At 62.6% G+C, this 55677-nt stretch carries 52 protein-coding genes (2 of these 52 cut by a window edge); 32 read left to right on the top strand and 20 right to left on the bottom strand.

All coding sequences use genetic code 11. The annotated features are described in order from the left end of the window. From ACLI1C_RS10850 to ACLI1C_RS10830, 5 genes are all read right to left on the bottom strand, one after another. Positions 1 to 711, bottom strand: the 5' portion of a protein-coding gene (locus ACLI1C_RS10850; protein WP_411396867.1) for an ABC transporter permease. The gene continues 177 nt to the left of window position 1, outside the view; 711 of the gene's 888 nt are visible here — the first part of the coding sequence; the start codon lies at positions 709 to 711; its stop codon lies off the left edge, out of view. An 8-nt stretch (positions 712 to 719) separates the two neighbouring features. Continuing rightward, positions 720 to 1673 carry an ABC transporter permease gene (locus tag ACLI1C_RS10845; RefSeq protein WP_411396866.1) on the bottom strand — a complete coding sequence of 318 codons (954 nt, stop codon included), beginning with the start codon at positions 1671 to 1673 and terminating at the stop codon, positions 720 to 722. Next, the gene (locus ACLI1C_RS10840; protein ID WP_411396865.1) at positions 1673 to 3223 is read right to left on the bottom strand and encodes an ABC transporter substrate-binding protein; all 1551 of its coding nucleotides are present in this window, start codon (positions 3221 to 3223) and stop codon (positions 1673 to 1675) included. The genes ACLI1C_RS10845 and ACLI1C_RS10840 overlap by 1 nt, the downstream gene beginning before the upstream one ends. A 103-nt stretch (positions 3224 to 3326) precedes the next feature. Then, positions 3327 to 4283, bottom strand: coding sequence for an oxaloacetate decarboxylase (locus ACLI1C_RS10835; protein WP_411396864.1), 957 nt, complete (start codon positions 4281 to 4283; stop codon positions 3327 to 3329). Between the two features lie 518 nt (positions 4284 to 4801). After that, complete coding sequence (locus ACLI1C_RS10830; RefSeq protein WP_411396863.1) at positions 4802 to 5767, bottom strand: D-2-hydroxyacid dehydrogenase; 966 nt, start codon at positions 5765 to 5767, stop codon at positions 4802 to 4804. A gap of 271 nt (positions 5768 to 6038) precedes the next feature. Here ACLI1C_RS10830 and ACLI1C_RS10825 point away from each other — a divergent pair, with 271 nt between their 5' ends. From ACLI1C_RS10825 to ACLI1C_RS10765, 13 genes are all read left to right on the top strand, one after another. Further along, complete coding sequence (locus ACLI1C_RS10825; RefSeq protein ID WP_411398301.1) at positions 6039 to 7379, top strand: UbiD family decarboxylase; 1341 nt, start codon at positions 6039 to 6041, stop codon at positions 7377 to 7379. A gap of 4 nt (positions 7380 to 7383) precedes the next feature. Beyond that, positions 7384 to 7965 (top strand): UbiX family flavin prenyltransferase, encoded by a 582-nt coding sequence (locus ACLI1C_RS10820; protein WP_411396862.1) that lies wholly within the window; start codon positions 7384 to 7386, stop codon positions 7963 to 7965. A 75-nt stretch (positions 7966 to 8040) separates the two neighbouring features. After that, on the top strand, positions 8041 to 9660 hold the full coding sequence (locus ACLI1C_RS10815) for an ABC transporter substrate-binding protein (protein WP_411396861.1): 1620 nt from the start codon (positions 8041 to 8043) through the stop codon (positions 9658 to 9660). 123 nt (positions 9661 to 9783) lie between these two features. Next, positions 9784 to 10716 (top strand): oxaloacetate decarboxylase, encoded by a 933-nt coding sequence (locus ACLI1C_RS10810; RefSeq protein ID WP_411396860.1) that lies wholly within the window; start codon positions 9784 to 9786, stop codon positions 10714 to 10716. 84 nt (positions 10717 to 10800) lie between these two features. Then, positions 10801 to 11748: an ABC transporter permease gene (locus tag ACLI1C_RS10805; RefSeq protein ID WP_411398299.1), complete on the top strand. Its 948-nt coding sequence runs from the start codon at positions 10801 to 10803 to the stop codon at positions 11746 to 11748. Next, entirely contained in the window at positions 11745 to 12665 is a 921-nt protein-coding gene (locus ACLI1C_RS10800) for an ABC transporter permease (protein ID WP_411396859.1), read from the top strand. The genes ACLI1C_RS10805 and ACLI1C_RS10800 overlap by 4 nt, the downstream gene beginning before the upstream one ends. A gap of 1 nt (position 12666) precedes the next feature. Then, positions 12667 to 13695: an ABC transporter ATP-binding protein gene (locus ACLI1C_RS10795; RefSeq protein ID WP_411396858.1), complete on the top strand. Its 1029-nt coding sequence runs from the start codon at positions 12667 to 12669 to the stop codon at positions 13693 to 13695. Continuing rightward, positions 13685 to 14692, top strand: coding sequence for an ABC transporter ATP-binding protein (locus ACLI1C_RS10790; RefSeq protein WP_411396857.1), 1008 nt, complete (start codon positions 13685 to 13687; stop codon positions 14690 to 14692). Before ACLI1C_RS10795 ends, ACLI1C_RS10790 begins: the two co-directional genes overlap by 11 nt. A gap of 10 nt (positions 14693 to 14702) precedes the next feature. Then, a complete protein-coding gene (locus tag ACLI1C_RS10785) occupies positions 14703 to 15197 on the top strand; it encodes a TIGR02444 family protein (RefSeq protein ID WP_411396856.1) in 495 nt (164 codons plus the stop codon). After that, complete coding sequence (locus tag ACLI1C_RS10780; protein WP_411396855.1) at positions 15190 to 16560, top strand: dihydroorotase; 1371 nt, start codon at positions 15190 to 15192, stop codon at positions 16558 to 16560. The genes ACLI1C_RS10785 and ACLI1C_RS10780 overlap by 8 nt, the downstream gene beginning before the upstream one ends. After that, positions 16557 to 17840, top strand: a complete 1284-nt coding sequence (locus tag ACLI1C_RS10775) for a Zn-dependent hydrolase (RefSeq protein ID WP_411396854.1) — start codon at positions 16557 to 16559, stop codon at positions 17838 to 17840. The genes ACLI1C_RS10780 and ACLI1C_RS10775 overlap by 4 nt, the downstream gene beginning before the upstream one ends. A gap of 37 nt (positions 17841 to 17877) precedes the next feature. Continuing rightward, positions 17878 to 19491, top strand: coding sequence for a histidine ammonia-lyase (gene hutH, locus ACLI1C_RS10770; protein WP_411396853.1), 1614 nt, complete (start codon positions 17878 to 17880; stop codon positions 19489 to 19491). 70 nt (positions 19492 to 19561) lie between these two features. Continuing rightward, positions 19562 to 21451 carry a LysR substrate-binding domain-containing protein gene (locus ACLI1C_RS10765; RefSeq protein ID WP_411396852.1) on the top strand — a complete coding sequence of 630 codons (1890 nt, stop codon included), beginning with the start codon at positions 19562 to 19564 and terminating at the stop codon, positions 21449 to 21451. Here ACLI1C_RS10765 and ACLI1C_RS10760 read toward each other — a convergent pair whose 3' ends face one another. Together ACLI1C_RS10760 and ACLI1C_RS10755 are read right to left on the bottom strand one after the other, a co-directional pair. Beyond that, the gene (locus tag ACLI1C_RS10760) at positions 21452 to 22489 is read right to left on the bottom strand and encodes an L-idonate 5-dehydrogenase (protein ID WP_411396851.1); all 1038 of its coding nucleotides are present in this window, start codon (positions 22487 to 22489) and stop codon (positions 21452 to 21454) included. Next, the gene (locus ACLI1C_RS10755; protein WP_411396850.1) at positions 22489 to 23439 is read right to left on the bottom strand and encodes a 2-hydroxyacid dehydrogenase; all 951 of its coding nucleotides are present in this window, start codon (positions 23437 to 23439) and stop codon (positions 22489 to 22491) included. Before ACLI1C_RS10755 ends, ACLI1C_RS10760 begins: the two co-directional genes overlap by 1 nt. Positions 23440 to 23528: 89 nt before the next feature. Between ACLI1C_RS10755 and ACLI1C_RS10750 the strand changes: the two genes are divergently transcribed. From ACLI1C_RS10750 to ACLI1C_RS10730, 5 genes are all read left to right on the top strand, one after another. Further along, positions 23529 to 24278 carry an SDR family oxidoreductase gene (locus ACLI1C_RS10750; protein WP_411396849.1) on the top strand — a complete coding sequence of 250 codons (750 nt, stop codon included), beginning with the start codon at positions 23529 to 23531 and terminating at the stop codon, positions 24276 to 24278. Next, on the top strand, positions 24278 to 24769 hold the full coding sequence (locus ACLI1C_RS10745; RefSeq protein ID WP_411396848.1) for a gluconokinase: 492 nt from the start codon (positions 24278 to 24280) through the stop codon (positions 24767 to 24769). Before ACLI1C_RS10750 ends, ACLI1C_RS10745 begins: the two co-directional genes overlap by 1 nt. Beyond that, positions 24766 to 25653, top strand: a complete 888-nt coding sequence (locus ACLI1C_RS10740) for an NAD(P)-dependent oxidoreductase (RefSeq protein ID WP_411396847.1) — start codon at positions 24766 to 24768, stop codon at positions 25651 to 25653. Before ACLI1C_RS10745 ends, ACLI1C_RS10740 begins: the two co-directional genes overlap by 4 nt. Continuing rightward, on the top strand, positions 25650 to 25985 hold the full coding sequence (locus tag ACLI1C_RS10735) for a hypothetical protein (protein WP_411396846.1): 336 nt from the start codon (positions 25650 to 25652) through the stop codon (positions 25983 to 25985). The genes ACLI1C_RS10740 and ACLI1C_RS10735 overlap by 4 nt, the downstream gene beginning before the upstream one ends. Before the next feature lie 67 nt (positions 25986 to 26052). Next, on the top strand, positions 26053 to 27069 hold the full coding sequence (locus tag ACLI1C_RS10730) for a LacI family DNA-binding transcriptional regulator (protein WP_411396845.1): 1017 nt from the start codon (positions 26053 to 26055) through the stop codon (positions 27067 to 27069). Positions 27070 to 27116: 47 nt separating this feature from the next. Here ACLI1C_RS10730 and ACLI1C_RS10725 read toward each other — a convergent pair whose 3' ends face one another. The 3 genes from ACLI1C_RS10725 to ACLI1C_RS10715 are packed head-to-tail and all read right to left on the bottom strand — an operon-like array spanning position 27117 to position 31182. Continuing rightward, positions 27117 to 28013 carry a response regulator gene (locus ACLI1C_RS10725; protein ID WP_411396844.1) on the bottom strand — a complete coding sequence of 299 codons (897 nt, stop codon included), beginning with the start codon at positions 28011 to 28013 and terminating at the stop codon, positions 27117 to 27119. Next, a complete protein-coding gene (locus tag ACLI1C_RS10720; protein WP_411396843.1) occupies positions 28010 to 30496 on the bottom strand; it encodes an ATP-binding protein in 2487 nt (828 codons plus the stop codon). Before ACLI1C_RS10720 ends, ACLI1C_RS10725 begins: the two co-directional genes overlap by 4 nt. Beyond that, positions 30496 to 31182, bottom strand: a complete 687-nt coding sequence (locus tag ACLI1C_RS10715; protein ID WP_411396842.1) for a purine-cytosine permease family protein — start codon at positions 31180 to 31182, stop codon at positions 30496 to 30498. The genes ACLI1C_RS10720 and ACLI1C_RS10715 overlap by 1 nt, the downstream gene beginning before the upstream one ends. 182 nt (positions 31183 to 31364) lie before the next feature. Here ACLI1C_RS10715 and urtA point away from each other — a divergent pair, with 182 nt between their 5' ends. The 7 genes from urtA to ACLI1C_RS10680 all read left to right on the top strand — a co-directional run bounded on the left by urtA (position 31365) and on the right by ACLI1C_RS10680 (position 37863). Continuing rightward, the gene (gene urtA / locus ACLI1C_RS10710; RefSeq protein ID WP_411396841.1) at positions 31365 to 32633 is read left to right on the top strand and encodes an urea ABC transporter substrate-binding protein; all 1269 of its coding nucleotides are present in this window, start codon (positions 31365 to 31367) and stop codon (positions 32631 to 32633) included. Between the two features lie 79 nt (positions 32634 to 32712). Further along, positions 32713 to 33639, top strand: coding sequence for an urea ABC transporter permease subunit UrtB (gene urtB / locus ACLI1C_RS10705; protein WP_411396840.1), 927 nt, complete (start codon positions 32713 to 32715; stop codon positions 33637 to 33639). A 13-nt stretch (positions 33640 to 33652) separates the two neighbouring features. After that, positions 33653 to 34786: an urea ABC transporter permease subunit UrtC gene (gene urtC, locus ACLI1C_RS10700; protein WP_411396839.1), complete on the top strand. Its 1134-nt coding sequence runs from the start codon at positions 33653 to 33655 to the stop codon at positions 34784 to 34786. Positions 34787 to 34795: 9 nt separating this feature from the next. Beyond that, positions 34796 to 35557, top strand: coding sequence for an urea ABC transporter ATP-binding protein UrtD (gene urtD, locus ACLI1C_RS10695; RefSeq protein ID WP_411396838.1), 762 nt, complete (start codon positions 34796 to 34798; stop codon positions 35555 to 35557). Between the two features lie 9 nt (positions 35558 to 35566). Then, complete coding sequence (urtE, locus tag ACLI1C_RS10690; protein ID WP_411396837.1) at positions 35567 to 36256, top strand: urea ABC transporter ATP-binding subunit UrtE; 690 nt, start codon at positions 35567 to 35569, stop codon at positions 36254 to 36256. A gap of 32 nt (positions 36257 to 36288) precedes the next feature. Then, positions 36289 to 37518: a formamidase gene (gene fmdA / locus ACLI1C_RS10685; protein WP_411396836.1), complete on the top strand. Its 1230-nt coding sequence runs from the start codon at positions 36289 to 36291 to the stop codon at positions 37516 to 37518. A 9-nt stretch (positions 37519 to 37527) separates the two neighbouring features. Further along, complete coding sequence (locus ACLI1C_RS10680) at positions 37528 to 37863, top strand: FmdB family zinc ribbon protein (protein ID WP_411396835.1); 336 nt, start codon at positions 37528 to 37530, stop codon at positions 37861 to 37863. Positions 37864 to 38073: 210 nt separating this feature from the next. Here ACLI1C_RS10680 and ACLI1C_RS10675 read toward each other — a convergent pair whose 3' ends face one another. The 6 genes from ACLI1C_RS10675 to ACLI1C_RS10650 all read right to left on the bottom strand — a co-directional run bounded on the left by ACLI1C_RS10675 (position 38074) and on the right by ACLI1C_RS10650 (position 44766). Next, the gene (locus ACLI1C_RS10675) at positions 38074 to 38772 is read right to left on the bottom strand and encodes a FadR/GntR family transcriptional regulator (RefSeq protein WP_411396834.1); all 699 of its coding nucleotides are present in this window, start codon (positions 38770 to 38772) and stop codon (positions 38074 to 38076) included. After that, the gene (locus tag ACLI1C_RS10670) at positions 38762 to 39805 is read right to left on the bottom strand and encodes a four-carbon acid sugar kinase family protein (RefSeq protein WP_411396833.1); all 1044 of its coding nucleotides are present in this window, start codon (positions 39803 to 39805) and stop codon (positions 38762 to 38764) included. The genes ACLI1C_RS10675 and ACLI1C_RS10670 overlap by 11 nt, the downstream gene beginning before the upstream one ends. Further along, the gene (locus ACLI1C_RS10665; protein WP_411396832.1) at positions 39798 to 41411 is read right to left on the bottom strand and encodes an ABC transporter ATP-binding protein; all 1614 of its coding nucleotides are present in this window, start codon (positions 41409 to 41411) and stop codon (positions 39798 to 39800) included. Before ACLI1C_RS10665 ends, ACLI1C_RS10670 begins: the two co-directional genes overlap by 8 nt. Further along, on the bottom strand, positions 41404 to 42327 hold the full coding sequence (locus ACLI1C_RS10660) for an ABC transporter permease (protein ID WP_411396831.1): 924 nt from the start codon (positions 42325 to 42327) through the stop codon (positions 41404 to 41406). The genes ACLI1C_RS10665 and ACLI1C_RS10660 overlap by 8 nt, the downstream gene beginning before the upstream one ends. Before the next feature lie 9 nt (positions 42328 to 42336). Then, on the bottom strand, positions 42337 to 43251 hold the full coding sequence (locus ACLI1C_RS10655) for an ABC transporter permease (RefSeq protein WP_411396830.1): 915 nt from the start codon (positions 43249 to 43251) through the stop codon (positions 42337 to 42339). A gap of 69 nt (positions 43252 to 43320) precedes the next feature. Further along, positions 43321 to 44766 (bottom strand): ABC transporter substrate-binding protein, encoded by a 1446-nt coding sequence (locus ACLI1C_RS10650; RefSeq protein ID WP_411398297.1) that lies wholly within the window; start codon positions 44764 to 44766, stop codon positions 43321 to 43323. 354 nt (positions 44767 to 45120) lie between these two features. Between ACLI1C_RS10650 and ACLI1C_RS10645 the strand changes: the two genes are divergently transcribed. From ACLI1C_RS10645 to ACLI1C_RS10630, 4 genes are read left to right on the top strand one after another with little or no spacing between them, the layout of a single operon-like run. Next, positions 45121 to 46290 carry a sialidase family protein gene (locus tag ACLI1C_RS10645; RefSeq protein ID WP_411396829.1) on the top strand — a complete coding sequence of 390 codons (1170 nt, stop codon included), beginning with the start codon at positions 45121 to 45123 and terminating at the stop codon, positions 46288 to 46290. Next, a complete protein-coding gene (pdxA, locus tag ACLI1C_RS10640) occupies positions 46287 to 47234 on the top strand; it encodes a 4-hydroxythreonine-4-phosphate dehydrogenase PdxA (RefSeq protein ID WP_411396828.1) in 948 nt (315 codons plus the stop codon). Before ACLI1C_RS10645 ends, pdxA begins: the two co-directional genes overlap by 4 nt. Then, positions 47234 to 48163, top strand: coding sequence for a dihydrodipicolinate synthase family protein (locus ACLI1C_RS10635; protein ID WP_411396827.1), 930 nt, complete (start codon positions 47234 to 47236; stop codon positions 48161 to 48163). The genes pdxA and ACLI1C_RS10635 overlap by 1 nt, the downstream gene beginning before the upstream one ends. Then, positions 48156 to 49292, top strand: a complete 1137-nt coding sequence (locus ACLI1C_RS10630) for an iron-containing alcohol dehydrogenase (RefSeq protein WP_411396826.1) — start codon at positions 48156 to 48158, stop codon at positions 49290 to 49292. The genes ACLI1C_RS10635 and ACLI1C_RS10630 overlap by 8 nt, the downstream gene beginning before the upstream one ends. A 134-nt stretch (positions 49293 to 49426) precedes the next feature. Here the strand turns inward: ACLI1C_RS10630 and ACLI1C_RS10625 are convergent, their stop codons facing one another. Then, entirely contained in the window at positions 49427 to 49600 is a 174-nt protein-coding gene (locus ACLI1C_RS10625) for a hypothetical protein (RefSeq protein WP_411396825.1), read from the bottom strand. 304 nt (positions 49601 to 49904) lie between these two features. Between ACLI1C_RS10625 and ACLI1C_RS10620 the strand changes: the two genes are divergently transcribed. From ACLI1C_RS10620 to ACLI1C_RS10610, 3 genes are all read left to right on the top strand, one after another. Beyond that, positions 49905 to 50396, top strand: a complete 492-nt coding sequence (locus tag ACLI1C_RS10620) for a hypothetical protein (protein ID WP_411396824.1) — start codon at positions 49905 to 49907, stop codon at positions 50394 to 50396. 47 nt (positions 50397 to 50443) lie between these two features. Then, the gene (locus ACLI1C_RS10615; RefSeq protein WP_411396823.1) at positions 50444 to 51025 is read left to right on the top strand and encodes an SOS response-associated peptidase; all 582 of its coding nucleotides are present in this window, start codon (positions 50444 to 50446) and stop codon (positions 51023 to 51025) included. Between the two features lie 74 nt (positions 51026 to 51099). Further along, a complete protein-coding gene (locus ACLI1C_RS10610) occupies positions 51100 to 51387 on the top strand; it encodes a GIY-YIG nuclease family protein (protein ID WP_411396822.1) in 288 nt (95 codons plus the stop codon). A gap of 236 nt (positions 51388 to 51623) precedes the next feature. Here ACLI1C_RS10610 and ACLI1C_RS10605 read toward each other — a convergent pair whose 3' ends face one another. From ACLI1C_RS10605 to ACLI1C_RS10595, 3 genes are all read right to left on the bottom strand, one after another. Next, on the bottom strand, positions 51624 to 52100 hold the full coding sequence (locus ACLI1C_RS10605; protein WP_411396821.1) for a YccF domain-containing protein: 477 nt from the start codon (positions 52098 to 52100) through the stop codon (positions 51624 to 51626). Positions 52101 to 52279: 179 nt separating this feature from the next. Continuing rightward, positions 52280 to 53107, bottom strand: coding sequence for a hypothetical protein (locus ACLI1C_RS10600; RefSeq protein WP_411396820.1), 828 nt, complete (start codon positions 53105 to 53107; stop codon positions 52280 to 52282). Between the two features lie 141 nt (positions 53108 to 53248). Then, positions 53249 to 55677 carry the 3' portion of a vitamin B12-dependent ribonucleotide reductase gene (locus tag ACLI1C_RS10595; RefSeq protein WP_411396819.1) on the bottom strand. The gene runs 1288 nt beyond the window's last position, so the window shows 2429 of its 3717 coding nt (coding positions 1289–3717); its start codon lies beyond the right edge, outside the window — the gene reads right to left on this strand; its stop codon occupies positions 53249 to 53251.

Genomic DNA, 55677 nt, shown 5'->3' with positions numbered 1-55677 from the left:
AATGCCGACACCCAGATAGGACAAAGTGGATTCGGTGAGGACGCCATTGCCCAGGTTGATCGTGAACAGCACGACGAGGGTCGGGAAGCTGTTGGGCAGCAGGTGGCGCAGCAGGATCGACCATTCGTTCTGCCCGATCAGACGGGCGGCCATCACATAGTCATTCTCGCGCAGCGACAGGACCAGGCCATTCATCATGCGGATATAGGTCGGCACCATGCCCAGGCCGATGGCCAGCACCACGCTGACCAGGCCTCCGCCCATGATGGCGACCAGTACGAGCGAGAGCACCAGGTTCGGAATGCTGAGCAGGACATCGGTGAAGCTGATGATGGCCTGGCCGAGGCGGCCACCGTAAAAGCCCGACAGCATGCCCAGGCTGATGCCGATGACGGCGGCGATGAGCCCGGCCAGGACGCTTACGGACAGTGACACGCGACCGCCATAGATGATGCGACTGAGAATATCGCGCCCCAGATTGTCCTGGCCCAGCAGATGCTCGGCATTGGGCAGGCGAAGCGCGCCGACAATGTCCTGCGCGTCAGGATTGAACGGCGCGATGACATCGGCCAGCGCGGCTGCGAGAAAGAAGGTTGCCAGGATGACGCAGCAGATCTGAACCACGATGCCGCGGCTGAAGAAGATGCGGGCGGCGCGGCGCCAGGCCTGGCGACGGGCAAGAGTATCAGCCGATTGGGACTGCATGGTCATGATCGGTCCTACTTCAGCGACTTGCGGATGCGGGGATCGACCACGGCATAGGCCACATCGACCACAAGGTTCGACGTGATGGTCACGGCGGCAATGGCGAGAACGGCAGCCTGCACCACCAGATAGTCTCGATCGAGAATGCCGGACAGAACCAGCTGACCGATGCCCGGAATGTTGAAGATCGACTCCACAATGACCGAGCCGCCCACGATTTGGGGCATCTGCAGGCCGATGATGGTGATAACCGGGATCAGAGCATTCTTGATGGCGTGACCATAGATGACACGCCGTTCCGACAGGCCATTGGCGCGTGCAGTGCGGATGAAATCCTGGTTCATCACCTCGAGCAGATTGGTGCGCAGATAGCGGGCCACGACCGAAAACACGTAGAGGCTGTTGACCATGATCGGCCAGAACGCCTTGTGCAGGAACTTGCCGAAATCGTCCCAGGGCGCCGTATAGCCCTGCAGCGGGATCCAGCCCAGTTGCATGCCCAGGATGAGCACGCCAAAAATTGCGATCAGGAAGCGGGGTGTTCCCAGGAAGGAGTTGACGACCAGCATGCATAGCTGGTCGAGCCAACCGCCCCGTCGCGTGGCCATGACGACACCAACCAGGATGCCGAAAAACACACCGACCATGATCGACGGGATGCCGATCAACAGTGTGCGGGGCAGTCTTTCGCTGATGATGGCTGAGACATTACGGGCATTGAGTACCGAGAGCCCGAAATCCCAGCGCGTGACAATGCCGACGATCCAGTTCCAGTACTGTACTGGCAGTGGAAGGTTGAGGCCCATCCTGACGCGATAGGCCTCGATTTCCACGGCCGAGGCCGCCTCACCCAGCGCGATGCGCGCTGGGTCGCCGGGTAGTCCCCGCATCATCATGAAGACGAGGAGGGAAACGATCAGCATGAGGACGATGGCGATCCATGCCCGCCTGATGAGGTAGGCCGACATTATGCGAGATGCGCCTTTTCGAGGCTCGCCACCGAATAGAACGTCGCCCCGATACCGGTATCGGCGATCCGGTCGCTGACGATGTAGGAGTAGGCATATTCGGCGATGGGCAGGTAGATGGCGTATTCGTCGATCAGCAGCTTGTTGGCCTCCTGGACCGCGGCGACCGCTTCGGCATCCGACTGGGCCGCGACTGCCGTGGACAGCAGCTCATGCACCTCATCGGGGCGCTCCATGGTGGCCAGGCCGAGGATGTTGCCGGTCAGGTTCTGGCGGAACATGCTGGCCATCTGCATGGCAACGTTCACGTAGACGCTCGAGGTCTGGTACCACATGCCATAACCCCAGCCGCTGGCAGCCTGGTTGCCGGCCGCGCCGGTGGGGATCTCGATGTCAGCGGTGATGCCGACATTGGCCAGATGGGCCTGGATGATCTGGAGCACGGTGGCGTTGGCAGCGCCGGCCTCGGTCATCAGCTTGGTGGTGAAGCCGTCGGGAAAACCAGCCTCGGCCAGGAGGGTCTTGGCCTTTTCGGGATCGTAGGGGTAACCCACGATGTCCTCATTGCGATAATGGGTGCCGATGCCGAACTGGTCGGAGGGTACGGCGAGGCCGAGATAGGCTACGTTAACAACTTCCTCGCGGTTGATGGCATGGCTGATGGCCTTACGCACGAGCAGATTGCCGGTCGGGTCGTTGCCCCCGACATTGCGCGAGTTGAAAACCAGCAGCGAGCAATGCGACTTCAACGGCGGAATGGCGATTTCGTAGCCGCGGTCTTCGAGCGGCTTGAAGCCGGTATAGGCCATGCCGGCAAAGGCATCGATCTCGCCTGACATCATGGCTGCCTGGCCAACCAGCGGGTCGTTGTAGATGGTGTAGGTCACCCCCTCGAGCGCGACGGGACCACCCCAGTATTTTTCGTTGCGCTTGAAGACCTTGTTGACGTTGCGCTCCCAGCTTTCGAGCACGAAGGGGCCTGTGCCCACGGGATGCTCCTGGCAATATTCGTCGCCATGCGTCTCATATTGCAGCTGGGAGAACATGTAGCCCGGCTCACGCGAGAAGGCGGTCGGGATGATGGAGCTCCAGGTCGAGAGCTGCAGCTTGAGCGTCATGTCGTCGACCAGTTCGACCGACTGCAGCGAGCCGAGCAGGGCGTTGCGGCGCGCACCGACCTGCATGTAGTGGTCGATGTTCCACTTGACGGTCTTGGCATCGAGCGGGGTGCCATCCGAGAATGTCACGCCCGGGCGGACATGAAATGTGTAGGTCATGGCCTCCGGGTCGGCCTCGACCGATTCAAGCAGCCACGGATCGACAGTACCCTGCGCGTTGGGGCGGAACAGGGACTCATAGATCGGCCAGGAATAGACGTAGTCGAGGCTGTCGCCGGTCAGCGAGAAGCTCATCATGTTGTAATTCATTTCGCGATTGGTGCCGATATTGAGCACCCCGCCATCGGCGGCGAAAGCACGCCCACCACCGGCGACCGCCAGGGCGGCCAGCGACAGACCGGCCTGAATGAGGGTTCTGCGATTTAAGTCCATTGGTCTCTCTCCCATTGTCGTTGTGAGCCTCGCCCAGGCGTGTTTCATCGTTTGCGGCACTGCTGTGCCGCATCAGAGCGCTGGGTCAGGTAGTTTTGTTTGGCTAGCGGATGTCGTCGGGTCCGAACCGGTCGGTCGGACCGGTAAAGTGCTTTTCCAGTCGCACGGCCAGCGCCTCCTCTGGCTTGTCCGTGTAGGCGCTTTCACGATTCACCCATTCTCCTCCCCGAAAGAAGGCGCTCATCGGTGAATAGTAGAATTTGTAGCCGGTGTGATCGTAGGCGGTGTCGATGTAGTCGTTTTCCAGACTTTCAAAGACATGGCGTCCGGCATCGAGCATGGCCAGCATCGCGGCCCGGAAGGAATAGTGCACGCCCACGAACTTGTAGCCGTATTGCTGCAGCGCGGCGATGTCGGCGCGCTTTTCGCCCTTGGCAAGATTAGGATACCAGAAGGTGGCCTTCACATGCTCGCCGACCTTTTTGGCGGCTGCCGTCTTGCTGCCGTATATGGTGGACCGGTTGAGCTCGAGCGGGCAGATCATGTCGGCGCCAGCTTCGATGTAGCGGTTGCAGCGCTCCACGAATTCATCGAAGTCGACATCCACGCTGTGGTCGCAGCGTGCCAGTAGCAGGCAGTCGGTCCCTGCCATGCCATCCTTGGCCGCCTTGAAGCGATAGACCGCTTCATCGATCGGCAACAGGCCGAGCTGGCCACTGCCTGCCAGATCGGTGATCAGAATGGCATCGGTACCTGCCTTGGCCATGCGCCGGCAACCGTGGAAGGTCTGCAGTGGCCGACCAAAGCCTTCGTCGGCATCGATGAACAAAGGCATGTCGGTCATGGACGTGATGCGGTCGGCCATCGAGGCATATTCGTCGACCGTCAGCAGCTTGAGATCTGGAATGCCAGTCGATGCACAGGAGAAATCGCTGCTCGAGATCATGACCATTTTGAAGCCGTTCATCTCGGCGGCCTTTGTGGACATGCAGTCGAATATCTCGGGGACATAGTACTGCTTGTCATCCGCCATATAGGTCTTCAGCGGCGTCTTGGTCATGCTCAACTCTCCCACGCGACGCACGACATGGCGCGCCGATCGATCACAGGGAAGGGGCGTCAGGACATGACAGGTCGTTCCGGCAAGAGCCGGTTGAATAACGTGTCGATGTCGTTCTGCATCCTCCCAGGACGTGATTGCCGGGCAACTTGATGCCGCGACAACTATCCTGCCCGGTGACAGCAACCTCCTCAGATGGCCGTCAACTTGACTTGAGCCTAGGAGTGGCTGACGGCGGGTGTCAACATGCCGTCGCGTGCGTCAACGTTGGATCTCAAAGCGCGCAAATGAAATGAGCCTTTCGGCATAATGCATTGTTTTAAATAGGTAAATTGCTTTCCTAACGGGCAGATCGATCCGCTCTGGGAGGCGCTGCAAATATTTGCGATATCGATAACAAATTTTCCAGATGGCCAGGGGGTCGCTGGACGGGTTGCCGGCCGGAGAGACTTGTCCCAATACGCGATTTCTCACCTCCACACAGCGAAGACAGGCGACTTGTCCGCCCGGCAGCGGGGCTAGTAGCCTCGCTGCAGATCGACGAGGTTTCTCGGTTTGCGGCCGCAGGTGATGTCGTCGAGATTGTCCAGCAGGATGCGCAGGGTTTCCGCCGCATATGTCGTGATGTCGGTGGCCGCGACATGGGGCGTGATTACGAGATTCGGAGCATCCCACAGGGCATCGCCTATCGGAAGCGGTTCCGTGGTGGTCACGTCCAAGATGGCCCCTGCAATCTGCCCGTCCTCAAGTGCCTTGATGAGTGCTGGCTCGTCGATCAGTTCGCCGCGCGCGATGTTGATGATGCCAGCGTGGATGGGCAGGAGCTTGAACTGTCGGGCACCGATGATTTTCCGCGTGGACGGGGTCAGGGGCGCTGTGAGGATGAGGATGTCCGTTCTTGGCAGGACAGAATCGAGCTCCGCTACCGGGAGCGTCTCATCGAAGTCTGAGTGGGGTTTGGGGCTGTTCCGGATGCCCGTGAGTTGAACACCGTGCGGCCGGAGGGACTTGGCGGCGGCGCTACCCAGGCCGCCGACGCCCAGTATGGTGATGCGGGTGCCGGCGAGCGTGCTTGTGAAATGCGGCTGCCAAAGGTGCTTGCGTTGCTGGCTCATCAGCTTGTGCATGCCGGCGCGGAGCATCAGCGTGGCCATCTGGGCATATTCGCCGGCTTTCCTGGCATGCGCGCCGCTATTGTTGAGAAGTATGACCGCAGGCGGCAGAGGGTTGTTTGCGACCAGGGAGTCCACGCCGGCATGCTTGAGAAACGCCGCTTTCAAACGCGGGGCCGCGTGCGGAAAGCGTGCGTGCAGCTGGTCGGCCGTCGTTACCAGGACTTCGGCCGTCGGCATGGCTGAGCCAAAGCCTGCGTCGTCATCGCTGATGGTGAAGCGGTGTCCGCTGTCCGCCGTCACCTTTTGCACAAGATCGGCGGTCAACGGTACGAAGTGGTCATTGGGCCGGTTCTGAATATGTATGTGCATGTGGCACCTCCAATGGCCCGCTGTTGCAGCCTTTCCGCCAAGCACGGTCAATGTCGCAACGAGCAATGTAAATTTTTGCGATACCCCATTTAACCCAACGATGGCTACACAGCTCGCGGCTGCCGGATCATGCTCATTAAATGATCAAATCAAGCCAAGGTATCGGCGCGTGACGGTTCACTCCAATTCCACAGCAAAGAGTCCTGAACCAGTCGCCCTGCATGTCGTGGGTGGCGAGGCCGCCAGCGCGCAGGACCAATCCTGCCGGACCATGATGGCGCAGCTCGATGCTCGAGGCGAGTTGCTCGTCGTCGAGGAAGAGATCGATCTGGTGCATGACCTGTCGGCGCTGCTGTCGCTGACCCACGACACATTGGCGGTGCGTGCCAATCGGATCAAGGGCAGCGACATGCCGGTCTTCGGCAACCTGCTGCTCAATCGCGAGCGCATCGGCATGGCGCTGGGTGTCGAGGCGGAGGCCATCCAGAGCACGCTGCTTGAATCGGTCAAGAAGCCAGTACCGCCGGTTCTGGTGTCCGATGCACCGGTGCAGCAGGAAGATTTTACTGACGGCGTCCTGGCCCGACTGCCGGTTCCGACCTTTTTTGCCAAGGAGACCGGGCCCTATATCAGCGCCGGCATGATGATCGCGACCGACCCCGAAACGGGCCTGGGCAACGCATCCTATGCGCGGCTCAAGATACTGAGCCCGACCGAGGCGCTTATCGGCATTGCGCCCAACCACCATCTGGCCATCATGGCCCGCAAGGCGATGGCACTGGGCAAGCCGCTCCCCTTTGCGGTGGTGCTGGGCGCCCATCCCGCCATTCAGCTGGCAGCCTGCCTCTATCTCGGCCTGGGCGATGACGAAATGCATTGCGCCGGTGCCCTGCTCGGTGAGCCGGTGCGTGTCACCAAATGCCTGAGCAGCGACATTCTTGTGCCGGCCGATGCCGAGATCGTGCTTGAGGGCCTTATCCATGCCGACAAGCCGATCGAAGAGGGCTACGTGTCGGAGTATCACGGCATGTACGAAGACTACGGCGTCGGCGTTCTGGCCACATTCCATCGCATGACCAGGCGCTCCGACGCCATGTTCCAGGTCATCGAGCCGGGCTACCACGCCGAACACATCTATCTTGGCGCCATCCCGATCGCCGCCAGCCTCAAGGCGCAGCTTGCCCGGTCTATCCTCAATGTCGGGGAAGTGGCCGTGACGGCTTCGGGCTCGGGCCGCAACAATGTGGTTGTGCAGATTCACAATCCGCGTCCGGGCCAGGCGCGCCGGGCAATGGCGATTTGCTGGGGCGCGGTCAGCATCATCAAGAACATCACTGTGGTCGATGGCGACGTCGATCCCTGGGATACCGAGGCCGTCGAACTGGCCAAGGCGACCCGCATGCGCGCCGAACGTGACGTGCTCATCGTCACGGACCTGCCGGCAGACCGATCCGAGCCGCAGGAAAGCGGCGGCATGGTGGCCAAGATCGGCTACGACGCGACTATCCGCCAGTCTGACCGCAAGGAGGGCTTCGACAAGGCCCTGCCGCCGCAGGCCTCCTACGACCGCATGCGGGCCGTGCTCGGCCGCGCCAAGCCGCAGGAGCGCTGACGCGATGAAGAAGCGCCGCATGATCGTTGCGATTACGGGGGCATCCGGTGCCTGCTACGGCGTGCGGGCGCTCGAGATGCTGCGCGATATCGAGGACATCGAAACTCACCTCATCATATCCAGCGCCGGCCTGCGAACGGCGATGGAGGAGGGGGTAGTGACCTCGGCCGACGAGATCAGGACTCTGGCCGACGTCTATTATCCGCATAAGGATATCGGCGCCGCGGTGGCGTCCGGCTCGTTCAAATCTGCGGGCATGCTGGTCGCGCCCTGTTCAATCAAAACACTGAGCGCCATTGCGCATTGTTATTCGGACGACCTGATTTCACGGGCCGCGGATGTCTGCCTCAAGGAGCGCCGCAAGCTCGTGCTCATGGTGCGCGAAACGCCGCTTCATGCCGGGCACATTGCCCTGATGGATACGGCCACGCGCAGCGGCGCAATCATCATGCCGCCGGTGCCGAGCTTTTATACCCGCCCGCGGACCCTGGACGATCTGGTGAGCCAGACGGTGGGGCGCGCGCTTGACCTGTTTGATTTCGACCACCCGCAGGTGCGTCGCTGGAAAGAAGGTGACGCGACCTGAGAGAGGCGACGGCTTGAGGGGAATAAAGGGAACACGGCGCCTTCCAAAAGGAAGGGCCAAAAAGGAGAAGCGAATATGAAAATCATGCAGTTTGCCCGCAACGCCGCATCGACCCGGACCATCCGGGCTGCCGCTCTTGCGATGACCTTGCTCGGCACTTCGGGCCTCACCGGCGTCAACAGCCTTGCCTTCGCACAGGCCGACGCCGAAGCCGTCAGCGGTGGCGAAATGACCATTATTGCCGGCTCGGACATAAAGAGCTGGGATCCGGCAATCACCTCGGGCACCTTCCCGGGTGGTCCGATGGACCAGCTGGACGCGGTTTACGGCTTCCTGGTCTATGTCGACCTTGAGGGCAAGGTGCAAGGCGGCATGGCCGAGAGCCTCACCAGCGAAGACGCCACCGTCTGGACGCTGAAGCTGCGTCCCGACGTCAAGTTCACCGACGGCAATCCCTATGATGCTGAAGCCGTGCTCTACAACTGGAAGCGCGCTGCCGACCCAGAGACCCTGGCACCGGCGCAGCCGTTCGTTTCCTCATGGATCGATGGCGCGAAGGTGATCGACCCGCTGACCATCGAGATCACGCTGCCCACGCCCAACCGCAACTTTGGTTCGACCCTGGCCCAGTCCGCGCCCTTCGTGGCCTCGCCCGCCGCGCTCGAAGCGGCTGGAGACGACAAGGCCGCGATCAAGCCGGTCGGGGCAGGGGCATTCATATTCGAAGACTGGGATCAGGGCATCTCGCTCAGCTTCAAGAAGAACCCCGATTACTGGGATCAGCCGCGCCCCTATCTCGATACGCTCAAATTCGCGATCATCCCGGAAACCAACAGCCGCATATCGACGGTGGTCCAGGGCGGCGCCCAGATGATGGCTGGCTATCCGTACCAGTTCGGCGCCAATGCCGACGCGCCCGGCATCGCGACGCACGAAATCCCGATCCCCGGTCTCTATCGCGCCTATTTCAACCAGGTGGCCGGCACCTTCACCGATCATCGCGCCCGCGAGGCTTTCTATCGTGCCGTTGATCCGGCACGCCTGATGCAGGCCTATACGCAGCTCGAGGGCTATGTCACGCCGACCAACTACTTCACCCAGGCTTCGCCCTATTACGAGCCGGCCGAAGTGCTGCCGACCTATGATCCGGCCAAGGCGCAGGAGCTGTTCGACGCCCTTGCGGCCGATGGTAAGCCGTTCAAGATCAAGCTGGTCAGCTACACCAACTCCGATCTCAAGCGCCTGACTTCGTATCTGCAGCAGGTGCTGACGGCCTACGAGAATGTCGAGGTTGAGGTGGAGCTGGTCGATCAGGCCATGCTCAAGCCGCAGTGCCAGACCCAGGTCAATTTCGACCTGTGCATCGACGGCGGCGTGCTGGTGGCGAACGGCGCCGAGCCGATCATCTCCAACATGCTCAAGACCGGTGGCGTGGACAACTGGGGCCAGTATTCGAGCGAAGCCATGGACGGCTACCTCGATGCGGCCAATGCCACGATGGACCAGACCGAGGTCAAGGCCGCCTATGCCGATGTGCAGAAGGTGATAGCCGAGGATCTGCCGCTCTACATCTTCGGATCGGAAACCCGCTACCTGCTGCTGCGCGACAATGCCGGCGGTATCGTTCCGTCCAATGGCGGCATCCTGCAGAAGCAGTATCTCTACCTGTGTGAAGACGCCTGCGCCGCAGAGTAAACCGACCTATCCGGCCCGCCGATCCCCCGCGGCGGGCCGGGCGGTGTCGCGACCTCCCGCGGCACCGTCTATTTTCCGTGCACCGCAGTGCGGTGTTCGCCCCACGAGCCTAAAGGGTAAGCAATGTTCGACAAACGCCCCAGAAAAACCTTCCGCCAGCTGTTCGGCGAAAAGCAGGTCTTCACCCCATGCGTGTGGGATTGCTATTCGGCCAAGGCGGCCGAAATGGCGGGTTTCGAGGCCATCCTGCTGAGCGGTGCATCGCTGGGCTTTTCCATGTCGGGCGTGCCGGATATGGGGCTGCATAACCAGGAAGAACTGGTCTGGGCGACGGATCGCATCGCCGACTATTCGCCGCTGCCGCTGATCATCGATGCCGATGATTGCTTCGGCGACGTGGCGCAGGCCTACCGCACCTGTCGCCGGCTCGCCAAGGCCGGTGCCGCCGCCATCCTGCTCGAGGATACGCCCAATGAGCGCGGCTATGCGCGCTTCGGCCGGGCGATGGAGAAGGCAACACTGGAAGGCAAGCTCGACGGCAATATCGACCACCCCGTCGTCTCCCAGGAGCTCTGGCTGGCCAAGATCAAGGCGGCGCTCGATGCCTGCGCCGACACCGATTGCGTGGTCATTGCCCGCACCGAATCCAAGCTCGAAAAGGGTCTCGACGATGCCATCGAGCGTTGCGTCAAGGCCGAGGAGCTGGGTGCCGAAATGACCTATGTTCATGGCCTGCGCACGCTCGAAGAGTGCGAAAAGGTCAACCGGGCGCTGCCGGGCTGGAAGATGTTCGGCGACGTGGCCGTGGTCAACGGAAAGCCCTTCGTCGAGCTCGATGATATTGCCAAGCTCGGCTTCAACCTCGTGACCATGCACTACCTCGAAAAGGGGTCGATGTACGGCATGATGGATTTCGGCAAGCGCGTGTTCGGTGAGATGAGCACCCGCTATTCCGACGAGCACGACATGGGCGGCTATACCAAGGAACAGCAGCGCCAGCTGCTTGAGCGCGATATCGGCTGGATGGACGCCGAAGAAGAGTGGAAGCGCATCTGAGCTGCGGCTCCAGCGGCAACGGCGGCGGTGGACGGTTCGTCCACCGCCAGAACAGGAAAGGGAAGTGACGTGCTGAACAACGCAATGCCCTATTTTCGGGCCATATCAACGCGCTTGATCACCGGCATTCTGGTTTTCCTGCTGGTGACCTTCAGCGCGACTGCGCTTTCAAGCCTGGCCCCCGGCTCGGCGGCGCAGCTCATTCTCGGTGACTATGCGACGCCCGAGCAGATCGCGGCGCTCAACACGGCCTATGGCTACGACCTGCCGGTGTGGCAGCGCTATCTGGGCTGGCTCGGCAATCTGCTGCGCGGCGATCTTGGCGTGACCCTGTTCAGCCAGCAGCCAATTATCGGCGTGGTGCTTGAGCGCGCCGCCGTTACCTTCGAGATCGCTTTTCTCGCCATGGCCGTGTCGCTGATCGGCATTCCGGTCGCCATGTACACGGCCAGTCATCCCAACAAGCTGGCCGACAAGGTGATGCGCTCGGTCTCGACCGTGCTGCTCGCCGTGCCGACCTTTGTGATCGTGGTGCTGTTTTCCTATCTATTCGCCATGGTGCTGCGCTGGTTTCCGGCGACCGGCTGGGTCAAGTTCACCGAAGATCCGCTGGCCAATCTCTGGTATGTGGCGCTGCCGGTGCTGTGCCTGACGCTGCACCAGACGGCCTACCTCTATCGCGTGGCGCGCAACGAATTCGTGTCGACGCTGCAGGAAGACTACATCGCCGTGGCGCGCGCGCGCGGCCTGCCGCTGGCCTATATTCTCTACCACCACGCCCTGCGTCCGGCCATGCCGCAGATCCTGACGGTGATGGGCCTGTCGTTGACCTATATGCTGGCCGGCTCGTTCGTCGTCGAAAGTTACTTCGCGGTGCCCGGCATCGGCTGGACCATCCTCAGCGCCGTCAAGAGCCACGACATCCCGCTTGTCCAGGCGATCCTGTCGCTCACCGTCGTGGTCTTCGTCGTCATCTTCATGCTGGTCGACCTCGGCTACGCGCTCATCGACCCGCGGGTGAAAGTATCATGACCGATATCGGTAACACGCCCGCTTTCAAGCCAGGTCCGGACGCCAAGCTGGGCGACATCGCCCGCGCAGCAATGCCCTGGTCGAGCAAGCTCAAACTGCCCGGCGCCACGCCGTTCGAAATGCTGGCTGCGATCTTCCTGGTCGTGCTGGTGCTGGTGGCGCTATTCGTGGACTTCATTCCCGGGCTGGTCAGTCCGAAACTGCCCTATGGCGATTTCTCGCAGATGCCGGAATGGTCGATCAACGGCCTACTGGGCACCGACGATATCGGCCGCTCGATCCTGTCGCGCGTGCTGCATGGCGCGCGCACCTCAATGATGATCGTGGCGCTTTCGACAACCATCGCCGTGGTTTCGGGCCTGCTGCTGGGGATGGTTGCCGGCTACTATCGCGGTATCTTCGAACGGGGAGTCGACCTGTTCGCCAATGCGCTGGCGGCCATGCCGTCCACGCTGGTGGTGCTTGCCTTCGTGGCAGTGACTGGTCCGTCGGTGGTCACCATCATCGTGGTGCTGGGCATTTTCGATATCGGCACCTATGCCCGTGTCGCCAAGGCGGGTGTGATCTCGCAGAGCAATCGCGACTATGTGCTGGCGGCCCGTGCCATGGGCGCCACCGATGGCCGCATCATGCTGCGCGAAATCCTGCCCAACCTCATTCCGGCGTTGACCGCCGTGATGCCGACGCTGATGGCTGGCCTCATCATCACCGAAGGGTCGCTGAGCTTTCTCGGCTACGGCATTCCGGCGCCGGCACCGAGCTGGGGCGGCATGATCGCAAGTTCGACCGACCTGCTGAGCCGGTTTCCGCTGCTGATCGTCGGACCGATCCTGGCCATCGTGCTCACGGTCTACGCCTTCAATACCATCGGCGACTATCTCGCCCAACGCCTCAACAGCCGCGAGCGGGAGAGCTGAGATGGATACAACTATCGCTTCTCGCCCCATCCTGTCGTGCAAGGCCATGACCTGTGAGCTGGACTCGATCTCGGGGCCGCTACAGATCCTGCAGGACATCGATTTCCGCCTCGACACCCGCCGCTCCCTCGGCATTGTCGGCGAGTCCGGCGCCGGCAAGTCCGTACTGGTCAAGGCCATCATGGGCATTGCGCCGCGTGGCATGCGGATCAAAGGGCAGATCGAGCTGGACGGGCAGGATCTGTCGGCTCTCAAGCCAAAGCAGCGCGCCAAGGTGATCGGTCGCAAGGTGGGGATCGTGTTCCAGAATCCCATGACCTCGCTCAATCCCTTCGTGCCGATCGGTCGGCAGATCGAGGAAGCCGGGCGCATTCACCTCGGCATGGGCAAGGTTGAAGCAAAGACGCGGGCCATCGAGCTCCTGTCCTTTGTCGGCATGCCGGACCCCGAGGATTGTTGCGACTACTATCCGCATCAGTTCTCGGGCGGCATGAAGCAGCGCATCATGATCGCGGCCGCGCTGATCTGTCAGCCCGACCTGCTGATTGCCGACGAGGCGACGACGGCGCTCGACGTAACAGTGCAGAAGGAAGTTCTCGACCTGCTCCAGACCATCCAGGCTGAGCGGCAGATGTCGATGATCCTCGTTTCGCACAACCTGGGCGTCGTGGCCGGACGCACCGACGAAATCCTGGTGCTCTATGGCGGCAATGTCGTGGAATACGGCCTGACTTCGGAAGTGTTCCGCAATCCGCGGCATCGCTACACCGAAGCCCTGCTGTCGGCCATGCCGGCCATGGATCAGCCCGCCCATACCCGCCTGCGCACCATTCCCGGCCAGCCGCCCAATCTGGCAAGCCGGCCACCCGGCTGTCCCTTCGCTCCCCGCTGTCCGGCAGCACAGGCCAAGTGTCATGAGATCATGCCCGAAATGAGCAGGGGCATCGACGCCAATCACCGCTTTGCCTGCCATTTCCCGTTGGACGCCATTCCGCGTTCGCCTGCTGCGGAGGTCGCCCATGTCCAGTGAAACGCGCGTTGCCGAGCAGACCATCCTCGACGTCCGCAATCTCTCCGTGAACTTCACGCGTGGTGGCAGGCAGATGAAGGCCGTGGACGATGTCTCCTTTTCCGTCGCGGCTGGCGAAACGCTTGGCCTCGTCGGGGAAAGCGGAAGCGGCAAGACCACGATCGGCAGGGCGATCCTGCGCCTGCTGCCGAGTGCCAACACCACGACCCAAGGCGAGGTGCGCTACAAGGATATTCATCTGGACGCGCTGTCGAGCAATCGCATGCGGTCCATGCGCGACCGGCTACAGATGATCTTTCAAGACCCGCTGTCCTCGTTCAATCCGCGCCGCAATGTCGAGGATATCGTGGCCGAGGGCCTGGTCATCCAGGGCAAGCCGGCCGCCGAGCGCAAGCAGCGGGTGAAGTCGGCACTGGCCGATGTGGGTTTTGATGTCGAACTGGTATCTGGCCGCAAACCGCACCAGTTCTCCGGCGGCCAGTGCCAGCGTATTGCCATTGCCCGTTCGCTCGCGGTGGAACCCGAGCTCATCGTCTGTGACGAGCCGGTGGCGTCGCTCGATGTGTCGGTACAGGCGCAGGTGATCAACCTGCTGCAGGACATTCGCGAGACCCGCAACCTGGCGCTGATCTTCATCTCGCACGACCTTGCCGTGGTGAAGAATGTCAGCGACCGCGTGGCGGTGCTTTACATGGGGCGCATCGTCGAAATCGGGACGGGGCCGCAAATTTATGGCCGCCCGGCCCATCCCTATACACGCACGCTGCTCGAAGCTGTGCCGGTGGTCGATGCCAGCCGCAAGATCCAGCCCGATGGCAGCCGCACCGTCATGCCATCGCGCAACCGACCGCAGGGCGGCTGTGCGTTCCGCAGCCGTTGCCCGCGCTCGACGGCAGTCTGTGAGAGCACGGTGCCGGAGCTGGCCGAAGCGCCTGGCGGACAGTTGGTTGCCTGCCACCATCCGCATAGCGAGCCGGCTCCCGGGCTGGCCGCCTGAGAAAAGAGCCATGACCGAAAACGCATTTCCCGTTCGGGCCTGGCCCGACATCTGTTCGGCCTATCGCGATGGCGACCTGGCGAAGGCGTGCCTTGCCTTGCAGGAGGCTTTCGCAATCGACGTCCCCCTGCTGCTGGTACTGAGCCTTGCCGACAGAGCCGGCTATGGCATTGCTTCAGTATCGGTCGACGATCTCGTTCGCGGCGCTGCCGCCTGGCGCGAGACTGTCATTGTCCCGCTGCGGCAAGCCAGGCAGGGCATGAAGCTAAAGTTCACCGCGCCGGCAGAGGCCGCGTTGCGGGAGGGCATCAAGCGGCTGGAACTCGAAGCCGAGCACCAGCACGTGCTGCGACTGGTCGACGCCTTGCCGCCGCCGATCGCAGAGGTGGGTGCGGCGAGCCATTACCTGAGCGCCAGCGGCCTCACTGCGGATGCGGCGGACGACTTCATCCAGACGTTCAAAGCCGCTTGTGCGGCGCAGATTGCGAGCTCCGACCATGAGTGACTTCGACAGCGTGATCCAGGGTCGTTTCGTTGGCGAAAATGGCATTGTCGATCGTGGTTTCGCGGCCATCCGTGACGGCAAGATTGCCCTGCTCGGGGCCGGGCAGGCGCCCGCTGCGCGGGACAGCCACGATTTCGGCGATGCCATCGTGCTGCCGGGGATTATCGACGGCCAAGTGCATTCGCGCTCGCAAAAGGATCAGGAAGACTTCATCTGGTCCACACGTTCGGCGGCGGCCGGCGGCGTCACCACCATTGTCGACATGCCTTACGATGCAGGACTGCTCATCTCGACCGGCGACATGATCCGGGAAAAGGCGCGCAGCGCAGGGGAACAGGCGCGTGTTGATTTTGCCCTCTATGGCACCATTCGTCCCTCGGAAGGTCCCGCCCATATCGCCGAGATGGCCGAGGCCGGTGCGGCGTCGTTCAAGTTCTCGACCTTCGATACCGACCCCAACCGCTTTCCCCGCATTCCGACGCCACTTCTGCATGCTGCTTTCGCCGAGGTTGCCAAGACGGGCCTGATCGCCGGCGTGCACAACGAAAACGACGAATGCGTGAAAGTGTGGAGCGAGGCCATCAGGGCCAGCGGGCGGACCGATTATCGCACCCATGGCGAAAGCCGCCCGCCGATCGCCGAGACGCTGGCTATTGCCGAGGTTTATGAGATCGCCCAGGACACCGGCGCTTCTGCCCATATCGTTCACTGCTCGGTGGGTCGCGGCTATGAACTAGCCCAGTCGTATCGGGCGCAGGGCGTGGATGCGACTATCGAGGCCTGCATCCATTACCTGGTCTGCAGCGAGGAGGAGGATGTGTCCCGGCTCCTGGGACGCGCAAAATGCAATCCACCGATCCGCTCAAGCGCCGAGCGCGAAAAGCTCTGGAAGCATCTGGCAGCCGGGCACATCACCATTGTTTCCACAGACCACGTTTCGTGGGGCCTGGAGCGCAAGTCGTCGCCGGTGATGCTCGAGAACGCGTCGGGCATGCCTGGTCTTGAAGTCTTGCCCAGCCTGCTGCTCGACGGGCTGGCTGATCGCGGGCTGCCGCTGACCCATGCCGCAAGACTGCTGGCATCAAATCCGGCGCGCCTGTTCCGCATTGCGGACCAGAAGGGGGGCTTCGGCCTCGGTCTCGATGCAGACTTCGCCGTGTTTGGCGAACGCCCGCGCTACTATGACGCCTCTGCGAGTGGGCACAATGTGGTGGGTTGGAGCCCCTATGAAGGGCGCCTGATCCGACATGCACCCCTGGCGACCTTCCTGCGGGGCGAGATGGTGTTTGATGGCACCGATGTGCTGGCGCAGCCCGGGAACGGACGCTTCGTCAAGCCGAACCGCGTGAGTGTCGCGGCATGAACGCCATTGCTTCCAATATGCCGATAAAGGTGGACCGCGATCAGCTGCAGCGGGATTTCGATGCGCTTGCCGCATTGACCGAACCGGGCAAGCCATGGACGCGCCGGTCCTTCACCGACATGTTTCTCAAAGGCCGGGAGTGTCTGGCCAGACGCTTTGCCGAGGAGGGGCTGGCGACGCATATCGATGCCTCGGGTAACCTGATCGGCACGTGGTTTGGCTCCGATGCCGACCTGCCGGTGCTGATGACCGGCTCGCACAGCGACACGGTTCCGAGCGGCGGGCGCTTTGATGGCATTGCCGGCATTTTGTCCGGTCTTGCCGCCATACGGGCCCTGCGCCTTGCCGGCTACCGGCCTATCCATGCGATCGAGCTTGTCGATTTCCTTGCCGAAGAGCCCAGCGAGTGGGGTCTGTCGTGTATCGGCAGCCGCGGCATGGCTGGTGCGCTGACCCCGGAGCATTTCGCCATGCCAGGGCCTGATGGCGAACGTCTCGACGACGCCATTGCCCGCATGGGTGGCGTGCCGGCCCAGGTGGCCGGCACGGTTCGCAAGGATGTGGGCGCCTTTGTGGAAATCCATATCGAGCAGGGGCCTGTGCTCGAGGCCGAGAATATTCCGTTGGCCATTGTGAGCGGCATAGCGGGCATCGCCCGGGTCCGACTGCGGCTGGAGGGCGAGGCGGGTCACGCCGGTACCGTGCCCATGGCGATGCGTGCCGATGCGGGCATGGCCATGGCCCGGCTGCTGCTGGCCCTGCGCGATGCGGCCAGGACGGAATCCGAGAAGGGCAGGGGGCACTTTACCGCCACTATCGGCGTCATGCGCCTCGAGCCCAACGGCGCGAATGTGGTGCCCGGCGCTGCCGAGGCCATCGTCGATATCCGCGCTGAAAACGACGCAGCAATGGACGACTATCTCAGCCTCATCGATGCCCTGGCGGAGGCGGCGGCCTCCGCTGAAGGTTGCCGCGTGGCGGCTACCGAGCGGTTGAGCCGGACATTCGCCGTTGCCTGCGATGGGCGGTTGCAGGCCCGCATCAAGGATGCGGCAGATGCACATGGCCTGGCGACGCTTAGCCTTGCCTCGGGTGCGGGACATGACGCGGCTTTCGTTGCGCGGATAGCGCCCGCCGCCATGATCTTCGTGCCCTCCAGGGGTGGCATCAGCCACGCCCCAGAAGAATGGACTGATACCGAAGCCATTGCCCGCGCTGCCGATGTGCTGGCGCTAACCCTTTCCACCCTCGATCAACGGCCCCTGGCCATCAACGAATAGGCGCCTGCCACCGGCGCCAAGAACAAGGACCTTATACATGAGCAGCATCATCCTCGACGGCGACAGCCTCACGATCGAAAATGTCGTCCGCATCGCCCGCGAAGGCGTCAAGGTCGAACTGGCTCCGGCGGCGCGCGCCGAAATCGTCAAGAAGCGCGCCTATATCGAAGAGAACTGGCTGACCGAGAATGCCCCGGCCACCTATGGCTTCAATACGGGTGTCGGCAAGCTCAAGGACTACAAGATCAATCAGGCCGACAACGAGCAGTTCCAGATGAACATCGTGCTCTCGCACTGCTCGGGCATGGGGGATCCGGCGTCGGAAGAGATCGTGCGCGCCATGATGGCCGTTCGCATCAACGCCTTCTGCGTGGGCGTATCGGGCCTGCGTATCGAGGTTGTCGACCGGCTGATCGCCATGCTGAACAACGGCGTCCACCCGGTGGTGCCGATCCAGGGTTCTGTGGGTGCCTCGGGCGATCTGGCGCCGCTGGCGCATATGGTGTCGGTGCTGATCGGCTACGAGAAGGCGGAAGCCTACTACAAGGGCGAGCGCATGCCGGCCCCCAAGGCGCTGGAGCTGGCGGGGATTTCGCCGACCAAGTTCGACCTCAAGGCCAAGGACTGTCTGGCGCTTATCAACGGCAACAGCCTGTGTGCGGGCATGGGCTCGCTGACGCTGTGGGATGCCGAGCAGTTGATGAAGACCGTCGATGCCATCGGCGCGCTGAGCCTTGAAGCCATCCGCGGCGAGCGGGCAGCCTTTGATGCGCGCATCCACGAGGTGCGCAAGCAGCCCGGCCAGATCGCGATTGCCGAGAATGTACGCCGCATGATCGACGGGTCGCGCCGGACTTCGGAATCGGCACGCGCAGTGCGCCTTGAGGACGATATCCTGCACCCCGTTTTCCACCCGCGCATCCAGGATCAATACTCCTTCCGCTGCCTGCCGCAGGTGCATGGCAGCTGCCGGGACCAGCTCGATCACGCCAAGGCGCTGATGACGCGCGAGCTCAATGCCGCGACCGACAATCCGCTGGTGTTCTGGAACGAGGCCGGCGCGCTCGAATTCCTTTCGGGCGGCAATTTTCACTGCGAGCCGATCGCTTTCGCCATGGATATCCTGGCGATCGCGCTGATCGAAATCGGCAATATCTCGGAGCGTCGTCTGTTTGCGCTGTGCGACACCACGCTCAACTACGGTCTGCCGCCCAACCTGGCCGGCCGTCCGATCGGCCTCAACTATGGCTATGGCATCCTGTCGACCGCTGCGGCAGCCGTTGCTTCGGAAAACAAGACCCTCGCCTTTCCGTCAGTGGCGGACACCATTCCCACCAAGTCCAGCCAGGAAGACCATGTCTCAATGGCAGCTTGGTCGTGCCGCAAGGCGCAGCAGGTCTTGAGCAATATGCCCAAGATCGTGGCAGTCGAATGCCTGCTGGCCACCAAGGCCATCTTCCTCACCCGTGATGCGCTCGGCCAGTTTGCACTCGGCAAGGGCACGCAGGCGCTTTACGACGCCGTTGCCAATGTCGTGCCGCTGCAGGAGCAGGACGGCTACATGCAGGACCAGATCGTGCCCATGATCAAGCTGCTCAATGACGGCAAGGTCCTGGCCGCCGCTGAGGGCGCCGTTGGCGCGCTGAACTAGACCATCGAGCCCGCGGTGCATTCGTACCGCGGGCCATCTCTCCCACCCCTTCCAAGGCTTGAGCACGAACATGGCCGGGCCTATGCTGCCGCTTATGGACAAGGTCGGCCTCGAACTATCGCTCCTTTCGAAGTTCGCGCTGGCCTGTCAGTCTCCCCGCCTGTCTGACGCGGCCGAGCTGCTCGGGCAGACGCCAGCAGCGCTGAGCATCGCGCTGCACGGCCTGGAGGGCAAGCTCGGGCTCAAACTGTTCACCCGCCGCGCTGGTGGGCTCGATCTGTTGCCGTCGGCCTTCTGGCTGTTTCGGGTGGGGTCGAACCTGCTTTACCTCGAACAACATGCGCGCCAGGCACGGCCGGCGAGCGGTGCAAGGCCTGTCCGGCTTTCGGTAGCGCTCGACCTGAATTTTGCAATCGGCCGCGTGTCCAAGGCGCTGTTGCGAACCTGCCAGGACCTCATCGAGCCCTTCCCCGAACTGGTCATAGATTGGCACTTTTCGGGGTTGGATGACGATGACGCCGGCGATCTGAAAGGGTTCGCGGCGCCCGAGACGCTGCCGGACGAGCATGGGCATGTGTCGATCTTCTATGGAGATGGACCACCTAGGCCCGGCGCAATTGCCCTTTATGAGGATCCATGGATCGTCGTGGGCAGTCGCGGCAGTCCGCTGCGTGAAACCTATGGGCGCGATCAGCTGTCCCTGTTACGCATGCGGCGGGAAATCACCAGCGCCATCACGGTCTTTGCCGAAGACAATGGCTTTGCCGGGCGCCTGCAATATCGTGATGAGGAGCCTGCCCAGCTTGCCGGGATCCTGCAGGAATTCCCTCACCTCCGGCTGTTGATGCCGGCCAATCTGTTGCCGCGGCGGCTTGGCCTGACCCGGCACGAGGAATTGCCGTTCGAGCCACGCTTCACCTCGACGATGTATGGCGAGGCGAGCGCAGCGGCCGAGCGCTATTCAACGGCGTTTCTGATGCGTTTGCGTGAGAACCTGGCAGACGGGCAAAATGTGGTGTTCTCGCCGCGCCTGACTACGCGGCAGATCCATTATTTCAACCTCGTTGCCCATACGGGAAGCATTTCCGCCGCTGCCCGCGTGGCCAATACGGCGCAGTCGGCGGTGTCCAAGCATATCAGTCAGATGGACGCAATCATGGGCGCAGCCGTGCTGCGCCGCACCGAAGAGGGGGCAACGCTTTCGGCTTTGGGCGAGATGCTGCGGCCGTTCGCTGCCAATATCGAGGACCGCCAAGACTGGATCATTCGCAAGGCGCATGACATCGCGGCGCATTCGGAGGCCCGGGTCACCATTGGGACACTGCCAAGTTCCGGGCATGACAGCGCGTTGACCGAAAAGATCGCGCATGTCGTGACCCGCATTCACCGCAGACATCCTGACTGGCAGTTGCAGGTGGTGGAGAATTCCAATGCGGTGCTGCATGAGCGCGTGCGGTCGGGCGAGCTGAACCTGGCCGTCGTCGGCATGGTCAATACGCAGGTGGCGAGGATCCGGCTGGGACCCACTGAACCGCTGTCGGTCATCGGCAATCCGGCCATCAATTTTGGCGGTCGCAAAGTGCTTGGGCTGGCTGATGTGGTTTCGCTGCCGTTGGTGCTCGGCCGCCATCACCTCAGCATCCACCAGAATTTTGCCGAAGCAGCGCGGGAACGGTCGCTGAGATTGCAGCCGGTGGTCGAGGTCGGATCGCTGGCTCTGGCCATTGCCATGGTGCGACAGGCGCCGCTCTGCACGATTCTGCCGGCTTCGTCGGTGCGACAGGATATCGAGGCCGGTAACCTGCTGGCCGTGCCGATCCGGCAGGACGAATTGTCCGGGGCGCTTTCGCTGATCTTTTCGGCCGAGCGGGAATTGTCGGAGGCCGAACGCATTATCGTCCAGGAATTTGTGCGCGTGTTCCGCCCCGGGCCGCAGACCGAGGCGGCTGTCGCCAGCTGATCAGCCAGCCGAGAAGACGATCTGGGCTTTCATGGCCTGCGAGCGGTCGGACGCCAGCTTGAACGCCTCTTCGGCTGAGGCGAGCGGCACGGAATGGGTGATCAAGGGTTTGACGTTGATCAATCCCTTGCGCATCAGTTCGACCCCGAGGACGAATTCCTCGTGAAAGCGGAACGAGCCCCGCAGGTCGAGCTCCTTGGTGGTGATGGCCTGCATGGGCAGGTTCATGTCACCACCCATCCCCAACTGCAGGATGACGCCGCGCGGCCGCAGGGCGCCAATGCCGGAGGCAAGGGCAGGGGCCGCGCCCGAGCACTCATAGAGCACATCGAAATAGCCCTTGTCGGCGCCATAGGCGACAAGGCCCTCTGGTTCGCGACCCGTATTGATGACCCGATCCGCGCCGGCCGACCTGGCGATTGCGAGCGTGAAATCGGAGAGGTCAGTCGCCGCGATTTCGGCTGCGCCGGCGCGGCGCGCCGCCAGGATGGACAGGACACCAATGGGGCCACAACCCGTCACCAGCACACGCTTGCCAAACATCTGCCCGGCGCGCCTCGTGGCGTGGAGCGTGACGGCCAATGGTTCGGCCATGGCAGCTTCGCCCGCCGTCAATCCATCGGCTGATACGCATTGGGTTTCGAGCGCTACCAGCTGCTCACGAAACGCCCCCTGAATATGAGGGAACGGCATGGCCGAGCCATAGAACCGCATGTTGAGGCACTGGTTCTGCATGCCCTCCTGGCAGTAGCGACAGTGCCCGCAGGGGCGCGAGGGCGACACGGCAACGAGCTGACCTGGCTTGAACGTGGTAACGCCTTCGCCGATCTCGTCCACATAGGCGGAAACCTCGTGGCCAAGGATCATTGGCTCGCGTAGCCGCACCGTTCCGAAGCCGCCGTTGTGGTAGTAGTGCAGGTCAGAGCCGCAGACGCCGCCGGTTGCCAGTCGCAGCGAGACCTCGCCTGGGCCGGGCTTTTCGCCCGGACGGTCCTCGAGGCGCAGGTCCTTGGCGGCATGGATGACAATGGCTTTCATCAGAGCACCGGGGTCAGCAGGTCGCGGCCTGCGAAATGGGCGGAGAGGTTGTCGCGCATCAACTGGCCCATGGCCTTGCGCGTCTCTATCGTGCCCGAGGCATGGTGCGGCTGCAACAGCACATTGTCGAGCGCGAGGAACCGCGGATTGAGATGGGGTTCGCCCTCGAAAACGTCGAGTGCGGCGGACCCCAGCGTCCTGTTTTCCAAGGCAGCCAGCAGAGCGTCTTCGTCGATATTGGATGCGCGCGAAATATTGATCAGCATGCCCTCGCGGCCGAGGGCCTCTATCACCTTTTCGCCGACGATGTGGCGTGTTGCCGTTGATGCTGCCAAGGTCACGAAAAGGAAATCGACCTGGCTGGCGAGGGCGACCGGGTCGGCCACGAAAGCCCACTTCCCCGGCGCAAAATCCTTGGCGGAAGTGTCGCTGTAGGAGATTTCGAGATCGAAACCGGCCAGTCGCCTGGCCACTTCATAGCCGATGCGACCGAGGCCAAGTACGCCGGCCCTCTTGCCCCAGACGCGGCGCTTGAGCGGATAGAGGCCCTTGGTGGCCCAAGACCCGTCGCGGACCCAGCTTTCGGCCCCGATCATGCCGCGAGACAAGGTGAGCATCATGGCCACGCCGAGGTCCGCCACGTCCTTGGTCAGCACATCGGGCGTGTTGGTGACGCGAATGCCGCGTGCCCGGCAGGCGTCGAGGTTTACCGCATCATAGCCCACGCCATAGACGCAGATCACTTCCAGGCCGGGGCAGGCGGCGATCAGCTCGGCCGATGCGCCCAGTTCGCCGCGCGTGGCGATCCCCCGAACCGCGCCGCCGATCCCGGCGAGCAGCGCCGACTTGTCCGCCGCTAAATCATAGCGGTGCACGGTGAACCGCGCTTCGAGCGGCACCTGGTCCCATTCCGGATAGGGGCCCATCTGCAGAATTTGTGGCTTGGTCATAGATCGGCTTTTCGCTTGACAAAAATTGTTATCGATAACAAACAGAAGATGTCGCGTCTGTCGAGCCTGTTTTTGACGAGGAGCCCACCATGCAGATTTTCGATCTGACCGGTCGCCGAGCGCTGATCACCGGTTCTTCACAGGGCATCGGCATGGCCCTGGCCAAGGGGCTGGTGGCGGCCGGTGCTTCCGTGGTGCTCAATGGGCGAGACCCCGGAAAGCTTGCCGCCGCGGCCGCTCAGATTCCGGGCGCGTTGGCTCTGCCCTTCGACGTGACTGATCATGCGGCGGTCCGCTCCGCCGTTGACGGCTTCGAGGCGGAACATGGCGCCATCGACATTCTCGTCAACAATGCCGGCATGCAGTTTCGTGCACCGCTCGAGGACTTTCCGGCCGATGCATTCATGCTGCTGTTGCAGACCAATGTTGCCAGCGTCTTCAATGTGGGCCAAGCCTGTGCCCGCCACATGATTGCTCGTGGTGCCGGCAAGATCATCAATATTGCCAGCGTGCAAACTGCGCTCGCCCGGCCCTCGATCGCTCCCTATACGGCCACCAAGGGGGCGGTTGGCAATCTGACGAAGGGGATGTGCACCGACTGGGCCAAGTATGGCCTGCAGTGCAACGCCATTGCGCCGGGCTATTTTGATACACCGCTCAATGCAGCCCTGGTCGCCGACGACGCTTTTTCGGCCTGGCTCGAAAAGCGTACCCCGGCCGGTCGCTGGGGGCGTGTCGAGGAACTGGTGGGTGCCTGCATTTTCCTGGCTTCCAGCGCCTCCAGCTTCGTCAATGGCCATACGCTCTATGTCGATGGCGGCGTGACGGCGTCGCTGTGATGCGCATTGTCGTGATGGGTGTTTCCGGCTGTGGCAAGTCCAGCCTGGGTGCCGCCCTGGCCGACAGGCTGGGCCTGCCATTTCACGAAGGCGACATCCTGCATCCACCAGCCAATGTCGAAAAGATGCGCAGCGGCACGCCCCTGTCGGATGACGACCGCTGGCCCTGGCTCGACCAGGTCGCCAACGTGTTGCGGGACGAAGGCGCGGCCGTAGTCAGCTGCTCTGCCCTGCGACGCCGCTATCGCGACGATATTCGCTCGCGTGCCGGTGGGCTGGTACAGTTCATTCATCTGGCCGGTAGTCGTACCCTCCTGGCATCGCGCATGGCGGCGCGGCCGGGTCACTACATGCCGGTTTCGCTGCTGGACAGCCAGTTGGCAACACTCGAGCCGCCCGGGCCCGACGAAGCGTTGACCATCGATATCGCCGGCTCGCCCGCCGCCATGCTCGATGAGGCGCTCGACTACCTGAAAGGAACACGATCATGACAGCCCATATCGGTTTGCTCGGAGCCGGCGCCATGGGCGGCGCCATCGGCGCACGCCTTGCCGCCACAGGCACGGCGCTCAAGGTGTTCGATCTCGATCCCGCCAAGGTGGCGGCTCTGGTGGAGAAAGGTGCCGTTGCGACCGGGAGCGCAGCAGATCTTGCCCGTGGCGCCCGTGCTGTGATCCTCAGCCTCAATGCGCCTCATATCGTGCGCGCAGCAGTCTTTGGTCCAGGAGGAGTCGCAGAGGGCGCCGAGGCGGGTCTCCTCATCATCGACATGAGCTCCATCGATCCCGGTGCAACGCACGAGCTTGCCGCCGAAGCGCAGCAGCGCGGCATGCGCTGGGTCGACAGTCCGCTTTCGGGCGGTGCGCCAAAGGCCGAAACCGGCCAGTTGACGCTGATGCAGGGCGGCGCCGAGGCCGACGTGCTCGAAGCACAGGAGGTGCTGTCCCAAGTCGCCTCCAACCAGACCCATATGGGCGGCGTCGGAACTGGCCAGACGACCAAGATCATCAACCAGGTGCTGTGCGGCCTTGGCTTCATGGCCGTGGCCGAGGCGACGGCACTCGCCGAAAAGGCCGGCGTCAATGTCGCCCGCATTCCCGCCGCGCTCAAGGGCGGCCGTGCCGACAGCGCGCTGCTGCAGGAATACATGCCGCGCTTTGCCGCGCGCGATTATCGCCGCACCGGCCGCATCGACAATATGGTCAAGGATCTCGACGGCGCCCGTGACCTGGCTCGCCAGACCCAGACCACCATGCCGCTCACCGCGCTTGCCGCGGAAATCCATCGCCTGCTGACGGCGGCGGGACTGGGCGGTGAAGATCAGGCTGCGCTGATGGAGTTCTTCAGCGGCCCAAGCAAGGAGAAGTTCCAGTGATTACCCGCTATGCCCTGTTCGAAGGCAAGATTCTTGAAGGCCAGGAAGCAGCCTTTCGCGCCGCCGTCACTGCGGAAATCCTGCCGCTGTGGAAGCAGTTTCCCGGCGCCCTTGCTGTCCGCGTCAGCTACGCAGTAAAGCGCGATGACGGCGCGCCGGAATTTCCGATGATCCTGGCCGTATCGTATCCTGACGTGGCTGCGGTCGACGCCGCGCTCGAAAGCGATGTGCGCCCAAGGGCGCGTGCGGCGACGGAAGCCGTACTTGGGCGCTTCTTTACCGGCCGCATCCATCACCACGTTATGAGCGCGGACGACTATGAAGAGCTGTGATTTTGGCCTTGAACGTGGGCAGCGCAACTGATCATTTGGCCGCGCTGTCACAGCCAGGGATCGCTTGATGCCGCCACGCAAACCGCCAACCATGCAGGACATTGCGCGCAAGGTTGGCGTGTCGCCCATGACGGTGAGCCGCGCCCTGCGTGACGGTACGTCCGTCAATGCACAGACGCGCGAGGCCATTCGACAGGCCGTGGACCAGTTGGGCTATGTGTTCGACTCCACTGCCGCGAACCTGCGCAACCAGCGCACAGGCTTTGTCGCGGTGACGATCCCCTCGATCAACAACGCCAATTTTGCGGCCACCGTTCGCGGCCTGTCCGAAGGGCTGCGCGAGCACGGTCTGCAGCCGCTGCTGGGCTATACCGACTACGATATCGAGCAAGAGGAAGTGCTGGTCGAGCAGTTGCTGCGTCGCCGGCCGGAGGCCATCGTGGTTACCGGTGGGCAACATACGCCGCGTTGCCGGCGCTTGCTGCAGGGTGCGGGTATTCCGGTGGTGGAAACCTGGGACCTGCCGGAAGACCCGATCGATCACGTCGTGGGTTTTTCGAATGCGGATGCCGCCCGCATGCTGGTGGACCATCTTGCCGCCACGGGGCGAACGCGCATTGCCTTTATCGGCGGTGATACCGACCGGGATTCGCGCGGCACCGATCGTCGCGAAGGCTTCATTGCCGCCATGAAGCGACATGGGCTCGAAGCGGATAGGCTCATTGGCGCTGGCATGCCGCCGCTTTCGATGCGCGAAGGCGCGATGGCGATGCGGATTTTGCTGCAGCAGGCGCCCGATACCGAGGCCATTATTTGCGTATCCGACCTCGTGGCCTTCGGCGCCCTTACGGAGTGTCAGCGAGCCGGTATCGATGTGCCAGGTCAGATGGCCATTGCCGGCTTCGGCAATTACGAAATCTCCGCGATCTGCGTGCCCTCCCTGACGACCGTCGATCCCTTTTCGGAGGAAATTGGGACCAGAACGGCAGCAACCGTCATCGCGGCCATTGCGGGAGAAGTGGGGTCTCCTGTGATCTCCAGGATCGAACCGCAGGTGTGCGTGCGCGAGTCCAGCGAGGGTTGATCTGGTTCATCCGTGGACTCTTGCCGTGAGGCGCAACCCGCGTTGGGTCATTCCCAAAGTGCCCGCACCGACATGGTTGCCGCGGCCGTCCGGTTTTCTATGCCGAGTTTTTCGAAGATCTGTTCAAGATGCTTGTTCACGGTGCGGGGGGAAAGCTGGAGGATCTCGGCGATTTCCTTGTTGGATTTGCCATGCGTCAGCCAGAGCAGCACTTCGGCTTCCCGCAGGCTGATGTTGAAGGCCTGGGCCAGCCGCTCTTCCTGCGTGCCCGCTTCGCGATCGATCAGGCGGATCAGGGTCACGCCATCAGCGCGCCGTTCCATGGTGCGCAGCTCCACCTCGCGCTCGAAGCGCTTGTAGATGTAGGGGGGAGAGTCCTGCGCGCCTCCCAGCCAGACCTTGACCTCCCAGGGCAGGGCCGAACCCTCCTCGGCTCGCAGCCCGATGCGCACCAGCAGGTCCTGGGCCTGTGGCGTGGCCCAGAGAACGTTACCCGCCGCGTTGACCGCAACGATGCGCCTGCCGATGGAATCGAGGGCTTCGCGGGCCGAGCGGGTCTTGCGGGCATTGGTCAGGTGCACGCGCATGCGGGCGAAGAGTTCGCTCAGCACGATGGGCTTGGCGATGAAATCGACCCCGCCGCAGGCCAGGGCCCGGACCACGTGCTCGCTGTCGTTCCGGCCCGTCATGAACATGACCGGCAGGTCCGACAGGCCCATCTCGGTCTTGAGCACCTGGCACACCTCGAAGCCATCCATGTCCGGCATCATTGCGTCGAGCAGGACGATGTCGGGCTGATGTTGCGAGATGATGGAGAGGGCCGCCCGCCCATCGGCAGCGGGCGTGGTCGACATGCCCTCCGCCCCCAGGGCATCGGTCAGCATGTCCAGGGTATCGCGCTGATCATCCACGATAAGCACATTCGGCGCTGCGGCTGCGATCATGGCGACGATATCTCCTTCGCAACGCGGGTGGGGCGCTCGTCTTCGTCCTCGATCCACTGCAGGCCAAGCACCGAGCCGATCTGCTGGACGAGGTCGTCGATGTTGAACGGCTTGATCAGAAACGCGTCGTGCAGCGCCTGGTAGTCGGAGCGCAGCCGCTCGGTGCCGGCATCGGCCGAGATCATGATGATGGGGAGCCGGTCGGTGATGTCGCCCCGCACCTTGCGCGCGACCTGCCAGCCATTGCGCCGCGGCATGGCGATGTCGAGGATCAGCAGGTCGGGCCGCTGTACGCGCACCGAGCGCAGGCATTCCATGCCGTCTGCCACAGCCACGACATCGAAGCCGAGCCCGCCCAGCAGATCCGACAGCAGTTCACGCTGGGCCGGATCGTCATCGGCGACCAGGATCATCTGCCGTCGGCCGTAATAGCCGGTGATGCGCGAGGTCTCGTGCTTGGGCTGGTCGGGCAGCCAGGTCGAGGAGAGCAGCAAACGCACGGTGAAGCGCGTGCCTTCACCCGGGGTGCTCTGCACGGTCAGCTCGCCCCCCATGATCTCGACCAGCAGCTTGGTGATGGTCAAGCCCAGGCCCGTCCCCGGTTGCGGCTCGACGCCGGGCGGACGCGCGCCGCGCTGGAAGGGCAGGAAGATGCGCTCCAGATCGTCGGGGGCGATGCCGGTGCCGGTGTCGATGATTTCGAAGGTCGCGATCTGGCTGCGATAGGTCAGCCGCAGGGTGACCGTGCCGGCCTCGGTGAACTTGATGGCGTTGGAGATGAGGTTGATGAGAATTTGGCGCAGGCGCTTTTCGTCGGTGAAGACGTATTCGGGAACGGGGCTCGCCTGGTCAAACTCGAAGGCGATGCCCTTCTCGCGCGCCTGCAGCGAGAACATTTCCACCATCTGCGCCACATTGGCCGGCAGAGCGGTCTTGTCCCGATAGAGATGCAGCTTTCCCGCTTCGATCTTGGAAATGTCGAGCAACCCTTCGATCAGCCCGGACAGGTGTTCGCCAGACCGCAGGATGGTGCGGGCGGCGCGGCCAACCACCGGGTTTTCGTCGCGCTGACGCTCCAGCAACTGGGCATAGCCTAGGATGGAATTGAGCGGCGAGCGCAGTTCGTGGCTGAGCCCCGTCACATAGCGCGACTTGGCGAGATTGGCTGATTCCGCGGCTTCCTTGGCCAGTTGCAGCTTGCGGTCGGTTTCCCCATGCGCCTCGATCTCCTCGAGCAGGAGCGTGGTGTGGCGGTGCGCCTCGTCTTCGGCAAAGACGCGGCTTTCCTGATTGAGGACGAAGAGCCAGACGACGATCCCGGCGATGATCAGGAATACGACGAAGAGCTTGCCCAGCATGGCGCCCAGCGCTTCTCTATTCAGGTGGCCATCCAGCGTCGCCTGGTAGTTGAAGACAAACAGGATGGCGGCCATCAGCCCGCCGACCACCAGCATCAGGCCCAGATAATGGCCAAGCCTGGTGTCGAGCGCATCCGCGACGACGCGGGGGAAGACCCGCCGGGCGAAGCCGGACAGCTGCTGGGACACGCGTGCATTGTCCTTGCAACGATCCCCGCAGCGCGCATCGAGCGAGCAGCAGAGCGAACAGATCGGCCCGCCATAGACCGGGCAGCCCGCCATGTCCTCGGGCTCGAAACTGTGTTCACAGACCGAGCAGCGGATGGTTTCCGCGCCATCCTGGAGCAGCGTCGACGTCCGCGCGATATAGTAGCGGCCCCTTGTGGCGATGGCGATCAGCGGCACGCAGACGAAGGCGGTGACCAGCGCAACATAGGAATAGAGGGCCTCGGCAATGGGGCCGAAGAGCCCGAGATAGGACAGGAGCGACAGCGACGCGGCGATCAGCATCGAGCCGAAGCCGACCGGGTTGATGTCATAGAGGTGGGCCCGCTTGAACTCGATATGGCGCGGCGAAAGGCCGAACGGCTTGCAGATGGTGAGGTCGGCGACGATGGCGGCCAGCCAGGCAATGGCAAGGATGGAATAGAGCCCGAGGATCTGCTCGAGGGCCTTGTAGATGCCGAACTCCATCAGGATCAGGCCGATCAGCACGTTGAAAACCACCCAGACGACGCGCCCAGGATGGCTGTGGGTCAGCCGCGAGAAGAAGTTCGACCAGGCGATCGAGCCGGCATAGGTGTTGGTGACGTTGATCTTGAGCTGGCAAACAATGACAAAGATGCCGGTCACGGCCAGCGCGAGTTCAGGGCTCGCCAGCATCTGGCCAAACACCACCAGGTACATCTGCGTGGGTTCGGACGCGCTGGCAAAGGGGACGCCGTGGCGGAAGGCGTAGTAGGCCAGGAAGGATCCGGCCATGACCTTGAGCCCGCCGATGATGATCCAGCCCGGCCCGGCGCCGATCAATGCTGCCCACCAGGCCAGCCTGTTCTTGTGCGCGGCCCGCGGCAGGAAGCGCAAGTAATCCACCTGTTCGCCGATCTGGGCAACGAGCGAGAACATCACCGCTGAAGCGGCGCCAAACAGGGCGAGATCGAGCTGCCATCCACCGGTCCCATCAGGCCGGTATAGCCCGACCAGTCCCGAACTGCGGGCAGGCTTTGCGCGCCTATGAAGACGAAGGGCACGAGCTGCAGCACGATCCAGAATGGCTGTGTCCACGTCTGGAAGCGATTGATGAGGGTTATGCCGTAAGTGACCAGCGGAATGACCACAAGAGCGCTCACGAGGTAGCCGATCGACATCGGCAGGCCGAAGCAGAGTTCGAGCGCCGTCGCCATGATGGCGGCCTCGATGGCGAAAAAGATGAAGGTGAAGCTGGCATAGACCAGTGAGGTGATGGTCGAGCCCAGATAACCAAAGCCGGCGCCGCGGCTCAACAGGTCGATGTCGACGCCATATTTTGCGGCGTTGTAGACGATCGGAATGCCCATGCAGAAGATGATGATGCTGGTGGACAGCACGGCCCATGCGGTGACGGAGAAGCCATAGCTGAGGGTCAGGGCGCCGCCGATGGCTTCGAGTGCCAGAAATGATGCGGCGCCGATGGCGGTATTGGCAATGCGGGCAGGGGACCAGCGGCGCACTTTCTGCGCGGTGAAGCGGAGGGCAAAGTCTTCGAGAGTCTGGTTGGCGACCCATTTGTTGTAGGTGCGGCGGACCCGGGTCACCTTCGATTGTGCGGTCATTGACACTCCCAGTGCGTCAGGCATCGCCGTCAGTATCGTTACCTACCCCAATCTATGCAGGAAAATCCCCGACCTGAATACGTCAAATGCCCCGTTGAGAGGCAAGCTGCAAAAATGCCCAATCATTAACCAGTTGCAAGCGGTTCGCTGCAGCCGAGGCAAAGCAAGGACAGGGCAAATCCATGACTGACGATATCCCGGCCGAAGGCCCCTTCACTCTCAACCGCCGCAAGCTGCTGGCAGCGATGGCAACAATTCCCGCTCTTGGCATGCTCGGCAGCAGCCGGGTGTTCGCCCAGGACATGTCGACCGCCGCGGTGAACACCACCGGCCTAGCCGTCACTGACACCGACGTGACCGTCGGCATCCTCCATTCGGTCACCGGCACGATGGCGATTTCTGAAACCGGTTCGGTGCAGGCGGAAATCCTTGCCATCGAGCAGATCAATGCCATGGGCGGCGTGCTCGGGCGCCAGATCAAGTATATCCAGGAAGATGGCGCTTCAGACTGGCCGACCTTTGCCGAAAAGGCCAAGAAGCTCCTGGTGCAGGATCATGTGGCTTCGGTTATGGGCTGCTGGACGTCGGCTTCGCGCAAGGCGGTGCTGCCGGTGTTCGAGCAGTATAACGGCATGCTCTACTACCCGACCTTCTATGAAGGCCTCGAGGAAAGCCCCAACGTCATCTATACGGGCCAGGAGGCGACCCAGCAGATCCTCGCCGGCATCGACTGGGTGGTCGACACCAAGGGCGCCAAGAGCTTCTACCTGCTCGGCTCCGACTATATCTGGCCGCGCACCTCCAACAAGATTGCGCGCAAGCATATCGAGATGAAGGGCCTCAAGGTCGTCGGCGAGGAATATTACCCGCTCGAGCACACCCAGTTCAATTCGGTCATCAACAAGATCAAGCTGACCAAGCCGGACGTGATCTACGCGATCGTGGTCGGCGGCTCCAACGTGGCCTTCTACAAGCAGCTCAAGGCCGCCGGCATCGACCTCACCAAGGAAGCACCGCTCCTGCTCACCATTTCGGTGACGGAAGACGAGATCCTGGGCATCGGCGGCGAGAACATCGTGGGTGCCTATGCGGCCATGAAGTATTTCCAGTCGCTGGAAAACGACAACAATGCCGCCTTCGTCGCTGCCTTCAAGGAACGCTGGGGCGACGGCATCGTCATCGGCGATGTGACCCAGGCCGCCTATCTCGGCCCCTGGCTGTGGAAGGCCGCGGTGGAAAAGGCCGGCAGCTTCGATATCGACAAGGTGCGCGAAGCCTCGCCCGAGATTGAATTGACCACGGCCCCCGAGGGCTACGTCAAGATCCACGAGAACCACCACCTGTGGAGCAAGCTGCGCATCGGCCATGCTCGTCTCGATGGCCAGTATGACGTGGTCTACGAAACCGCCGAGCTGATGGAGCCGGATCCGTTCCCGGAAGGCTACCAATAAGTCCCGATCTCTCCAGACCCCGAACTGGCGGCTTCCATAGTGAAGCCGCCTCCTTTCCTCCACCCGCTGCGAGGCTCCGATGATCGGCGATTACACCTACGATCAGTTCTTTTCGATCCTGGCGATGCAGGGCTTTGCCGGGCTGATCCTGTTTTCCGTTTTCGTGCTGATGGCGCTCGGCCTTGCCATCATCTTCGGGCAGATGGGCGTCATCAACATGGCCCATGGCGAGTTCATGATCCTGGGGGCCTATGTGACCTGGGGCGTCAGCCTTTTCGTCACCAGTCTCGCGCCGGCGCTGTTTCCCATCTACTTCTTCATCGCCATGGCGCTGGCCTTCTGCGCCAGCTTCACGCTTGGCGTCTTTGTCGAATGGGCGATGATCCGGCACCTCTACCGTCGGCCGCTCGATACCCTGCTGGCCACCTGGGGGCTGAGCCTTATCCTGCAGCAGACCTATCGTTCGGTGTTCGGGGCGCGTGAAGTCGGCGTCAGCCTGCCCGACTGGATGATGGGTTCACTGCCGCTGACCGACATCATCGAAGTCCCGATCAACGGGCTGTTCGTCATGGCCCTGACCACGCTCATCGCCATTGCGGTCGCTTTGCTCATGTACAAGTCGCGCTGGGGCAAGCAGGTGCGCGCGGTGACGCAGAACCGCGTCATGGCCGGCGCGGTCGGCATCGACACCAAACGCGTCGACCGGATGACCTTCGGACTTGGCTGCGGCATTGCGGGAATTGCCGGTTCGGCCTTCACCATGATCGGCTCGACCGGGCCGACGGCAGGCCAGCTCTATATCGTTGATACTTTCCTGGTCGTGGTGTTCGGCGGCGCGGGGAGCCTGATCGGCACCATCGCCTCGGCCTTTGCCATCAGCCAGGCCCAGTCGACGATGGAATTCTTCCTCTCCGGCTCCATGGCCAAGGTCCTTACCCTGCTCACCGTGGTCGGTATTCTCATGCTGCGCCCGCAGGGCCTGTTCACCCTCAAGATCCGTCGCTGAAAGGAACGCACCAATGCCTGCAGCATCGATCACCCGCTTCCCCCGGCAAGACGCCATTGCCTTTGCGGTGCTGGCTGTCCTGATCCTCGCCGTCTTCCCGCTGGCGCTGGACATCTTCCGCCTCAACCTGGTGGGCAAGTACCTCACCTATGCCTTCGTGGCGGTCGGGCTGGTGCTGTGCTGGGGCTATGGCGGCATTCTCAGCCTGGGCCAGGGCATTTTCTTCGGGCTGGGTGGCTATTGCATGGCCATGTTCCTCAAGCTTGAGGCGTCCTCGCCCGAGAATACCGCCATCCAGTCGACGCCGGGAATTCCCGACTTCATGGACTGGAACCAGGTCACCGAGCTGCCCTGGTGGTGGGTGCCGTTCAACTCCTTCCCGCTGGCGCTGATCGCCATCTTGCTGGTGCCGACGGTCTTCGCCTACATCATTGGCGCGGCCATGTTCAAAAGGCGCGTCGGCGGGGTGTATTTCGCCATTATCACGCAGGCGGTCGCCGCCATCCTGACCATCCTGATTGTCGGGCAGCAGGGCTATACCGGCGGCATCAACGGCATGACCGATCTGCGGACGCTCCTGGGCTGGGATATCCGCACCGACAGTGCCAAGCTCATCCTCTATTTCGTCAATGCAGGCCTGCTGCTCGGCGTCATTCTGATCGCCATCCTCGTCAAGCGCTCCAAGCTGGGACGTATCCTGATCGCCATGCGCGACAAGGAGGATCGCGTGCGGTTCTCCGGCTATGACGTGGCCAATTTCAAGATTTTCGTCTTCTGCCTGGCCGCCGCCTTCTCGGCTATTGGCGGCGCCATGTTTGCCCTCCAGGTCGGGTTCATGTCCCCATCCTTCGTCGGCATCGTGCCCTCGATCGAGATGGTGATTTTCTGCGCCGTTGGCGGCAGGCTCTCGATCTACGGGGCGGTCTATGGCGCGCTGCTGGTGAACTACGCCAAGACGACGTTTTCCGAGAGCTTTCCCGAGCTCTGGCTGTTCGCCATGGGCGGGCTGTTCATCGCCGTGGTCATGGCCTTTCCCAATGGCCTGGCCGGGATCTGGAAGAGCTATGCCGAGCCTTTGGTGTCGCGCCTCGTCAGCCGCCGGCGTCCGCTTCCCGTCGTCACGCCCACCGAAGCTGCTGCGGAATAGGAGAGCGCCATGACATTCGATATCGAAACCGCACCCAAGGAATTCCTGCTGGCAGTCGAGGGGCTGACGGTTTCCTTCGATGGCTTCAAGGCGGTCAACGACCTGTCCTTCTACGTCGACGAAAACGAGATCCGCGTCATCATCGGACCCAATGGCGCGGGCAAGACCACGGTGCTCGACCTTATCTGCGGCCGCACCAAAGCTACATCCGGCTCGATCCGTTTCCGGGGCAAGGAACTCACCCGGCTCAAGGAACACCAGATCGTCCATACCGGCGTCGGGCGCAAATTCCAGAACCCGTCGATCTATGAGGACCTGACGGTCTTCGAAAATCTCGAGATTTCCTATCCGCGCGGCAAGAATGTGTGGGGCGCTCTGGCCTTCCGACGTGACCGCGAGGTGATCGACCGGGTCGAGGAGATCGCAGAAATGATCTTTCTCAAGGATCACCTCGACACTGAAGCGGCGATCCTCAGCCATGGACAGAAGCAATGGCTCGAGATCGGCATGCTGCTGATCCAGAAGCCCGAGCTTCTGATGCTGGATGAACCGGTGGCCGGCATGAGTGTAGCCGAACGCGTCAAGACGGCGGAACTGCTCCACACCATCATCAGGCAGCATTCGGTGATCGTCATCGAGCACGACATGAAATTCGTCGAGGACATCGCCCACCGGGTCACGGTGCTGCACCAGGGCAAGGTGCTGTCCGAGGGCTCGATGGATCATGTGCAGCACGATCCCAAAGTCATCGAAGTCTATCTCGGCCACTAGGAGGCGACCATGCTCGCATTCGACAACCTGCACGTGTCCTACGGCCAGAGCGAGGTCATCCACGGCGTTTCGCTCGACGTTGCGCCCGGCGAAATCGTCGCCATCATGGGTCGCAACGGCATGGGCAAGACCACGCTGATGAAATCGCTGATGGGTATCGTGCCCTCGCGCAGCGGCACGATCGCGGTCGATGGCAAGGACATCGAGACGCAGGAGAGCTTTAGCCGCGTCAAGTCTGGCCTCTCCTATGTCCCGCAGGGTCGCATGATCTTTTCGACCATGACGGTCGAGGAAAATATCGAAACCGGGCTCACCGTCACCGGCGAGAACCAGGTGCCGAGCGATCTCTATGAGCTGTTTCCGGTGCTGCTGGAAATGAAGGGCCGGCGCGGCGGCAACCTGTCGGGAGGCCAGCAGCAGCAGCTGGCCATCGCCCGCGCGCTGGCGTCCCGGCCGAAAGTGCTGCTGCTCGACGAGCCGACCGAGGGGATCCAGCCCTCGATCATCAAGGAGATGGCCCGCACGCTGCGCCGCATCCGCGACGAGCGGGGCCTCTCCATCGTCGTGTCCGAACAGGTACTGAGCTTCGCCCTCGATATCGCCGACCGCGTGCTGGTCATCGAGAATGGCGAGTTCGTCCACGAAAGCCCGCGCGCGGGCATCGACGAGGCCAGGATCTCGTCCTTCCTTTCCGTCTAGCCGCTTCTCCTATCTTCCACAGAGGACAGAAAATGACCGAAACGCTGATCAAGGTCGATCTCAACGAGAGCCCCTATACCAACGAGAAGATCCACAATCGCTGGCACCCGGATATTCCGATGGCCTGCTGGGTCGAGCCGGGCGACGACTTCAAGATCGAAACCTATGACTGGACCGGCGGGCAGATCAAGAACGACGACAGCGCCGCAGACGTGCGGGACGTCGATCTCAAGCAGGTGCATTTCCTCTCCGGTCCGATCGGCGTCAAGGGCGCGCAGCCGGGCGACCTGCTGGTGGTCGATATCCTCGATATCGGTGCCTTCGAGAATTCCCTCTGGGGATTCAACGGCTTCTTTTCGGTTAACAATGGCGGCGGTTTCCTCGACAAGCATTTCCCTACGGCGCAGAAATCGATCTGGGATTTCAAGGGCATGTTCACCCAGTCCCGGCATATCCCGGGCGTCAAATATGCCGGGCTGATCCATCCGGGCCTGATCGGCTGCCTGCCGGACCACAAGATGCTCGACATGTGGAATACGCGCGAGAAAAAGCTCTTCGATACCGAGCCGGATCGCGTGCCGGCGCTGGCGACGCTGCCCGATACCAAGGCCGCCCATATGGGGTCGCTCAAGGGCGAGGCGTTTGACGCCGCCGCCTCGACCGGCGCCCGCACGGTTCCGCCCCGGGAGCATGGCGGCAATTGCGACATCAAGGACCTGTCGCGCGGGTCTAAGGTGTATTTCCCCGTCTACGTGGATGGTGCGGGGCTATCGATGGGTGATCTTCACTTCTCGCAGGGCGATGGCGAGATCACCTTCTGCGGCGCAATTGAAATGGCCGGCTGGTTGCATATCAAGGTCACGCTGATCAAGGACGGCATGAGTAAATACGGGATCAAGAACCCGATCTTCAGGCCGTCGCCCATCGCCCCGAAATATGACGACTACCTCATCTTCGAAGGCATCTCCGTCGACGAGAGCGGCACCCAGCAATATCTCGACGTGACGACGGCCTATCGCCAGGCCTGCCTCAACGCCATAGAATATCTCAAGAAATTCGGCTATTCCGGCGCCCAGGCCTATTCCATCCTGGGCACGGCGCCGGTGCAGGGGCATATTTCGGGCGTGGTCGACATTCCCAATGCCTGCGCCACGCTGTGGCTGCCGACCGACATTTTCGAGTTCGACATCATGCCGGGCGCGGACGGGCCCAAACTGCATCTCGATGGCGCGATCGACATGCCGATCGCGCCCGATCTCTAGGAGGCGCAGATGGCCGTCTACGATTATCAATGCACCGATTGCGGACCCTTTACCGTGCTGCGTCCCATGGCGCTGTCCGGGGAACCTTGCAACTGCCCCGATTGTGGAGAGCCCGCCGCGCGGGCTTTCTTCAGCGTGCCCTTCATTGCCGGCATGGACCCGGAGCGACGAACCGCGTTCGCCACCAACGAAAAGGCGCGACATGAGCCCAAGCGGGGCGGGGCGGCCCATGGGCCAGGTTGTTCCTGCTGTGGCAGCGCCGGCAAGAAAGGGCGTTCCACACTGGTCCGACCGGACGGCTCCAAGAGCTTTCCTGCCGCCCGGCCGTGGATGATCAGCCACTAGGCAGCGCCGCCGCGGCAGTATCGCTTCGACCTGGTCTGCGGAGCCCAGCGCCGGACCGGCTCGGAACGTATCCTTGGCGGTCGGCTGCTCCACCCGGCAGTGCAGTCGCTGGACTGGATTGCGGAGGCAACCAGCCAGAAGGCGACGGGGCAGGGCAGACGGCCTGACATCGACGCGTAGAGCAGATGGCCGGACTTGCGTCCGTTGCCATCAGGGCCCCGGGACGAAGAGGCGGTTGCGCGAGCCGGTCAGGTGACGTTGCATCAGGTCGCGTGCCGAACTGGCATCGGAGGCGCTGATCGCGTTCAGGATCTCGGTATGTTCGTTCAGAACTCTCGTCAGCCCATCGGCGGTGCTGCGCAGGGAAAGGCCATGCAGTCTCATACCGACGGCGATGTGTTCTTCCAGCGCCTGCATCGCCGTGACGAAGTAGGGATTTCCCGCGGCCTGGGCGATGCTTAGGTGGAACATGAAGTCAGCATCGGCGCGGTGCGCCTGGCGATTGGTGGCGTCCCGCAACAGGTTAAGCGCCGTCTTGATCTTCTGCAGAGCCTCGGGCGAATGGCGCTTGGCCGCCATGGCAGCGGCCTCCGGCTCGATGGTGAGGCGGAAATCATAGCAGTGCTGCAGGTCCGAGAGGTTTTCCATCTGGCCGAAGCCGAGCGGCTCGCGCACGCCCTGTTCGCGCACGAAGCTGCCGGCGCCGCGGCGTGAGTAGATGAGACCCTGATCGCGCAGCCGCTGCAGGGCGTCACGGATGACGGGGCGGGAAACCTGAAACTCGCTCGCCAGCGCATGCTCGGTCGGCAAGCGTTCATCGACCGCGTAGGCGCCAGATTTGATCGAGCGCAGAATGCGTTCAAACACCGTATCGGAGAGGCTGCGACGGCCGACCAAACTATCCGACATGAGATGGAACGGGGCTCCTGGCATTGGAATAGGATGCAAGCAGACGGCTGAGGCTGTCCGGTTCGCCAAAACCGCCCGATTTCGTCACCACAGTCAAGTCGCCAGCACGGGAGACGGGCATGCCGGGCTGGGCTTCTCCCAGGAGATCGAGGATCTCGATGCCGAGCGTCTCCAGAATAACCTGCGCCGTGGCGCCGCCGGAGACGAGCAGCAAAGCATCAGATGGAGGCGAGAGCCGACGGAGGGCGTGTCCCAAGGCTTTGGCCACGGCAAGGCCGTCTGCCGGCTCGGTGCCTGGCGTTGCTTGCAGGACGACCAGGCCTGTTCTGGCACCAACATCCGGCGCAACGCCGTTGGGCGCGCTGATGTCGGTGCGGTCAGGGCAGGTGCGGCGGAGGTGCTCGAGCTGGGCCAAGGTGATTGGATCGGTCGAGCCGATGATGCAGTAGACAGATGACCTGGGGAGGCGGGGTTGCGCAGGCGATGCCGCGGGCGCCATGCGCCTGGCCATGGCCTCAGCAAGACCGCGCGCGCCAATGACGAGATCGGCGCCATGCTCAAGCGCGGCTTCGATATCCTCCTGGCTGGCGATATCCGGAATGCGGGCCTTAGCGGCATGCCGACCGAGGCGCATGCCTATATCGATCGGCTCGGCGACGCCAAAACCGTGGATCTGCCCGGCCCGCGTGACGCGCCCGAATTCGGGGATCGCTGGCACGACAAGGCTCTGTTGATGCGGAATGGCGTCAAGTTCGGCGGCGATATTGCCCTTCAGGCGGGAGTCGACCTTCTTGAACACGGCCGTTCCCGCGGGAAGCGCCCGGAGTGCCGCCCGAACGGCTTCCGTCGCCGCCTCCGCATTCATCTCGCGGCTGCCAGTGGAAATACCGATGATACGCGTGCCGGCCGCCAAGGCCCGCGGTATCGCTGCGATACTCAGCGCGACCACGGTGGACAGGCCGCGGATGGCGAAGGGTGCTGCAGCATCCAGCGCGCCAGTCAGATCGTCGGCGATTATGGCGAGTTCAGCCATGGCTGTACCGGGCGCGTCTGGCTGCCTGGATATCGGGATCTGGATCGAGATTGGCGGCCAGCAGACGCTGGGTATAGTCGTGCTGCGGCGCATCGAAAATCTGCGCCGTCGGTCCGCGCTCCACGATCTCGCCCGACTTCATGACGATCACCGTGTCGGCAAAATCACGAACCACGCCCAGGTCGTGGGCGATGAACAGGAACGAGATGCCGAGTCGCTGGCGCAGACCATCGAGCAAGGCAATCACTTGCGCCTGGATGGAGACGTCGAGTGCCGATACGGCTTCGTCGCAGATGATCAGCTCAGGCTCGAGCGCCAGGGCTCGGGCGATGGCGATACGCTGGCGCTGGCCACCCGAAAACTGATGCGGATAGCGCTCGGCATGTTCGGGCGACAGGCCGACCTGTTCGAGAAGTTCGAGCACACGCGCGCGCCGCTGACTGCGATCGGGCATCAACTTGTGAATGTCCCAGCCTTCGGCAATCAGCTGGTAAACCGACATGCGCGGATTGAGGGATTGCGTGGGATCCTGGAACACCATCTGGATCTCCCGACGGCAGCCAAGCAGGTCCCGCGCATTCATGCTGATGAGGTCGCGCCCTTTCCAGACCGCCTCGCCGCTATCGGCATCTTCCAGGCGCAGGATGGTGCGCGCCAGCGTCGACTTGCCGGAGCCGCTTTCGCCCACAACGGCGAGGCTCTGCCCGCGGGCCAGCGTGAACGAGACGTCCTTGAGCGCGGCGAACTTGCCATAGGTCTTGTTGAGTTTTTTGGCTTCGAGCAGCAGCGGCGCGGCGCTGTCGAGCAGCCTGATGGCTCCCTTGCCGGGCGCTGCGGCGATCAGTTTCTTGGTATAAGCGTGCCGGGGCGAGTGGTAGACGTCGCGGGCCGTACCGGTTTCGACGATTTCGCCCTTGTTCATCACGACAACGCGGTCGGCGATTTCTGCCACAACGCCCAGGTCATGGGTGATCAGCACCAGCGCCATGCCGGTTTCGGCCTGCAGCTCCTTGAGCAGCGCCAGCACTTCAGCCTGGATGGTGACATCGAGTGCGGTGGTCGGCTCGTCGGCGATTAGGATGTCGGGCTTGAGCATCAGGGCCATGGCGATCATCAGGCGCTGCCGCTGGCCGCCGGAGAACTGATGCGGGTATTTGTGCATGGCCGCTTCCGGTTCGGGCAGGCCGACACGCTTGATCAGTTCAAGCGCGCGCTCGCGTGCCATGTCGGCAGGTCGGCCGTGGGCGGTCATCATCTCGATGATCTGCCAGCCCACCGTATAGACCGGATTGAGATGGCTGAGCGGGTCCTGGAAGATCATGGCGATCTTCTTGCCGTTCAGGGCGCGATGCTTTTCGTAGCTGATCCTGAGGAGATCCTCGCCCTCGTAGAAGATCTCGCCGCTGACGATTTCTGCCGGCGGGATATCGAGCAGGTTCATCACCGCATTGGCCGAGACGGATTTGCCGGAGCCGCTTTCGCCCAGGATAGCCAGGGTTTCGCCTGCCGAGACCGACCAGCTGACATTTTTTACAGCATGTACGGTGCCGCGGGCGGTATGGAAGTCGACGGAGAGATTTTTGACGGACAGCAGGGGCTCAGTCATTTTTCGTCTTCCGCGATTCCAGGCGCCAGCGCTGGGCAGGGTCAAGGGCGACGCGCATCCAGTTGGACAGCAGGTTCAGCGATAGTGCGGTGATGACGATCATCAACCCCGGCCAAAAGGCCAGCCACCAGGCGGTGTTCAGATAGGGCCGCCCTTGCGCAACCATCAGGCCCCAGGTGATGTCGGGGGGCTGCACGCCGATGCCGAGAAATGACAGCGACGATTCCGCCAGCATCACGAAGGCGAAGTCCAGCGTCGCAATGGTGACAAGCGTGGGCGCGACCACGGGCAGGATGTGACGGAGGATGATGCGGCCGTGGTTGGCACCCATGACGATTGCTGCCTGCACGAACATGCGTTCCCGCACTTCCAGAACCTCGGCCCTCGTGGTGCGCAGGTAGATTGGGATGCGCGTGATGGCCAGCACCAGGGTCATGTTGGGAATGGAGGGGCCAAGCACATAGAGCACGACGACGGCGATAAGCAGGGAGGGGAAAGACATGATGACGTCTGCAAGGCGCATGATCACCTGCGAGATGGTCTTGCCCCGATAGCCTGCCACGAGCCCCAGGCTGGCGCCGACAACCAGGGCAGTGAACACCGTGCCGGCGGCGATGAGGATAGTGCTGTGTGCCGCAACGATCAGCCGCGCCAGCATAGGTCGACCCAGGGAGTCACCGCCAAGGAAGAACTCCCAGCCGCGTTCGAAGCTGAAGGGCGGAAAATTGCGACCGCGAAGGTTCTGCTTGGTGGCAAGGTCGCCGAGCAGCCAGGGGCCGAAAAGGGCGAAAAGCACGATCAGTATCAGCACGAGGGCGGACACGAAGGCCAGCTTGTCACGCCACAGCATGGACAGGAACGACGGACCGCGAACGGCAGTACCGGTGGTGGATTTGGCGAGCGACAGGTCTGCCATCATCGCCTCCTAGTGTCGAATTCGCGGATCGAGCAGGCCATAGGCAAGGTCGATCAGGATGTTCATGATAAAGATGGCGATGGCGGTGACCATAATGGCGGCCAGGACCACATTGAAGTCACGCTGCAGGATGGAGTCGATCATCAGCTTGCCGATACCCGGGAAGCCAAAAATGGTCTCGACGATCACCGCGCCATTGAGCATGGCGGCAGCCTGGTCGCCGATGACCGTGATGACCGGCAGCATGCCGTTGCGCAGAGTGTGGACGAAGATCAGCGGCATGTTCTTGACGCCCTTGGCGCGCGCCGTCTTGACATAGGGCGCTGCCAGCGCCGAGAGCATCGAGCCGCGCACCACCTGGACGACAAGTCCGAAAGGCCGGATGAACAGGACAGCAACGGGCAGTATCCAATGCCAGGGCGTGCCGACACCGGAGGTTGGCAGCCAGCCCAGACCCAATGAAAAGACGACGATCGCGACTATGGCGATCCAGAAGTCGGGCGCGGATGCCCCGACGAGCGAGATGATGGAAATCACCCGGTCGAAAAAGCCGCCGACGTTGAAAGCCGCCAGCGAGCCCAGCACGATAGCGGCGACGACCACCAGGCTCATGGTGATCAGGGCCAGCGGCAGCGTCCAGGTATAGGCCTCGATGACGATATCAATGGCGGGCCGCGCCTTGCGCAGGCTTTCACCAAAGTCGAGATGCAGAAGATCCCAGGCGTAGCGACCGAACTGCTCGATCAGCGGCAAGTCGAGACCATGAATGGCGCGAAACTGCTGCTTCATTTCCTCCGTGGCGTCGATGGGCAGGAACAGCACCGCCGGGTCGCCGGTGAGGCGAGACAGGAAGAACACCAGGATCATCAGCCCGAGAAGTGACAGTAGGCTGGCTATGGCGCGCTGTCCGATCATCTTGGTCATGGCACTGCTCCCTGGTCGGCAAACGGCGGTGCCGGGTGCTCCGGCACCGCCCCTCTTGAAAGGCCCGGCTTACTTGAAGCCGATTTCGCTCAGCTGCAGCTGGGCATTGGTGGCGATGGTGGGTGTAAAGTCCAGACGCTCACTGACGCGGCTGAGACCGACCATGTGGAAGAGCAGCACGTCGGCGACCACTTCGTCGTGGACATAGGCGAACACCTCCGACCAGAGGGCTGCGCGTTCATCACCGGTTGCGGCGGATGCGCTGGCAATCATCTCGTCCAGCTTGGGGTCGTTGACGCCCGACTGGGTGCCCTCGCTGGCATATTTGAAGAACATCGAGAACACCGGGTCACCGCGGGCATTGTCATGCTGCGCCAGAACCAGGCGTGTCCCTTCGCTTTCCGGATAGGGCTTGGAGTAGAACTGCTCGTGCTCGGCCACTTCGACCATGCGCAGCGTGGCGTTGAAGCCGACTTCAGTCAGCATCTGGGTCAGCGCTTCGGCCACTTCCGTCACGTTGGGGAAGTTTTCGGTGCGGGCAATGATCTCGATGGGCAGGCTGGTGTCGACGCCATCGGCCTGGGCCTCGGCCAGCAGTTGCTTGGCCATTTCCGGGTCATAGGCCGGAGGCGTCAGGTCCGGATTCCAGCCGAGAGTGGTGGGAGGTACCATGGCGACGGCGAGTTCGGTGCCGTCCGGAAGCACGGTGCCGATGAAGGCCTCGCGGTCGATGGCGGCGTTCAGCGCCTTGCGGACGCGGATGTCATCTGTTGGCGCGTCCTGCCCGTCGATGCGCAGGTAAACGGTTTCGGAATTTAGGTAGGAGAAGTCTGTCGCCCGGTTGTCGGCGACTTCGGCGGTGATCTGGGGCGCGATGTCTGCCTCACCGGCAGCAACCATGCCCGCACGGACGGCTGGCTCGGAGCGGAACACATAGGTCGCCTTGGTCACTGCGGGTGCTTCGCCCCAATAGTCGTCGCGGCGCTCCAGCACGATCTGCTGTCCGGCGGTCCATTCGACCAATTTGTAGGGGCCGGTGCCAATCGGGTCACGCACGAATTCCATCGGCGTTTCGGACGGAACCATAGTCACGAGGCTCATCAGCAGCGGCAGCACGGGCTGAGCCGGGGATGCAGTCACGTTGATGGTATTGTCGTCGACGACCTCGAAGCTCAGTTCGGTATCAGCGAAGTAGCGGGCGCTTTCGCAGGTGATCTGATCAGAAAAAACGCGGTCGAAGGAATGCTTGACGTCGGCGGCGTCAAAGGTCGAGCCGTCCGAGAAGGTCACGCCTTGGCGCAGCTTGAACTGCCATTTGCCGTCGCCCAGGTCTTCCCAGCTCTCGGCCAGGCGCGGCATCAGGCCGGCATCGCCGCGCACGTCGAGTTCAGTCAGGGTTTCACTGAGATTCTGCAGGATGACGCGACCGATATTGGACCGCGTTGCCATACAGGGCTCAACCAGGTCCAGCTCCTCGCTCAGCACCACGGTGATGTCGGTGTCGGCCTGCGCCATTGCCGGCGCAATTGTTGTCGACGCCAGTAGCGCGCCGATCAAAAGGGGTTTGAAATTCACATTATCCTCCCATTGCAGCTCTCCGTCGGCATGGGCGACGCTGCACTGCGCCCATGCAAAATTCTGGATGCGGTAGACCCGCATTGCATGGTCCGGCACTATTTCCGCTCCGTTCAAGGTTGTCAAATTAAAATATCCAGAGTGATTTTCTGCGCGGATATTGGATAGGTAAGCCATTGAAAATAAAATATTAAAATGGAATTTTGCAATGCGATTCCGCGAAAATTGGTGCTTACGTAACTTGACAACATGTCTGCTTAGGTGAAGTTTGCCGCAACAGAAGAGGGGAGACGGATGTCGCCGGACGAGATCGCATCGCGCATGAATGGACAACTGACGGCAGGCGGGGACGGCAGACTTGAAGCCCTGCTGCCTTCGCCAATGGTTCAGAATCACGCCGCCTTCATCGAGCGCCTAGACGACGGTACGCTGGCGTGCCTCTGGTTCGGCGGTACGCTCGAAGGCAAGTCGGACATTTCCATTTACGGCACGACCTTGTCACCGGGCGCCCAGAGCTGGAGCGCTTCGGTCCAGCTCAGCGACGATCCGGCCCGCTCCGAGCAGAATCCGGTGCTTTGGCGCAATGGCAGAGGCGAGTGGCAACTTTTCCATACCGCCCAGCCGGCAGGCAATCAGGACGAATGCCTGCTTCGTGCGCGTCCCATTGTCTTTGACGGCGCGCTTCACGGCGGCCAGCCGCGCGAGATCGATCTCCCGCTCGGCAGTTTCATCCGCGGTCGCTTCGTCAAGCGCAAGGATGGTGCCTGGATGATGCCGATCTTCCGCTGCATTTCTCGTCCCGGGCAGCGCTGGAACGGCAGCCACGACACCGCTGCGGTTGGCAGCAGCCGCGATGAGGGACAAAGCTGGACCATGAGTGAAGTGCCCGGCTCTATCGGTTCGGTGCACATGACCATCGTTCCCCTCGATGGCGACCAGATGGTTGCCTTCTATCGCCGCCGCCAGTCCGATTTCGTGCACCGCTCGGAAAGCCTTGATGGCGGGCTTAACTGGTCCGCGCCGCAGCCCACCGATGTTCCCAACAACAACTCCTCGATCAACGTCATCCGCCTGCGCGACGGCCGGCTCGCCATGGTATGCAATCCGACATCGGCCGCGACCTCGGCCGATCGTCGCGTCTCGCTTTATGACGAGATCGAGGAGGGTGACGACCGACCGGATGCGTCGGGTGGCTGTTCGCCGATCTGGGGAGTGCCGCGTGCACCGCTCACGCTGTGCGTTTCCAGCGATAGCGGCAAGACCTGGCCGTTGCGCCGGATGGTCGACGACAGTCCCGGCACCTGCCTTTCGAACAACTCGATAGACGGGCGCAACAAGGAACTGTCCTATCCCTATCTGCTGGAGGGGGAGGGCGGCGAACTGCATGTTGCCTACACCTACTTCCGGCGCGCCATCAAATATGTCCGTCTCCCCGCGGGATGGATCGACGGAGAAAACTCGTGAGCGACATTATCGGCATCACCATGGGCGACCCGGCCGGCGTCGGCCCCGAGATCGCCATCAAGGCCGTGGCGGAAATGGACCTCGCCGAACGCGCCCGGACGCGCATCTATGGCAACCTGGCAACGCTGGAGAAAGCCCGGGTTGCCGTTGGCGCGGCACTTGACCTCGCCGGTCTTGTAGTCGATTTGCCCATCGAGGGCGGGCCGCTGCCTTGGGGCAAGCTCGACCCCCGCGGCGGCGACGCGGCCTTCCGCTTCATCGAAACGGCCGTGCGCGATGCCGAGGCTGGCGTCATCGGCTGTATCGTCACCGCACCGATCAACAAAGAAGCGCTCAACCTGGCGGGTCATCATTACGATGGCCATACTGGTATGCTTGCCGCGCTGACCGGGCAGAAGTCGGCCTTCATGCTGCTTGCTTCCGAACGGCTCAAGGTCATCCATGTCTCGACGCATGTCTCGCTGAAGACCGCCATCGACCGCGCTACGCCCGAACGCATCCTCGCCACTATCCGCGCCGGCAATGAGCACCTCAAGCGCATCGGCTATGACAGGCCACGCGTCGCGGTGGCCGGCATCAACCCGCATTGCGGGGAAAGTGGCCTCTTCGGCAGTGAGGATGATGACCAGGTCGTGCCGGCCGTCGCCATGGCCAAGGCCGAAGGCATCGATGTGGTCGGGCCCATCTCGGCCGACACGGTCTATTATCGGGCCTATTCCGGGGCCTTTGACCTGGTGGTCGCGCAATATCACGATCAGGGCCACATCCCGATCAAGCTGGTGGCCTTCGACACGGCCGTGAACGTGTCGCTGGGGCTGCCCATCGACCGGACTTCGGTGGATCACGGCACGGCCTTCGATATCGCCGGCACGGGCAGGGCCAACCACGTCAACATGAAATCCGCCATCGCCTATGCGCGACGGCTGGTTGCGGGAGCCAAGTGATGAACCCAGCCGCAAAGCTCCCCGTCTCCGGCGTCTTTTGCGCTTCGGCCACGCCAATCCTTGCCGACGGCACACCGGACCATGCCGCGTTCCTCGCGCATTGCAAGGCTTTGCTCGAAGAAGGCTGCGACGGCGTCGCGCTGCTTGGCACCACGGGCGAGGCCAATTCCTTCTCGATCGCGCAACGGCAGGCGCTGCTGGACAAGGTCATCGAAGGCGGGCTCGATCCCCAGCGTCTCCTGCCCGGCACCTCGCAGACCAATGTGCCGGATAGCGTTACCTTGGTGAAGCATGCTGTATCGGCCGGGGTGAAAGCCTGCGTGGTCCTGCCGCCCTTCTACTACAAGGGTGTCAGCGACGAGGGGCTCTTCCGCTTCTATGCCGAAGTGATCGAAGCGGTTGGCAGGGACGACCTGCGCATCATCCTCTACCATATCCCGCCCATCGCCCAGATCGGCATTTCGCTCGAGCTGACGGCGCGGCTGCGCGCGGCTTTCCCCGGCGTCATCGTCGGGGTCAAGGACTCCTCGGGCAAGATCGAGAGCATGCGCGCCTTTGCCGAGGCCTTTGAGGATTTCTCGGTTCTTGCGGGGGCCGATCCGTTCATGCTGCCGCTGCTCAGGGAGGGCGGGGCGGGCTGCATTACCTCCAGCTCCAACCTCATCGGCAGGCATTTGCGGGTGGTGTTTGACAACTGGTTTGACCCTGCCCAGAGCGAGAGGGTGGAGGCGGCCCAGGGGCGTATCAATGCCTGGCGCGATCTCTCAAATGCCTATGTGCAGCTGCCGACCATCAAGGCCATGCTGGCGCGGCGTCGCGATCACGCGGGCTGGACCCGGGTTCGGCCACCACTGGTGGAGCTGAGCGCCGATGAGATCGCCACCGTCTGGGGCCAGATGGATAGACTTGAGGCGGAAGATCATGCCTGACACCCCCCTCTCGATGGCGCGGGCCATTACGCTGCTGCAGCCGGCGCGGCTCGAAATCGGGGCCGGGGCCATCGCCAAGCTGGGTGGCTGGGCCGCCGGTTTCCGCCGCGTCTTCGTGATTGCCATGGCGCCCACCGTCGGCTTTGTCGACCGCATCGGCCTTGCGGGCGAGGTGATGAGCTTCGTCGATATCCCGCCCGAGCCTGACCTGCCTGCGGTGGAGGCGGCACTGGCGGCGGCGCGCGGGTTCCGGCCGGACCTGGTGATCGGGTTGGGCGGGGGGTCGGTGATGGATGTCGCCAAGCTCGTGGCGGTGCTGTGGGATGGGGATCAGTCCGTGCTCGACGTGGTCGGGCCCAACAGGGTGGCGGGCCGCCGGACGGCGCTGGCGCAGGTGCCGACCACATCCGGCACGGGCTCGGAGGCGGGGATCCGGGCGCTGGTCACCCATCCGGAAACCCTGGCCAAGCTGGCGGTGGAAAGCCCGTTCATGCTGGCCGATATCGCCGTGCTCGATCCCGAGCTGACCTATTCGGTGCCGGCCGCCGTTACCGCGGCTACCGGGGTCGATGCCCTGGCGCACTGCGTCGAGGCCTATACCAATCTCAAGGCGCATCCGCTGATCGATGGCTATGCGACGCTGGGCATCGAACTGGTTGGCCAGTATCTGGCGCGGGCGGTGGCCGATGGCAGCGACACCGAAGCGCGCGCCGGCATGATGCTTGCCTCCTATTATGGCGGGGTGTGCCTTGGGCCGGTCAACACGGCGGGGGGGCATGCGCTGGCCTATCCGCTGGGGACGCGGCTCAAGCTGCCGCACGGCCTGGCCAATGCGATCATCTTTCCGCATGTGCTGGCCTTCAATGCGCCGGTGGCGGCCGACAAGACGACCCGCATCTGCCAGTTGCTGGGGCTGGCGGGGGGCGATAGCCAGGCGGTGCTGTCGCAGGGCCTCGCCTTTTGCCGCGGCCTGGGCATCCAGACCAGCCTGGCCGCGCATGGCGCCCCGGCAGACGAGCTTGCCGGCTGGGCTGCCGAAGCCCATGCCATCCGCCGGCTGATGGACAACAATCCCCGTGCGATGTCGGTCGACGACGTCGTGGCCATCTATCAGGCTGCCATGGCGTGAGCCGATCGGCACGCCCCCTGGGACATGGCGCGACGCCGCACGGCGCGGGCGCCTGCGGTTTCACGGTATGAAGCGGCTTTCGCCCCGACGGCTTGCGCCGCCAATTTGTTTGGTTTGAAGAGGCGAAAGCCGCTTCACACGAACTGGTATTCCTGCGCACGCATCGAGCGGCTGCCCTTTCGGGTTTTATCGTGTCGCTCCGCCTGGGGGTCGTGCCATTCGCGCATGGCGCTCATGGCCTTCCAACCGCAAATCGCTCCACTGGAGAGATTTGCCCTGCGGGACGGCGCGAAGCCGGTGGTCAGCATACACGCATCGGCCTGGGCGACCCCATGCAGCCAGTCCCCCCGCCCGATGCTTCGTCGGCACCGCGTGAATGGCGGGGATGGGCACAGTATGGCGGAGGTTTTCAGGGGCGGGGACAAGTTTTCTTGCGGCGCGCCGGAGCCCTTGTGGCGTGCGGCTCTGCGCCGGTTCGCGCCCGGGGATAGACGGTCACGGCAGTTTGAAGGCCGGAGCAGGCAGGTATTGCTGCGCCGGATCGTGGCGAAAGGGATTGCTAACGATTTTGCGTGCCGAGTGGCTTGCTGACGCCGCCCCCAAGGAATTGCCATGCGCAAACTGATCACGACCGCATTCTGCCTGCTGCTGGTGACGCCGGCTTTGGCCGAGCAATGGCAATATGAGGGCGGGGCGACGCCCATTGCCTATATCGACAATGGCCCGGCGCAGTTTCAGTTCGCCTGCCGCGGCGGGCAGCTGGCCATGGGCTTCTGGGTGCGCGAGCCTGACGAAACCGTGGCAAAGGCAATGACGATGAGCCTTGCCATCACGCCAGACCCGGCATCGGGCAGCCGGGTGGCCAGCGAGAGCGGCACCAGCTTTGCCCAGGACATGCCGCTGGTGCATCTCGAGGGTGCCTCGGTGATCGTGCGCGGGCCGGTGGCCCGGCAATGGGCGCGGATCGCGCAGGGGGCGCGGGCCGATATCCGCGTGGCCTTCGTGCGGCTGGCGGGGAACGGGCTGGAGGCCTTCGACACCAATGTGTTCGGGGCCAAGGGCTCGAAGTCGACAATTGCGCAGGTGCTGGGGAAATGCGGCTAGGCGTCTGGCCGGTTGAACGGGGCGGGCCGGCGTGATCTCCTGGCGGCATGTGCAACGATTATGAACAGCATGTGAGCCGGGCCGACTATGCAAGCGCCATCGCGGCGCTGGAGCTGGCCGCCGGCGACGACGCGGCCCTGCTGCCGGCCGACGATATCCGCATTGGTGATATGGGGCCGGTGCTGCGGGCGGCGGGCAATGGCGTCGAACTGGTGTCGATGCGCTTCGGCTTTCCGCCGCCACGGCCCAAGGCCGGGCCGATCTTCAACTTCAAGTCCGACGGCCGTCACTTCGGCGACAGCCGGCGCTGCGTCGTGGTGCTGTCCGGGTTCTTCGAATTCACCGGCAGCAAATATCCCAAGACCAAGCACCGCTTTGCCCTCAAGGATTCCCCCGTGATGGGTATTGCCGGCCTGTGGAGCGAGGACGCGGAGGGGGCGCTGAGCTTCACCATGCTGACCACGGAGCCGGGGCCGGATATCGCGCCGATCCACGACCGGCAGGTCTGTGTGCTCAGGCCGGAGGACTGGGCGGCGTGGCTGTTCCTGACGAAGCCGGAGGCGGAACTGCTGCGGCCGCTGCCGGCGGGGACGCTGGTCGTGGAGGTGGTGCGGGAGGGGAAGGAGTAGCGGTGGTTGTCACCCCACCCACCGGCCGTCACCCTCGGGCTTGACCCGAGGGCGTTTCACTTCAAGATGCCGGCATGGGCGGATTTGTCTACATCCTTGCCAATATGCGGCGTGGGCGGACCTATATTGGCGTCACCAGTGACCTGGTGCGGCGGGTGTATGAGCATCGCGAGGGACTGGCCGACGGACACACGAAGCGCAACGCCATCAAGCGCCTGGTGTATTTTGAAGAACACGCCGAGATCACTGCCGCCATCCAGCGCGAGACGTCGCTCAAGCGTTGGTATCAGCACTGGAAGTGGGCGCTGATCGAGGAGAGCAACCCGGATTGGCGGGACTTACGGGACGAGATCACCAGTTAAGTGCAGAGCCCTCGGGTCAAGCCCGAGGGTGACGCGCGGTGGTGGAGGGCCGCTCTGGATCAAAATCGCCATTGCGACTTCCTGCCAAAACTCCGATGTCATCCCGGCCCCCGGTCGCTGCGCGCTCGAGGACAGGCTTCGGCCGGGATCCATCCTGAGGTCTTGCCGCGTCCACGGCGGGTGGAGTCATCTCAGGATGGATTCCGGCCTGCGCCGGAATGACACTGTGGGTGTGACTAGGCTGTTGCCCCGCGGTACTTGGCGAGCTTCGTCTTGGCGTTCTCGTTTCGGGCGAGGTTTGCCACTTCGAGCGGGACGACGCGGCGTCCGACCGGCCAGAACGAGATACCCGCCAGCTTGAATGCCTGCAGTCCGAATGGAATGCCGATCAGGGTGAGGCAGCACAGAACGCCGGCAAACAGATAGGCGAGGAACAGCACCCAGCCGAAGGTGCAGGCCCAGATGACATTGACGATGAAGCCGATGGTGCCAGTGACTGCGGTCGTTGCCGTCAGCCCCCTGTCATCGAGTTCGCGGATGTGAACGACATCACGCCCGAACGGCCAGGCCGACAGTGACGCCATCTGCAGGGCGGCTATGGTCAGCGGAATGCCGACGATGGACAGCGCAAATAGTGCCGCGCCCAGCAGCCAGATCAGGGCGATGTACCAACCGCCCAATACAAACCAGATAACATTGCCAGCAAAACGCATTTCATTCCCCCCGCGCCAGAACGGCGCTGAAGACTTGTGGGGCAGCGCATGGCTTCTGGCAAGCGGGAGTATTACGACTGTGGTGTGGGTTGCGCCCCATCTCGATGTCATCCCGGCGAAGGCCGGGAGCCGTCATGAGGCCTTTTTCTAGTTCCACGGTCACCGATTGAGATATTTTATCAACCTTGGAACCTACTGCGTCGAAGTACAACGTGAATTGTGGCTAGAAAGAAGTAGAACATCCAGGACAGCCATAGCGCAGCATCATAGGTGGTCTTCTGACTAGAGTTATGGTGCCTAATGCCAAAATTGTTAGCGATATTAAAGAGATCGCTTTCGTCTTTGCTGTCAAGCACGCCCTTCATCTTTGGTCGCAGGTATTCAAGAACATCAGCCAAATCTCTGACGGCCTGTCTGCGATCGTCTATTGACGAACCATGCCGACGGTATCGCAATATTGCGGAGTCAATGCGCTCTTTGATTTTTGTGTCGTCTGTCGGCATGTCGGCGTCGAAGATCGACTGAAAACCGTTCTCGGCAGCCTTCAGTAGTTCTCCTTCACTAGAGAGCTCAAAGCGCTCTGTGTATAGAGCCAATAGTCCGTTTATTTTGTGAACGTATTGTTTTTCGCCTTCGGCTTTGTTGAACGTTTCCCAATGCATGCCGCAGTCGTTAAAATAGTGGTGCGTGCCATCTACAGGTTTGGAAACGCACGTGAACAGATACTCAATGACGTCGAAGAAGTCGTCCTCATTGTACAGCTGAGCTTTATCCTCGATGGGCCACAGACCGTCCGTTCTCACCTTTAGCATCAAGTCTAGGGCAGGTGATTTCACAAGGCCCGGCATCTGGCCTTGGTCGACGCAGTAGGAGCCGAGGTACTCGTCAAAGAAGCCGTCATCCCGCATCTCCTTATATAGGTCAAGGAAAAGGCCTTTAATTGTATCTAGGGAGAAGCCTTCCAAATTTCTGTTTCGGCCATTTCGAACTGAATAAAACTCGCGCATGCGGGACCTATTACGGGTTCTGTCAAATGATGAATTGACTTGAATGACGTAAGGGGAGCTCGTAATGCGAGCTCCCCTTCAAGAGTTGGGCCTAATTCACTTATTTACTTGGTTGGGTGAGCGGGTGAGCAAGCAACGCGCTCAACTACACCCAGTCGTCGTCCCGCACGTATCGCACTTCAGACACGTGCCGTTCCGCACCATGGTGAAGTTATGGCACTCGGTGCACTGGTCGCCCGTATAGCCCTTCATCTGGGCTTCGGCCCGGAGCAGGCCGGCGTCCTTTGAGGGCGGCGGGCTGGGGATGGGGCTGAGTTCGGCGGCCGGGAAGGCTGCCGGGGCGAGCTGGGTTTCCTGCTTGAGGGCCGTGGCGGAGCGGAGCGCCGTCACGGTGGAGGTCTGCATGGCGTGGACCGGGCTCGCCACGTGATGGTCGCCGGAGACGATCATCAGGTTCTTGTTGGCGACGCGGCCGCGGGTCATGCCGCGGGAGACAAAGCGCTCGGCGGGCACCGGGGCAGGGGCGGCGGCCGCAGTGCGCGGCGCGCCCTTGTCCTCGGCAACGCCCTTGCCGAGCGAAGTGGGGCTGTCGGGATTGACGTGAGCCAGGTCATCCCGGTCGAGATAGGACACGGCCAGTTCGCGGAACACGTAATCGAGGATCGAGGTCGCGTTCTTGATCCGGTCATTGCCCATGACCATGCCGGCGGGCTCGAAGCGGGTGAAGGTGAAGGCCTCCACATATTCGTCCAGCGGCACGCCATATTGCAGGCCCAGGCTGATGGCGATGGCGAAATTGTTCATCATGGCACGGAAGGCGGCGCCTTCCTTGTGCATGTCGATGAAGATCTCGCCGAGGCGGCCATCGTCATATTCGCCGGTGCGGAGGTAGACCTTGTGGCCGCCGACGACGGCTTTCTGGGTATAGCCCTTGCGGCGATCGGGCATTTTCTCGCGGTCGCGGACCTGCTCGATGATGCGCTCGACGATGCGCTCGGCAACGACGGGGACGCGGGCATCGGCATTCATGGCGACGAGGTTTTCGAGGGCGTCTTCGTCCTCGTCGTCATCGGCCGCGGCCAGGACCGAGGAATTCAGCGGCTGGGAGAGCTTGGAGCCATCGCGATAGAGCGCGTTGGCCTTGAGCGCCAGGCGCCAGGACAGCATGTAGGCTTCCTTGGCTTCCTCGACGGTGGCGTCGTTGGGCATGTTGATGGTCTTGGAGATGGCACCCGAGATGAAGGGCTGGGCGGCAGCCATCATCAGGATGTGGCTCTCGACCGAGAGATAGCGCTTGCCGATCTTGCCGCAGGGGGTGGCGCAATCGAAGACGGGCAGGTGCTCGTCCTTGAGGTGAGGCGCGCCTTCCAGCGTCATGGCACCGCAGACATGGATATTGGCGGCTTCGATGTCCTTCTTCGAGAAGCCGAGGAAGCTCAGCAGGTCGAAGGAGAAATCGGCCAGGTGCTCATCGGTGACGCCGAGGGACTTCAGGAAATCGACGCCCAGGGTCCACTGGTTGAAGATGAACTTGATGTCGAAGGCCGAGGCGGTCGCGGCATTGAGCGCGGCGATCTTGTCGTCGGTGAAGCCCTTCTGGCGCAGGGTGGACGGATTGATGCCCGGGGCCTGGTTGAGATTGCCATGGCCGACGGCATAGGCCTCCATCTCGGCGATCTGGGATTCCGAATAGCCCAGGGTGCGCAAAGCCGGGGGCACGGCGCGGTTGATGATCTTGAAGTAGCCGCCACCGGCGAGCTTCTTGAACTTTACCAGGGCGAAATCGGGCTCGATGCCGGTGGTGTCGCAATCCATCACGAGGCCGATCGTGCCGGTGGGGGCGATGACCGAGACCTGGGCATTGCGGTAGCCATGCTTCTCGCCGAGGGCGAGGGCATTGTCCCAGGCGAGCTTGGCGCGCTCGGAGAGGTTGGCGTCGATCAGGCTGGCATGGTCGAGCGGGACCGGCTTGATGGAGAGGTTTTCGTAGCCCTCGGCATTGCCATGGGCGGCGTTGCGATGGTTGCGGATGACGCGCAGCATGTGCTTGGCGTTGCGCTTGTAATCCTTGAACGGGCCGAGCTCCTTGGCCATTTCGGCCGAGGTGGCGTAGCTGACGCCGGTCATGATGGCGGTGACGGCGCCGGCAATGGCGCGGCCGGCGGCCGAGTCATAGGGGATGCCCGAGGTCATCAGGAACCCGCCGATATTGGCGTAGCCGATGCCCAGGGTGCGGTATTCGAACGAGCGCTCGGCAATGGCCTTGGACGGGAACTGCGCCATCATCACCGAGATTTCGAGCACGATGGTCCAGAGGCGGACAGTGTGCTCGTAGGCGGCGGTGTTGAAGGAGCCATCGGCATTGCGATAGGGCAGCAGGTTGACCGAGGCCAGGTTGCAGGCGGTGTCGTCGAGGAACATGTATTCCGAGCAGGGGTTCGATGCATTGATCGGACCGGCCTCGGGGGAGGTGTGCCACTCGTTGATGGTGGTGTGATACTGGATGCCGGGATCGGCCGAGGCCCAGGCGGCATAGCCGACCTGTTCCCAGAGATCGCGGGCCTTGAGCG

The organism is Devosia sp. XGJD_8 (genome assembly GCF_046614475.1).
Lineage (GTDB): Bacteria > Pseudomonadota > Alphaproteobacteria > Rhizobiales > Devosiaceae > Devosia.
Note: the sequence above shows the minus strand (reverse complement) of the source record. Positions and strands in the feature narration are given on the sequence as shown.

What these genes read in the sequence shown, in the direction of transcription:
- ACLI1C_RS10845 (WP_411396866.1), bottom strand. Translation starts at nt 1,673, where the DNA reads ATGTCGGCCTACCTCATCAGGCGGGCATGGATCGCCATCGTCCTCATG.
- ACLI1C_RS10840 (WP_411396865.1), bottom strand. Translation starts at nt 3,223, where the DNA reads ATGGACTTAAATCGCAGAACCCTCATTCAGGCCGGTCTGTCGCTGGCC.
- ACLI1C_RS10835 (WP_411396864.1), bottom strand. Translation starts at nt 4,283, where the DNA reads ATGACCAAGACGCCGCTGAAGACCTATATGGCGGATGACAAGCAGTAC.
- ACLI1C_RS10830 (WP_411396863.1), bottom strand. Translation starts at nt 5,767, where the DNA reads ATGCACATACATATTCAGAACCGGCCCAATGACCACTTCGTACCGTTG.
- ACLI1C_RS10825 (WP_411398301.1), top strand. Translation starts at nt 6,039, where the DNA reads ATGATGGCGCAGCTCGATGCTCGAGGCGAGTTGCTCGTCGTCGAGGAA.
- ACLI1C_RS10820 (WP_411396862.1), top strand. Translation starts at nt 7,384, where the DNA reads ATGAAGAAGCGCCGCATGATCGTTGCGATTACGGGGGCATCCGGTGCC.
- ACLI1C_RS10815 (WP_411396861.1), top strand. Translation starts at nt 8,041, where the DNA reads ATGAAAATCATGCAGTTTGCCCGCAACGCCGCATCGACCCGGACCATC.
- ACLI1C_RS10810 (WP_411396860.1), top strand. Translation starts at nt 9,784, where the DNA reads ATGTTCGACAAACGCCCCAGAAAAACCTTCCGCCAGCTGTTCGGCGAA.
- ACLI1C_RS10805 (WP_411398299.1), top strand. Translation starts at nt 10,801, where the DNA reads ATGCCCTATTTTCGGGCCATATCAACGCGCTTGATCACCGGCATTCTG.
- ACLI1C_RS10800 (WP_411396859.1), top strand. Translation starts at nt 11,745, where the DNA reads ATGACCGATATCGGTAACACGCCCGCTTTCAAGCCAGGTCCGGACGCC.
- ACLI1C_RS10795 (WP_411396858.1), top strand. Translation starts at nt 12,667, where the DNA reads ATGGATACAACTATCGCTTCTCGCCCCATCCTGTCGTGCAAGGCCATG.
- ACLI1C_RS10790 (WP_411396857.1), top strand. Translation starts at nt 13,685, where the DNA reads ATGTCCAGTGAAACGCGCGTTGCCGAGCAGACCATCCTCGACGTCCGC.
- ACLI1C_RS10785 (WP_411396856.1), top strand. Translation starts at nt 14,703, where the DNA reads ATGACCGAAAACGCATTTCCCGTTCGGGCCTGGCCCGACATCTGTTCG.
- ACLI1C_RS10780 (WP_411396855.1), top strand. Translation starts at nt 15,190, where the DNA reads ATGAGTGACTTCGACAGCGTGATCCAGGGTCGTTTCGTTGGCGAAAAT.
- ACLI1C_RS10775 (WP_411396854.1), top strand. Translation starts at nt 16,557, where the DNA reads ATGAACGCCATTGCTTCCAATATGCCGATAAAGGTGGACCGCGATCAG.
- hutH (WP_411396853.1), top strand. Translation starts at nt 17,878, where the DNA reads ATGAGCAGCATCATCCTCGACGGCGACAGCCTCACGATCGAAAATGTC.
- ACLI1C_RS10765 (WP_411396852.1), top strand. Translation starts at nt 19,562, where the DNA reads ATGGCCGGGCCTATGCTGCCGCTTATGGACAAGGTCGGCCTCGAACTA.
- ACLI1C_RS10760 (WP_411396851.1), bottom strand. Translation starts at nt 22,489, where the DNA reads ATGAAAGCCATTGTCATCCATGCCGCCAAGGACCTGCGCCTCGAGGAC.
- ACLI1C_RS10755 (WP_411396850.1), bottom strand. Translation starts at nt 23,439, where the DNA reads ATGACCAAGCCACAAATTCTGCAGATGGGCCCCTATCCGGAATGGGAC.
- ACLI1C_RS10750 (WP_411396849.1), top strand. Translation starts at nt 23,529, where the DNA reads ATGCAGATTTTCGATCTGACCGGTCGCCGAGCGCTGATCACCGGTTCT.
- ACLI1C_RS10745 (WP_411396848.1), top strand. Translation starts at nt 24,278, where the DNA reads ATGCGCATTGTCGTGATGGGTGTTTCCGGCTGTGGCAAGTCCAGCCTG.
- ACLI1C_RS10740 (WP_411396847.1), top strand. Translation starts at nt 24,766, where the DNA reads ATGACAGCCCATATCGGTTTGCTCGGAGCCGGCGCCATGGGCGGCGCC.
- ACLI1C_RS10730 (WP_411396845.1), top strand. Translation starts at nt 26,053, where the DNA reads ATGCCGCCACGCAAACCGCCAACCATGCAGGACATTGCGCGCAAGGTT.
- ACLI1C_RS10725 (WP_411396844.1), bottom strand. Translation starts at nt 28,013, where the DNA reads ATGATCGCAGCCGCAGCGCCGAATGTGCTTATCGTGGATGATCAGCGC.
- ACLI1C_RS10720 (WP_411396843.1), bottom strand. Translation starts at nt 30,496, where the DNA reads ATGTTCTCGCTCGTTGCCCAGATCGGCGAACAGGTGGATTACTTGCGC.
- ACLI1C_RS10715 (WP_411396842.1), bottom strand. Translation starts at nt 31,182, where the DNA reads ATGACCGCACAATCGAAGGTGACCCGGGTCCGCCGCACCTACAACAAA.
- urtA (WP_411396841.1), top strand. Translation starts at nt 31,365, where the DNA reads ATGACTGACGATATCCCGGCCGAAGGCCCCTTCACTCTCAACCGCCGC.
- urtB (WP_411396840.1), top strand. Translation starts at nt 32,713, where the DNA reads ATGATCGGCGATTACACCTACGATCAGTTCTTTTCGATCCTGGCGATG.
- urtC (WP_411396839.1), top strand. Translation starts at nt 33,653, where the DNA reads ATGCCTGCAGCATCGATCACCCGCTTCCCCCGGCAAGACGCCATTGCC.
- urtD (WP_411396838.1), top strand. Translation starts at nt 34,796, where the DNA reads ATGACATTCGATATCGAAACCGCACCCAAGGAATTCCTGCTGGCAGTC.
- urtE (WP_411396837.1), top strand. Translation starts at nt 35,567, where the DNA reads ATGCTCGCATTCGACAACCTGCACGTGTCCTACGGCCAGAGCGAGGTC.
- fmdA (WP_411396836.1), top strand. Translation starts at nt 36,289, where the DNA reads ATGACCGAAACGCTGATCAAGGTCGATCTCAACGAGAGCCCCTATACC.
- ACLI1C_RS10680 (WP_411396835.1), top strand. Translation starts at nt 37,528, where the DNA reads ATGGCCGTCTACGATTATCAATGCACCGATTGCGGACCCTTTACCGTG.
- ACLI1C_RS10675 (WP_411396834.1), bottom strand. Translation starts at nt 38,772, where the DNA reads ATGTCGGATAGTTTGGTCGGCCGTCGCAGCCTCTCCGATACGGTGTTT.
- ACLI1C_RS10670 (WP_411396833.1), bottom strand. Translation starts at nt 39,805, where the DNA reads ATGGCTGAACTCGCCATAATCGCCGACGATCTGACTGGCGCGCTGGAT.
- ACLI1C_RS10665 (WP_411396832.1), bottom strand. Translation starts at nt 41,411, where the DNA reads ATGACTGAGCCCCTGCTGTCCGTCAAAAATCTCTCCGTCGACTTCCAT.
- ACLI1C_RS10660 (WP_411396831.1), bottom strand. Translation starts at nt 42,327, where the DNA reads ATGGCAGACCTGTCGCTCGCCAAATCCACCACCGGTACTGCCGTTCGC.
- ACLI1C_RS10655 (WP_411396830.1), bottom strand. Translation starts at nt 43,251, where the DNA reads ATGACCAAGATGATCGGACAGCGCGCCATAGCCAGCCTACTGTCACTT.
- ACLI1C_RS10650 (WP_411398297.1), bottom strand. Translation starts at nt 44,766, where the DNA reads ATGGCGCAGGCCGACACCGACATCACCGTGGTGCTGAGCGAGGAGCTG.
- ACLI1C_RS10645 (WP_411396829.1), top strand. Translation starts at nt 45,121, where the DNA reads ATGTCGCCGGACGAGATCGCATCGCGCATGAATGGACAACTGACGGCA.
- ACLI1C_RS10635 (WP_411396827.1), top strand. Translation starts at nt 47,234, where the DNA reads ATGAACCCAGCCGCAAAGCTCCCCGTCTCCGGCGTCTTTTGCGCTTCG.
- ACLI1C_RS10630 (WP_411396826.1), top strand. Translation starts at nt 48,156, where the DNA reads ATGCCTGACACCCCCCTCTCGATGGCGCGGGCCATTACGCTGCTGCAG.
- ACLI1C_RS10625 (WP_411396825.1), bottom strand. Translation starts at nt 49,600, where the DNA reads ATGCTGACCACCGGCTTCGCGCCGTCCCGCAGGGCAAATCTCTCCAGT.
- ACLI1C_RS10620 (WP_411396824.1), top strand. Translation starts at nt 49,905, where the DNA reads ATGCGCAAACTGATCACGACCGCATTCTGCCTGCTGCTGGTGACGCCG.
- ACLI1C_RS10615 (WP_411396823.1), top strand. Translation starts at nt 50,444, where the DNA reads ATGTGCAACGATTATGAACAGCATGTGAGCCGGGCCGACTATGCAAGC.
- ACLI1C_RS10610 (WP_411396822.1), top strand. Translation starts at nt 51,100, where the DNA reads ATGGGCGGATTTGTCTACATCCTTGCCAATATGCGGCGTGGGCGGACC.
- ACLI1C_RS10605 (WP_411396821.1), bottom strand. Translation starts at nt 52,100, where the DNA reads ATGCGTTTTGCTGGCAATGTTATCTGGTTTGTATTGGGCGGTTGGTAC.
- ACLI1C_RS10600 (WP_411396820.1), bottom strand. Translation starts at nt 53,107, where the DNA reads ATGCGCGAGTTTTATTCAGTTCGAAATGGCCGAAACAGAAATTTGGAA.